General features: G+C 40.3%; 50 protein-coding genes and 1 pseudogene. 43 read left to right on the top strand and 8 right to left on the bottom strand.

Features of this window, described 5'->3' with window-relative positions:
* Positions 1-803 precede the first annotated feature (803 nt).
* Positions 804-1,694 (bottom strand): accessory Sec system S-layer assembly protein, encoded by an 891-nt coding sequence (locus BFI01S_RS07805; RefSeq protein ID WP_061792102.1) that lies wholly within the window; start codon positions 1,692-1,694, stop codon positions 804-806.
* A gap of 20 nt (positions 1,695-1,714) precedes the next feature.
* Positions 1,715-4,084 (bottom strand): accessory Sec system translocase SecA2, encoded by a 2,370-nt coding sequence (gene secA2, locus BFI01S_RS07810; protein WP_061792103.1) that lies wholly within the window; start codon positions 4,082-4,084, stop codon positions 1,715-1,717.
* 343 nt (positions 4,085-4,427) lie between these two features.
* Here secA2 and BFI01S_RS07815 point away from each other — a divergent pair, with 343 nt between their 5' ends.
* The 13 genes from BFI01S_RS07815 to BFI01S_RS07875 all read left to right on the top strand — a co-directional run bounded on the left by BFI01S_RS07815 (position 4,428) and on the right by BFI01S_RS07875 (position 19,029).
* On the top strand, positions 4,428-5,498 hold the full coding sequence (locus BFI01S_RS07815) for a glycosyltransferase family 4 protein (protein WP_061792104.1): 1,071 nt from the start codon (positions 4,428-4,430) through the stop codon (positions 5,496-5,498).
* Between the two features lie 268 nt (positions 5,499-5,766).
* Complete coding sequence (locus BFI01S_RS07820; protein ID WP_061792105.1) at positions 5,767-6,879, top strand: DegT/DnrJ/EryC1/StrS family aminotransferase; 1,113 nt, start codon at positions 5,767-5,769, stop codon at positions 6,877-6,879.
* Positions 6,880-6,944: 65 nt separating this feature from the next.
* Positions 6,945-7,682 carry a GumC domain-containing protein gene (locus BFI01S_RS07825; RefSeq protein WP_061792106.1) on the top strand — a complete coding sequence of 246 codons (738 nt, stop codon included), beginning with the start codon at positions 6,945-6,947 and terminating at the stop codon, positions 7,680-7,682.
* Positions 7,675-8,688: a Gfo/Idh/MocA family protein gene (locus BFI01S_RS07830; RefSeq protein ID WP_061792107.1), complete on the top strand. Its 1,014-nt coding sequence runs from the start codon at positions 7,675-7,677 to the stop codon at positions 8,686-8,688. Before BFI01S_RS07825 ends, BFI01S_RS07830 begins: the two co-directional genes overlap by 8 nt.
* A gap of 13 nt (positions 8,689-8,701) precedes the next feature.
* Positions 8,702-10,015 (top strand): nucleotide sugar dehydrogenase, encoded by a 1,314-nt coding sequence (locus tag BFI01S_RS07835; RefSeq protein ID WP_061792108.1) that lies wholly within the window; start codon positions 8,702-8,704, stop codon positions 10,013-10,015.
* A 25-nt stretch (positions 10,016-10,040) separates the two neighbouring features.
* A complete protein-coding gene (locus tag BFI01S_RS07840; RefSeq protein WP_061792109.1) occupies positions 10,041-10,772 on the top strand; it encodes an acyltransferase in 732 nt (243 codons plus the stop codon).
* Positions 10,773-12,212, top strand: a complete 1,440-nt coding sequence (locus tag BFI01S_RS07845; RefSeq protein WP_061792110.1) for a lipopolysaccharide biosynthesis protein — start codon at positions 10,773-10,775, stop codon at positions 12,210-12,212.
* 45 nt (positions 12,213-12,257) lie between these two features.
* Positions 12,258-13,316 carry a non-hydrolyzing UDP-N-acetylglucosamine 2-epimerase gene (gene wecB, locus BFI01S_RS07850; protein ID WP_061792111.1) on the top strand — a complete coding sequence of 353 codons (1,059 nt, stop codon included), beginning with the start codon at positions 12,258-12,260 and terminating at the stop codon, positions 13,314-13,316.
* Positions 13,317-13,328: 12 nt separating this feature from the next.
* Entirely contained in the window at positions 13,329-14,708 is a 1,380-nt protein-coding gene (locus BFI01S_RS07855) for an O-antigen polymerase (RefSeq protein WP_061792112.1), read from the top strand.
* An 11-nt stretch (positions 14,709-14,719) separates the two neighbouring features.
* On the top strand, positions 14,720-15,832 hold the full coding sequence (locus tag BFI01S_RS07860) for a glycosyltransferase (protein ID WP_061792113.1): 1,113 nt from the start codon (positions 14,720-14,722) through the stop codon (positions 15,830-15,832).
* Positions 15,829-16,911: a glycosyltransferase gene (locus tag BFI01S_RS07865; protein ID WP_061792114.1), complete on the top strand. Its 1,083-nt coding sequence runs from the start codon at positions 15,829-15,831 to the stop codon at positions 16,909-16,911. The genes BFI01S_RS07860 and BFI01S_RS07865 overlap by 4 nt, the downstream gene beginning before the upstream one ends.
* Positions 16,908-17,771, top strand: coding sequence for a UTP--glucose-1-phosphate uridylyltransferase GalU (gene galU, locus BFI01S_RS07870; protein ID WP_061792115.1), 864 nt, complete (start codon positions 16,908-16,910; stop codon positions 17,769-17,771). The genes BFI01S_RS07865 and galU overlap by 4 nt, the downstream gene beginning before the upstream one ends.
* Before the next feature lie 13 nt (positions 17,772-17,784).
* Positions 17,785-19,029: a glycosyltransferase family 4 protein gene (locus BFI01S_RS07875; RefSeq protein WP_061792116.1), complete on the top strand. Its 1,245-nt coding sequence runs from the start codon at positions 17,785-17,787 to the stop codon at positions 19,027-19,029.
* A 23-nt stretch (positions 19,030-19,052) separates the two neighbouring features.
* Here BFI01S_RS07875 and BFI01S_RS07880 read toward each other — a convergent pair whose 3' ends face one another.
* From BFI01S_RS07880 to BFI01S_RS07900, 5 genes are all read right to left on the bottom strand, one after another.
* Positions 19,053-20,579: a SpoIID/LytB domain-containing protein gene (locus tag BFI01S_RS07880; RefSeq protein ID WP_061792117.1), complete on the bottom strand. Its 1,527-nt coding sequence runs from the start codon at positions 20,577-20,579 to the stop codon at positions 19,053-19,055.
* A 2-nt stretch (positions 20,580-20,581) separates the two neighbouring features.
* A complete protein-coding gene (locus BFI01S_RS07885; RefSeq protein WP_061792118.1) occupies positions 20,582-21,265 on the bottom strand; it encodes an SH3 domain-containing protein in 684 nt (227 codons plus the stop codon).
* Positions 21,266-21,397: 132 nt separating this feature from the next.
* Positions 21,398-23,857 (bottom strand): N-acetylmuramoyl-L-alanine amidase family protein, encoded by a 2,460-nt coding sequence (locus tag BFI01S_RS07890; protein WP_061792119.1) that lies wholly within the window; start codon positions 23,855-23,857, stop codon positions 21,398-21,400.
* A gap of 158 nt (positions 23,858-24,015) precedes the next feature.
* On the bottom strand, positions 24,016-25,044 hold the full coding sequence (locus BFI01S_RS07895) for an LCP family protein (protein WP_061792120.1): 1,029 nt from the start codon (positions 25,042-25,044) through the stop codon (positions 24,016-24,018).
* A 97-nt stretch (positions 25,045-25,141) separates the two neighbouring features.
* Positions 25,142-25,774 (bottom strand): YigZ family protein, encoded by a 633-nt coding sequence (locus BFI01S_RS07900; RefSeq protein WP_061792121.1) that lies wholly within the window; start codon positions 25,772-25,774, stop codon positions 25,142-25,144.
* Positions 25,775-26,144: 370 nt separating this feature from the next.
* On the opposite strand from BFI01S_RS07900, the gene BFI01S_RS07905 reads away from it, so the two are divergent.
* Positions 26,145-27,287: a sensor histidine kinase gene (locus tag BFI01S_RS07905; protein WP_061792122.1), complete on the top strand. Its 1,143-nt coding sequence runs from the start codon at positions 26,145-26,147 to the stop codon at positions 27,285-27,287.
* Positions 27,288-27,338: 51 nt separating this feature from the next.
* A complete protein-coding gene (locus tag BFI01S_RS07910; RefSeq protein ID WP_035329163.1) occupies positions 27,339-28,025 on the top strand; it encodes a response regulator in 687 nt (228 codons plus the stop codon).
* Positions 28,026-28,095: 70 nt separating this feature from the next.
* On the opposite strand, the gene BFI01S_RS07915 is transcribed toward BFI01S_RS07910, so the two are convergent.
* Positions 28,096-28,374 (bottom strand): hypothetical protein, encoded by a 279-nt coding sequence (locus BFI01S_RS07915; protein WP_061792123.1) that lies wholly within the window; start codon positions 28,372-28,374, stop codon positions 28,096-28,098.
* 196 nt (positions 28,375-28,570) lie between these two features.
* Between BFI01S_RS07915 and BFI01S_RS07920 the strand changes: the two genes are divergently transcribed.
* The 28 genes and pseudogenes from BFI01S_RS07920 to BFI01S_RS08055 all read left to right on the top strand — a co-directional run bounded on the left by BFI01S_RS07920 (position 28,571) and on the right by BFI01S_RS08055 (position 57,302).
* Positions 28,571-29,410, top strand: a complete 840-nt coding sequence (locus BFI01S_RS07920) for a DegV family protein (protein WP_061792124.1) — start codon at positions 28,571-28,573, stop codon at positions 29,408-29,410.
* A 228-nt stretch (positions 29,411-29,638) separates the two neighbouring features.
* A complete protein-coding gene (locus BFI01S_RS07925; protein WP_061792149.1) occupies positions 29,639-31,108 on the top strand; it encodes an ATP-dependent helicase ComFA in 1,470 nt (489 codons plus the stop codon).
* 316 nt (positions 31,109-31,424) lie between these two features.
* Positions 31,425-31,802: a ComF family protein gene (locus BFI01S_RS24560; RefSeq protein WP_320414826.1), complete on the top strand. Its 378-nt coding sequence runs from the start codon at positions 31,425-31,427 to the stop codon at positions 31,800-31,802.
* A gap of 95 nt (positions 31,803-31,897) precedes the next feature.
* Positions 31,898-34,522 (top strand): EAL domain-containing protein, encoded by a 2,625-nt coding sequence (locus tag BFI01S_RS07935; RefSeq protein ID WP_235831135.1) that lies wholly within the window; start codon positions 31,898-31,900, stop codon positions 34,520-34,522.
* 68 nt (positions 34,523-34,590) lie between these two features.
* The gene (locus BFI01S_RS07940; RefSeq protein WP_061792127.1) at positions 34,591-35,019 is read left to right on the top strand and encodes a TIGR03826 family flagellar region protein; all 429 of its coding nucleotides are present in this window, start codon (positions 34,591-34,593) and stop codon (positions 35,017-35,019) included.
* A gap of 141 nt (positions 35,020-35,160) precedes the next feature.
* Positions 35,161-37,887, top strand: coding sequence for a hypothetical protein (locus tag BFI01S_RS07945; RefSeq protein WP_061792128.1), 2,727 nt, complete (start codon positions 35,161-35,163; stop codon positions 37,885-37,887).
* Positions 37,884-38,183 (top strand): EscU/YscU/HrcU family type III secretion system export apparatus switch protein, encoded by a 300-nt coding sequence (locus BFI01S_RS07950; protein ID WP_172581933.1) that lies wholly within the window; start codon positions 37,884-37,886, stop codon positions 38,181-38,183. The genes BFI01S_RS07945 and BFI01S_RS07950 overlap by 4 nt, the downstream gene beginning before the upstream one ends.
* A gap of 65 nt (positions 38,184-38,248) precedes the next feature.
* The gene (gene fliS / locus BFI01S_RS07955) at positions 38,249-38,683 is read left to right on the top strand and encodes a flagellar export chaperone FliS (protein WP_115596813.1); all 435 of its coding nucleotides are present in this window, start codon (positions 38,249-38,251) and stop codon (positions 38,681-38,683) included.
* A 24-nt stretch (positions 38,684-38,707) separates the two neighbouring features.
* Positions 38,708-40,600, top strand: coding sequence for a flagellin N-terminal helical domain-containing protein (locus BFI01S_RS23935; RefSeq protein ID WP_061792129.1), 1,893 nt, complete (start codon positions 38,708-38,710; stop codon positions 40,598-40,600).
* A gap of 98 nt (positions 40,601-40,698) precedes the next feature.
* Complete coding sequence (locus BFI01S_RS07965; protein ID WP_061792130.1) at positions 40,699-41,136, top strand: YaaR family protein; 438 nt, start codon at positions 40,699-40,701, stop codon at positions 41,134-41,136.
* Positions 41,137-41,297: 161 nt separating this feature from the next.
* Positions 41,298-41,555 carry a flagellar biosynthesis anti-sigma factor FlgM gene (gene flgM, locus BFI01S_RS07970; protein WP_061792131.1) on the top strand — a complete coding sequence of 86 codons (258 nt, stop codon included), beginning with the start codon at positions 41,298-41,300 and terminating at the stop codon, positions 41,553-41,555.
* A 24-nt stretch (positions 41,556-41,579) separates the two neighbouring features.
* Entirely contained in the window at positions 41,580-42,074 is a 495-nt protein-coding gene (locus tag BFI01S_RS07975; protein WP_061792132.1) for a flagellar protein FlgN, read from the top strand.
* A gap of 15 nt (positions 42,075-42,089) precedes the next feature.
* Positions 42,090-44,045, top strand: coding sequence for a flagellar hook-associated protein FlgK (gene flgK / locus BFI01S_RS07980; protein ID WP_061792133.1), 1,956 nt, complete (start codon positions 42,090-42,092; stop codon positions 44,043-44,045).
* 14 nt (positions 44,046-44,059) lie between these two features.
* The gene (gene flgL, locus BFI01S_RS07985; RefSeq protein WP_061792134.1) at positions 44,060-45,163 is read left to right on the top strand and encodes a flagellar hook-associated protein FlgL; all 1,104 of its coding nucleotides are present in this window, start codon (positions 44,060-44,062) and stop codon (positions 45,161-45,163) included.
* Between the two features lie 79 nt (positions 45,164-45,242).
* Positions 45,243-45,824 carry a DUF6470 family protein gene (locus BFI01S_RS07990; protein ID WP_061792135.1) on the top strand — a complete coding sequence of 194 codons (582 nt, stop codon included), beginning with the start codon at positions 45,243-45,245 and terminating at the stop codon, positions 45,822-45,824.
* Between the two features lie 32 nt (positions 45,825-45,856).
* Positions 45,857-46,303 (top strand): flagellar assembly protein FliW, encoded by a 447-nt coding sequence (fliW, locus tag BFI01S_RS07995; protein WP_061792136.1) that lies wholly within the window; start codon positions 45,857-45,859, stop codon positions 46,301-46,303.
* Between the two features lie 6 nt (positions 46,304-46,309).
* On the top strand, positions 46,310-46,549 hold the full coding sequence (gene csrA / locus BFI01S_RS08000; RefSeq protein WP_061792137.1) for a carbon storage regulator CsrA: 240 nt from the start codon (positions 46,310-46,312) through the stop codon (positions 46,547-46,549).
* Positions 46,550-46,683: 134 nt separating this feature from the next.
* Positions 46,684-47,529, top strand: coding sequence for a flagellin Hag (hag, locus tag BFI01S_RS08005; RefSeq protein ID WP_061792138.1), 846 nt, complete (start codon positions 46,684-46,686; stop codon positions 47,527-47,529).
* 125 nt (positions 47,530-47,654) lie between these two features.
* A complete protein-coding gene (locus BFI01S_RS08010; RefSeq protein ID WP_061792139.1) occupies positions 47,655-49,505 on the top strand; it encodes a tetratricopeptide repeat-containing glycosyltransferase family 2 protein in 1,851 nt (616 codons plus the stop codon).
* A gap of 32 nt (positions 49,506-49,537) precedes the next feature.
* Entirely contained in the window at positions 49,538-51,238 is a 1,701-nt protein-coding gene (locus tag BFI01S_RS08015; protein WP_061792140.1) for a glycosyltransferase, read from the top strand.
* Between the two features lie 924 nt (positions 51,239-52,162).
* Positions 52,163-53,023 (top strand): annotated as a pseudogene (locus BFI01S_RS08020) (tyrosine-type recombinase/integrase); the annotation flags it as partial.
* Between the two features lie 18 nt (positions 53,024-53,041).
* Positions 53,042-53,320, top strand: a complete 279-nt coding sequence (locus BFI01S_RS08025) for a hypothetical protein (RefSeq protein ID WP_061792142.1) — start codon at positions 53,042-53,044, stop codon at positions 53,318-53,320.
* 106 nt (positions 53,321-53,426) lie between these two features.
* The gene (flaG, locus tag BFI01S_RS08030) at positions 53,427-53,789 is read left to right on the top strand and encodes a flagellar protein FlaG (RefSeq protein WP_061792143.1); all 363 of its coding nucleotides are present in this window, start codon (positions 53,427-53,429) and stop codon (positions 53,787-53,789) included.
* A 42-nt stretch (positions 53,790-53,831) separates the two neighbouring features.
* Positions 53,832-55,880 carry a flagellar filament capping protein FliD gene (gene fliD, locus BFI01S_RS08035; RefSeq protein WP_235831136.1) on the top strand — a complete coding sequence of 683 codons (2,049 nt, stop codon included), beginning with the start codon at positions 53,832-53,834 and terminating at the stop codon, positions 55,878-55,880.
* Positions 55,881-55,917: 37 nt separating this feature from the next.
* On the top strand, positions 55,918-56,313 hold the full coding sequence (gene fliS / locus BFI01S_RS08040; protein ID WP_061792145.1) for a flagellar export chaperone FliS: 396 nt from the start codon (positions 55,918-55,920) through the stop codon (positions 56,311-56,313).
* Positions 56,313-56,660, top strand: coding sequence for a flagellar protein FliT (gene fliT, locus BFI01S_RS08045; protein ID WP_061792146.1), 348 nt, complete (start codon positions 56,313-56,315; stop codon positions 56,658-56,660). The genes fliS (BFI01S_RS08040) and fliT overlap by 1 nt, the downstream gene beginning before the upstream one ends.
* Before the next feature lie 9 nt (positions 56,661-56,669).
* The gene (locus BFI01S_RS08050; protein WP_061792147.1) at positions 56,670-57,056 is read left to right on the top strand and encodes a DUF8042 domain-containing protein; all 387 of its coding nucleotides are present in this window, start codon (positions 56,670-56,672) and stop codon (positions 57,054-57,056) included.
* Positions 57,057-57,101: 45 nt separating this feature from the next.
* On the top strand, positions 57,102-57,302 hold the full coding sequence (locus tag BFI01S_RS08055; protein ID WP_061792148.1) for a YjfB family protein: 201 nt from the start codon (positions 57,102-57,104) through the stop codon (positions 57,300-57,302).
* Positions 57,303-57,400: the final 98 nt, after the last annotated feature.

The following is a 57,400-nucleotide window of genomic DNA, read 5'->3' on the forward strand; positions in this document are numbered from 1 at the left end:
AGAATTGAAAACTTGCAAATAGAGCTGGGAACCCGCAAATAGGATTTGGCATTCTGCAGATAATGAGGCAGACTGCGACTCGAATTCAAAGAACTGCAAATAGACTGAGCGATCATGCAAATAGACTGAACGATCTTGCAAATAGAATCATAAAATTGCAAATAGAGCAGGGAACCCGCAAATAGAAATCGGCATTCTGCAAATAAAGAGGCAGATTGCGACTGAAATTCAAAGAACTGCAAATAGACTGTGCGATCTTGCAAATAGAATCGAAAACCTGCAAATAGACTGAGCCATCTTGCAAATAGAATCATAAAATTGCAAATAGAGCAGGGAACCCGCAAATAGAAATTGGCATTCTGCAGATAAAAACGCAGATTGCGACTGAAATTCAAGGAACTGCAAATAGACTGAGCGATCTTGCAAATGGAATCCAAAACTTGCAAATAGACTGAACGATCTTGCAAATAGAATCATAAAATTGCAAATAGACCAGGGAACCCGCAAATAGAAATCGGCATTCTGCAGATAAAGAGGCAGATTGTGACTCGAATTCAAAGAACTGCAAATAGAATGTGCGATCATGCAAATAGAATCCAAAACCTGCAAATAGACTGTGCCACCCTGCAAATAGAATTATAAAATTGCAAATAGACCGGCAAATTCTGCAAATAGAATCCCTTAACACTCCAATAAGAATGTATCACAATAACGAAAAACACCCGAATTCTCTGCAACTCCACAAATAAATAGATTTTCAAATACAAAATCCCCGTTCCACTTCCGGAACGGGGATTTCATTCTTATTTTTTCTGAGGCGGATAAACCTTCCACTTGGATAAATCCGGCTGCTGTTTTTGAACAAGCTCTTTTGGAAAGATAAAAGTCCATGGCTTGCTTGTGTTGGCTTTTACTTCAAATTTCTCAAGCTTGAAACCGCCCTGGCAGATGATATCTCCCGCAGCGTCTTCTACGATGAGAGGGATCTGTTCCAGCTGGATGTTTTTTTCGCTGCCGTTTCGAATTAGAACCGTAACAGCGAGGTTTCCCTCACTTCCATGCTTGGCTTCTATTCCCATGAAGTTTACTTCGCCAGGGGATAGAGCAGGCAAGGAAGAAACCATTTTCTCCAGATGTTCTTTTTGGGCTGGGGAAATCTGATTTTCCCAGCTTTCTTCAAGATCCAGCTGATGGACAGCTGCTGATTTTTTCAATTCAAAAGCGATCTTCCAGCCTTCTTCAGGGATCTTATCAACAAGCTTATCTTCTGACGAAAAGAGAAAGCGCCATGGGCGTGATGTCATAGATGGAAGCTCATCCATGCCATCAAGCTCAAATTGCTTTTTCGCAATGGCCTGGCCATTTTCGTCCAATAAAAGAAGATCTACTGCCTCGAAACGTATGGCTTTAGGCAATGTATTCCTTAAGATGGCGACAACCACAAATCCTTCATCAAAATTAATGAGTTTAATGCCGTTTATGGCAATTTGGTTCGGCTTAAGCAAAGGGAGCTGCTGGTGTTTGAATTGATAAACATATTTCTCCTGGCTGGTTAGCTCCCAGTCAGGATGAAATGATAATGTTGTTTTTACAAGATCATCCAGATCAGCATTAATTTCGTTCTGCTGCAGTTCTTGCTGCTGATCCTGTTCAGGTGTTTTCTCTTTTTTTGCTTTTCTTTTAAATAAAGCCATTCTCTAAGTTCCCCCTCGAGTTACTCTTCTGAAGCCTGGAATTGACTTTTTAGATATTCGATAAATCGCAGGCTGATCCCTGATTCAATTTCGAACATCAGTCGATTGAATTCGGCTAGTGCCTCGTTTTCAAGAAGGCGGTAAGGGTCTTCCTGTCCATAGCCTCGCAGGTGGATGCCATCTTTAATGATCGTCATGACTTCCAGGTGCTGAATCCAGTTCGCGTCAATCAGCTGAAGCATAAATCTCTGCAGCTGGCTGCCCAGCTCTTCCTCTTCCTGAAGGGAAAGAATCTGATTCTCAAGCTCTGCATATTCCTTCATGACTAAATCAGTTATCTCTTCTTTTTCAATGTCCTGAAGATCATGCAGGCCGATATTAAACTGAATAAATACAAAGCTTAGCTCTTCTAAAAGTCCATTTAGACTCCATTCCCCGCTCGCGATGTCTTCAATACAGTATTTATCGATGATCTGCAAAAGATATTTTTTAATATAGCTTGTAACTTCAGGGAATGTCTCACTCGCTTCAGCCTTTAATAGCCTGTCTCTCATTGAATAGATGACTTTGCTTTGGCGGTCGATTACATCATCCAGTTTCAGCAGATGGCTTCTGGATGAATGGTGTGAGTGTTCAACCGTTTCCTGAACGCGGCGCACGAATTTATTTGGGTCAGGAGATAGAATAAGTCCCGCTTCATTCGTTTTAACCTTTTTCAGATATTTTTCCATTTCATCTGGATCATAGTTGATAAAAAGATCATCCTCAAGAGAAACAATGAACTGGGAAGAGCCCGGGTCCCCCTGTCTTCCGGAACGTCCCCGCAGCTGCATATCAATTCTCATGCTTTCATGGCGTTCTGTTCCGATAATATGAAGTCCGCCCAATTCTTTGACGCCTTCGCCAAGCAGAATATCTGTGCCCCGGCCAGCCATGTTGGTCGCAATCATGACCTGGCCTTTTTGACCTGCAAGGGAAATGATGCGCGCTTCATCTTCTTCAGTCTTGGCATTTAGGATGTGATGCTTAATGCTATGTTTCTTAAGCTGATCAGACAGTTTTTCGGACTGTTCAATCGAAGTTGTTCCTATTAAAATAGGTCTGCCCAATTCATGAAGAGTTATAACTTCTTTGATGATTCTATTAATCTTGGATCGGTAATCTTTAAAGATTAAATCATCTTCGTCTGAACGCTGTATTGGTTTATTTGTAGGAATGGTTACCACTTTTAAATTATACGTTTCCGAAAATTCCTGTTTGGAAGGGGTTGCGCTCCCGGTCATTCCGGCAAGGCTTCCGTACATCCGAAAATAATTTTGAATGGTAATGGTCGCCTGTGTTTCATTCTCTTCCGTAACCTCCAGGCCTTCCTTAGCTTCGAGTGCCTGGTGAAGGCCTTCACTGAAGGTTCTGCCTTCCATTATTCTTCCGGTGAATTTATCTATTAGGATAATCTTCCCGTCTTTTACGATATAATCAACATCCTTCTTCATTACCACATATGCCCGTAAAGACTGCATAACATTATGAAGGAGATCCTGATGCTCGGCATCATATAAATTATCAATGCCAAAAGCTGCTTCAATCTTATAAGCGCCTTTATCTTTTAGATAAATCTGCTTGGTTTCAGGGTAGAATTCATATTCTGCATCGGGCTTAAATGATTTCATCAGGTCGGCAGTAATATAGAATAATTCTGTCCCAAGACTGGATTTATTGGCGATGATCAGCGGCGTGCGGGCTTCATCAATTAAGATGCTGTCGATTTCATCGACGATGGCATAATGAAGCTTTCTTTGCACTTTTTGATTGATGTCATAAACCATATTATCTCTGAGATAATCAAAGCCAAATTCATTACCGGTTCCATATGTAATGTGAGCAGAGTAGGCTTCTTTCTTTTCTTCAGGAGACATTTGCGAGATGTTCAAACCGACTTTGAGCCCCAGGAATTCATGTACTCTTCCCATTTGCTCAAAATCACGTTTTGCCAGGTATTCATTGGCAGTAATGATATGAACTCCTTTGCCTTCAAGAGCATGAAGGTAGCTTGGAAGAGTGGACACCAGTGTTTTCCCTTCACCTGTCTGCATTTCCGCAATGCTTCCTTCATGAAGAACAAAACCGCCAATCAGCTGAACATCATAATGCCTAAGTCCTAATACACGTTTTGCTGCCTCTCTGACAACACTGAATGCTTCTATCTTTATGTCTTCAAGTGATTTGCCCTGCTTAATATCTTCCATGAACATGGCAGTTTTTTGCCTTAGTTCGTCGTCGGATAGCTTTTGGATCTCTTTTTCCCTGCTGTTTACTGCATCGGATAATTTCGACAGTCTTTTTATTTCGCGGGTGGAATCACTGAGCATCATTTTAACCTTTGTTAGCATACTTTTCGCCTCTATTTCCAGTAAAAATTGACCTAGTCGAATTATATCATATTGGGCATATTTTTGTTGAAGTGGAAGAAATTTCTAGTATAATTGTAGAATAATAGGATAGTCTTTGTAACTTTCCTGTAAATAGACACGTCTGTTTATTATGTGGAAAGGAAGGTGGAGTAATAACTGATAAATCGGGAATAGAGGGAATACGAATCAAATTAATATTCTTTCCTTTAAAGGTATGAAATATACCTTCCAATTAAAAAAACATTGCGTATTTAAAGATATGTGTTACGATATTCATGATTAAGCTAACAATAAAACTAACCTCTGCAAAAGGTGATGATGAATGTATATTCAAGCTGCTATAGCTTTTCTAGTATCTCTTGTAACTGTCTTAGTCATTACGCCGCTTGTCATAAAGTTCGCCATAAAAATCGGTGCGATTGATAAACCGAACCACAGAAAGGTTCATAAAAATGTGATGCCCCGATTGGGTGGTCTTGCGATTTTCATCGGAGTCGTCGCCGGTTATTTTGCGGGCGGGTTATACGACCAAAAGGTCACAGCCATTAGCATTGGTGCACTTTTGATTGTTGCAATCGGGATTCTGGATGACAAATATGAATTATCCGCAAAGGTGAAATTCGCCGGACAATTAGTTGTGGCCGGTTTAATTGTTGCCAGCGGTTTAACAATCGATTTGCTCTCCATCCCTTATATTGGAAACTTTGAGCTGGGCATGTGGAGCTATCCCATAACAGTGTTCTGGATTGTGGCGATTACCAATGCAATCAATCTGATTGATGGCCTGGATGGTCTTTCAGCCGGAATTTCGGCTATTGGAATTGCAACTATTGCCATCATGGCTGGATTAAATGGCAAAATGCTGATTTTAATGATTTCAGTTATTTTGCTGGGAAGTATTATCGGGTTTTTATTTTACAATTTCCACCCGGCGAAAATATTCATGGGAGACACAGGGGCTCTGTTCCTTGGATATTCAATCTCTATTCTTTCCCTGCTGGGGCTATATAAAAGTGTAACCCTGTTCAGCTTTCTTGTGCCGATTATTATATTGGGTGTGCCGGTCTTTGACACAACATTTGCCATTATTAGGCGGATTGTCAATAAAAAGCCGATATCGGCACCTGATAAATCGCATTTGCACCATAGGCTTCTTGCGCTTGGATTTTCCCACAGGAATACCGTATTAGCGATATATGCCTTTGGGATTATGTTCAGTATCAGTGCTGTAATCCTGTCAGAGTCCACTTTATGGGGATCTGTCTTTATCATCTTCGGACTGCTGGTAGTTACAGAAGTATTTGCTGAAATCATTGGCATTGTACATGTTCAGTATAAGCCGGTGCTGACTCTGTTTAAAAAGCTGACGGGCAACCGTTCATATGGTAAGTAACAATAATTTTATAAAATAAAAACCGTTTGTAGCATTTTTTGGTGCAAACGGTTTTTTTAAGAAATTTTATCGCTTATTATTTCCCTTTTTCAAAAAAATATGCAAGAATTTAAAAGGTGAAAAATCACTGTTCTTCTGTATGTAGAATTTATGTCGAAAAAGGTAATATCTTATACTTTTTTTGTCATATTTTCATCATTATATTATTAGAAGTTGTGGTAAACTAACTTGTGAATTTTAATTTTATTTATTTCTGGAGGTATTCTTAATGAAAGTACCTATGCTTGACCTCAGTGAACAGTACCAGGGATTAAAATCTGAAGTATTGGAAGTTCTTGATGGGGTTATGAGTTCTTCAAGATTTATCCTGGGGGACAATGTAAAAAAATTAGAAGCAGATGTTGCGAAATATAGTAATGTTAATCATGGCATTGGCTGCGGTAACGGAAGCGACGCCATACATATTGCACTTCAGGCTTTAGGAGTTGGCCCTGGAGATGAAGTAATCACAACTGCATTTACATTCTTTGCTACCGGCGGAGCAATCGCCCGTGCTGGTGCTACGCCTGTTTATGTGGATATTGACCCAGTAACATTTAATATTGATCCGTCCAAAATCGAGGCGGCGATTACTGAAAAGACGAAAGCGATCATTCCTGTACATTTATACGGCCAAATGGCTGACATGGAAAGCATTGCGAAAATTGCTGAAAAGCATAACCTTGCGATTGTTGAAGATGCTGCACAGGCAATTGGATCAAAACATAACGGAAAAAGTGTAGGAGAACTTGGCACAGCTGCAACTTACAGCTTCTTCCCAACGAAGAATCTTGGAGCATACGGAGATGGAGGCATGATTGTTACGGATAATGATGACGTAGCAGAAAAATGCCGTGTCATCCGTGTGCATGGAAGCAAACCGAAATATTACCACCATGTATTGGGCTATAACAGCCGCCTGGATGAGCTTCAGGCTGCTGTATTAAATGTGAAATTCCCTCATCTGGATACATGGAGCGAAATGCGCAGAAAGAACGCGGACACATACACTAGCCTTCTAAAGGAAAAAGTGGGTGACCATGTTGTAACACCTGTTGAAAAAGAAGGGAATTATCATGTATTCCACCAGTACACACTAAGAGTGGAAAACCGTGATGAGCTTCAGAAGTACCTTCAGGAGCAAGGGGTTTCAACAATGATTTACTACCCGCTTCCATTACATGTTCAGCCTGTATTCCAGGAACTGGGCTACAAAGAAGGAGATCTTCCTATAACTGAAAAAGCGGCTAAAGAAGCCCTTTCTCTGCCGATGTTCCCTGAGCTGAAAAGAGAGCAGCAGGAGTATGTCGTAGAGAAAATTGCAGAATTTTACGGTAAATAAAAATCCAGGAAACGCCGCCGGACTGGGGGCGTTTCTTTACATGCTTACAAAGGGCTGGTGTTGGAATGAGAGAAGAAAAGAAACGATTTGTACTATATGAATACCTGATGTACTTCTGGAAACGAAAGCAATATTTTTTAATTGTTCCGATTATCACGATGCTGCTTGTTGGCGGTGCGGTTTATTTTTTGAAGAAGGATATGCCGTATACGGGACAGGCTGTGGTTTATACGGGGGGAGTAACATCACCGGATCTAACACGTGAAAATAACATTGCAGCAAGATTTGCAGATGAAGAAAATCTAGAGATTTTTGTTTCTTCTAAGCAAGTTAAGTTCACGAAAAAAGGAAACTCTGCAGATGAAGTTGAACAAAGCTTAGATAGAATTACTGAAGAATATGAAGATGATTTAATTGAAAATTTCGAAGGCAGGATAGAGGCTTCAGAAGTTTATCTTGACTCTTTAGATAAACGTGTAATAGTTCTGCAAAAAGCAATCGCAAGCTATAATGAGGAATTAGAAAAAGGCTTAGGCCAGGACCAATATGAAGATTTTACTGACTTATTGATCGAAACAGAAAAGGAACTCTCTGAAGCCGACGCGACAGCTCACCGAATGAGAAGTGATATAGAATTTTTTAAAAAAGAAGCACCAAAAACTCTTTCCGAAAATGTAACCAAAAGCAAAAGCTACTTAAAAGAAGGCGCAGCCATCGGCCTAATCCTGGGACTTGTACTAACCGTCGTATTATTGGCATTAATGAAATATCTAAGTGAAGGCAGGAGATACTACAATGATTAATTTTGCTATTGTAGGTATGGGACATATCGCAAATAAGCATATCGAGGCAATTGAGAAGGCGGAAAATGCAAACCTGTATGCAATCTGCGATAACAATCCGGCAAGACTTGAGATTGACAAGCCTAATGTAAAGAAATATACCGATCTAAATACAATGCTGGAAGAAAATCCGGATATCCATGTGGTGAATATCTGTGTTCCTTCTGGACTTCATGCAGCACTAACGAAGATTGTTGCAGATCATAAAAGACATATTATTGTTGAAAAACCGATGTCATTAAAGCTTCAGGATGCTGAAGATATGATTCAATATGCCAGTGAAAATGGCGTAAAGCTTGCTGTTGTTCATCCTAACCGGTTCCGTCCGGCTATCCAAAAGCTGAAGGCTGAAATGGATAAAGGTTCATTCGGAAAGCTGAGCCATGCGAATGCAACTGTGCGCTGGAATCGCAATCAGGCATATTATGATCAGGCAGCATGGAGAGGCACGAAAGAATTTGATGGCGGCGTTCTTATGAACCAGGCTATTCATGATCTTGATCTTATGCTATGGCTGATGGGGCCTGTAGAGTCTGTCCAGGCGATGGCAGCGACACGCCTCCGTAAAATCGAAACTGAGGACGTTGCAGCAGCAGTTGTTCAATTCAAGAGTGGTGCGCTGGGCGTAATTGAAGCAGCGACTACCATCTATCCGAAAAATCTTGAAGAATCTCTTGCGATTTTCGGTGAAACTGCTTCGGTTAAAATCTCCGGCAGAAATGCAAACTACATTGAAACATGGGATATCGAGGGTGTAGCGGAAGAAGAAGCAGAAAAAATTAAAGATGAAATTAAAGCAGATCCATTCGGCAAGCCAGGCCATCAATGCATTATTGAAGACATGGTACTTGCATTGAAAGAAAACCGTAACCCAATTGTAACTGGAGAAGACGGTTTAGCTCCTGTAAAATTGATACTGTCAATTTTAGAATCAGCAGAAACTGGGAAAAAAGTCGTTATAAAGTAAAGGAGAATGCAAGATGAGTGCATATCAGACATTAATAAATAAAATCGAAAATAAAGAAGCAGTTATTGGTGTAGTAGGATTGGGCTATGTTGGTCTTCCTCTTGCTGTAGAAAAAGCAAAAGCGGGATATAAAGTAATTGGCTTTGATGTACAGGCTGCCCGTGTAGAGCAAGTTAATATGGGGATTAACTATATTGGGGATGTTGTGGATCAGGATCTTGCCGATATGATTAAGGACGGCAGATTGGAAGCAACAACAGACTACGCTAAAATTCAGGAAGTTGATGCAGTGGCGATTTGTGTGCCAACACCGCTTGATATTTACCAGCAGCCGGATACTTCATATGTTGAAAGCTCTTCTAACGAAATTGCCAAGTATGCGCATGAAGGAATGCTCGTTGTATTGGAATCAACAACATACCCTGGAACAACTGAGGAAATTGTAAAGCCTGCTCTTGAAAGCAAAGGCCTTACAGTAGGAGAATCAGTATTCATTGCCTACTCTCCAGAACGTGTGGACCCGGGCAATAAGCAATTCAAAACCAAAAATACGCCTAAAGTAGTTGGCGGTATTACTGAAAACTGTACAAAAGTAGCTTCTGCACTTTATCGCAATGTACTTGAAGGAGATGTATTCGAAGTATCCTCTCCAGCTATTGCGGAAATGGAAAAGATTTTTGAAAATACATTCAGACATATCAATATTGCTCTTGCCAACGAAATGGCGATCCTTTGTGAAAAAATGGGCATTGATGTATGGGAAGTAATTGATGCTGCCAAAACAAAACCATATGGTTTCATGGCCTTCTATCCTGGCCCTGGCCTTGGCGGACACTGTATCCCAATTGATCCATTCTACTTAACATGGAAAGCGCGTGAGTACAATTATCACACAAGACTGATTGAGCTTTCCGGAGAAATCAATAACAGTATGCCTGAGTACGTAATCAACCGTGCTATGCAAATCCTGAATGAAGACGGCAAAGCCCTTCGCGGAGCTAAAATAACCATTCTTGGTGTGGCATACAAAAAGGACATTGATGATGTCCGTGAATCTCCAGTCCTTAAAATTGTTGAACTGTTAGAACAGCATGGAGCTGACTATACGGTAGTTGACCCTTATGTAACTTCATTCAAATCATGCGGTGCAAAAGTGGAAACAGTTGAGCTTTCAAAGCAGCTGCTTAATGATTCTGATCTTGTTCTTGTTACAACAGACCACTCAGACTTTGACTATAAGATGATTGCTGAAGAAAGCAAAGTCATCTTCGATACACGTAATGCAATGAAAGATGTTGAAAAGCCAAACAAGTACGTTAAACTATAATTTCTAAAGGTAAAGGGAGATTCTTATGAATTTTATTGATCCTACAGTACAAACCGATTCATCTGTAAAAGTTGGGTACTATTCCGTTATAGAAAAAGACGTAAAACTTGGCAAAAACGTTATCATTGGAAATCGCGTTACCATTCATGAAGGCACTGTTATTGGCGACAATACAACCATCGCTGATGGTGCTGTCGTGGGGAAACCGCCAAAACCGGCCAAGACGAGCACTGTAAAATTATCAGACTCTATTCCTGCGCTTGAAGTGGGAGAGGATGTAACGATTGGTGCGAACTGTGTCATCTATCGCGGTGCTAAAATCGGCTCTTCCACTTTGATTGCTGATCTTGCGAGTGTCAGAGAAAACGTGGAAATCGGAAACTATGTCATTGTCGGACGCGGTGTTACAGTAGAAAACTACGTGACCATTGGCGACCGCACAAAGATTCAGTCCAATTCTTATATTACTGCTTATACGACATTGGAAGAGCAAGTTTTCATTGCGCCATGTGTAACAACTACAAATGATAACTTCATGGGCAGAACGGAAGAGCGCTTTGACAAAATCAAGGGTGCAATCGTTAAGAAAGGTGCCCGCGTTGGCGGTGCGTCCATTATCCTGCCAGGAATCACGATTGAAGAAGAAACATTTGTAGCTGCAGGTGCTCTTGTTACAAAAAATACCGGGGCGAAAACATTAGTAAAGGGTGTACCCGCTAAGTACGTCAAGGATGTTGACGAGCGGGAGCTGTTATAGGTGCTCGCCCAATTTAAGCGTTTAGGAGCGGATTCGCTCCTTTACGCATTTATGAATGTCGGAACAAAATTAATCGCTTTTATCATGCTGCCTATTTATACAAACTATCTGCCTCCTGCCGAATATGGAGTGCTTGACATTATTGATAAATGGACAGCCATGCTGACGTTTTTAATCATTTTCGGCACTGATTCTGCATTGTCTTTCTACTACTTTGAAACAAAGGATGAAGGCAAAAAGCTGGAGCATGTCCGTAACGTCATGTATTTCAGGATCTTTATTGTAGCTTTGCTGGGACTCATTGTACTTGCAGCTGGCCCTTATATTTCTGAGCTGCTTTTTGGCGATTCAGGGTATGTACGGCTCTTATATATCAGTATTGGGGTACTTTTTCTGGATACCATTCTAGTTGTAGTGCTGATGGTGCTCCGCTTTGACTTTAAAACCAAAAAAGTCGTGATTTTCACAGTAGGGAAAATGCTGCTGGTTGCGATATTATCTTACCTGTTCCTAAAATATTTTGTTCAGACACCAGAAGGAATCCTGCTTGGAAGAATTGTGAGCAGTGCCATTATCTTCTTGCTTCTGCTTTCATCCAGCTTTAAATATTTAAAACCCAAGATTTCCTTTCCGTCGCTGAAGGAATTGGTAAAGTATGCAGCCCCGCTTGTGCCGGCATCCCTTGCCTTTTGGGTAATTGCCAATGCCAGTGTTTTCTTTCTGCAGGCTTTTCATTCCACAGAAGAAGTAGGGATTTATGGAGCTGCCACCAAGCTTGCTACCGTCATCACTTTGCTGACAAGCGGAGTACAAATGGCTTGGCGTCCTTATTCCATGTCCATTAAAGATAAAGAAAATAGCCCTTTGCTCTTTTCAAAAATTTATATGGGACTTCTCCTGATGGGGATTTTTGGAATCATGGCTATTGCAACGGTTATGCCTTTCATTATTGGTATTCTTGGAAAAGACTATTACAATGCATATCAATACGTTGCATTGATATCGGCAGCCACGTTTCTGAATTTTTACTACCTGATTATTTCTGCCGGTTTATTTTTCACAAAGAAAACCGGGGTTATCTCCATAACGTTTGGCATTGTGGCCGTGATTAATACAGTCTTAAACATTACACTTATTCCGGTGTTCTCTATCTGGGGTGCCGTAGCGGCTTATTTGATTGCTTATATGACTGCCATTGTATTCATATTCAGAAAAAGCCAGCAAGCATACTATGTTCCGGTGTCATTTGGGAAAATGGCATTTTTATTTGTAAATATGACTGCTGCAGTTATCAGTATTATTTATGTTCAGGAACATGAGCTCACCTACTTATATATCGCTTTTGCCTGGCTTTATATGCTTCTAATCATTGGAATCAGCCGGGTTGACAAAGATTTCAAAAGAAGATCATTTCAAACTGAAAAATCATTGAATGAATAGAATTGGAAATGCTAAATAGAAGAGAACTCCATAGGAGGATGAATAATGAAAATTCTAACAGTATTAGGCGCCAGGCCTCAATTTATCAAAGCCGCTCCTCTTTCACGGGTTTTGCGTGAAAATCATCAGGAGTTAATTGTTCATACAGGACAGCATTATGATGCAAATATGTCTGATATCTTTTTTGAAGAATTGAACATTCCAAAGCCTGACTATCATTTGAATGTTGGATCTGGAAATCATGGCAAGCAGACTGGCGAGATGCTTGCGAAAATAGAAGAAATTGTACTGGAAGAAAAACCTGATTACCTATTGGTGTATGGGGATACGAATTCCACATTGGCAGGGTCTTTAGTTGCTTCCAAGCTGCATATTCCGGTCATACATATTGAAGCGGGATTACGAAGCTTCAACAAGAAAATGCCGGAAGAAATTAACCGCATTATGACTGACCATGTCTCAGAGTTCCTGTTCTGCCCGACTGATACAGCAGTGGAGAATCTGAAAAACGAAAACATCACATACAATGTCTTCAATATTGGGGATGTTATGTATGATGCAGTTCTGTACAATAAAGGGCTGGCAGCTGAGAAATCCTCCATTCTTAGCGAGAATGAGTTAACTGAAAAAGGCTACCATCTCATCACGATCCACAGAGCTGAAAATACGGACGATATCGGGAATATGAAAAATATCCTGGATGCTTTCTCAAAAATTGAAGATGTAAAAGTATGGCCCATTCATCCGCGTACCAAGCATAAGCTGGAAGGGTACGGCCTAAGCTTAAGCGATGTTCCTAACCTGAAGGTTATTGATCCAGTAGGTTATTTGGACATGCTGACATTGGAAGCAAATGCGAAGAAAATCATTACGGATTCCGGCGGTGTCCAAAAAGAAGCATATTTCATGAAAGTCCCTTGTGTAACAGTACGCGAACAGACGGAGTGGGTTGAAACGCTTGAAGAAGATGCAAACATCCTGGTTGGTACAGATGTAAAGCAGCTATTGGATGCTGTAAATAAAGAAGTAAATCCATCTTATAAGGAAGTTTTTGGAGATGGAAAAGCAGCGGAGAAAATTGTATCTCTAATAGATAACAGATAAGGCGGCTAAGCTATGCTCTATCTTTTAATTTGGTGTATTGTTTTAACGGCTTCCATTTACCTTTTTAAACAGGCTGGCGGAAGCCTCTCCCTTTTAAAGCCAAATATGATTTCAATCATATTTTATTATTCATTTCTCATTTCCAGCTTTATCGGCACTTTGCTGATTGGAATGGGAGTGGATGATTACTATATGATTAACCGACTGTATTTTGAGGAAAGCAGGCAAAAAGGTTTTTATATTATCTGTCTGGTGATGATTTTATTCCCATTGGTCATGATGTTAATCACAAAGCTAAGCAATTTTGATGCCAAAGAGGAATTCAATGAGTATCTTTCAAAAGATATTTCATTGCCTTTTAAAGAGAAGAATGAATTTTTTCTTATATTCCTTATGCTGTCAGGCATTTCTATGTTGTCCATTCTTTATACGCTTTGGAAAGCACCTGTCATTCCTATTCTGGAAGTTGCTTTGGGGAACAGTGAGTATTCCCCTGGAGAATTAAGGATCATGGCCCAAAGGGAATTTGGCGGTAATGTTTTGATACGTAATATTTTCGCGATTGCTTTGACCCCGCTGCTGTCCCTGATTGCTTACGTCTATGCTGTCAGGACCGGGCAGGTGAAGTGGAAGCTATTGTATCTGTCTCTATTTGCAGGTGCTATTTTAATTAATATTTACGATTTGGCTAAATCACCAGTCTTTTTCTATTTGATTATGTTTCTGCTGCTGAGCCTATATATAGGTGTGATCAGGTTTAATGTAAGACGCCTGGTTTTATGGGGGATGCTGGGTGCTGCTGCTCTTGTTTCCATGTATATTGTGATTCAGGGTGTGACGGATATTGGTTCTTATTTGTCCTATAATTCCGGTCCTGTTGGCAGATTGATTTTTGCTCAAATTGCGCCGACTTTCCTGCATTTTGATTTATATGGCAGTTTACTGCCGTTTTTAAATGGGAAGAGCCTGCCAATCATTACGGATTTATTTGATATGGATCATGTCCGCTCCGCAAGGGTTGTAATGGAAACGGTCTTCCCTGAAAAGGTTGAAGCTGGCACAGCTGGAGTGCTGAACACTCTTTATATTGCTGAAGCATATGCGAACTTTGGGTACCTGGGCGTCGTTGTCAGCACGATTTATATTGCTGCATTAGTGCAGATTTTATATATCGTTTTTGTAAGACTCCCTAAAAATCCTGTGTTTTTATGTTTGTTTATTTACTTTACCATTAATATTCCAAGAACCTTGGTTGGTGGCTTTGCAGACTTTTTATTCAATCCAATCTGGGTGCTGATGACAGGTTTGTTTGTGGGGATCTTACTATTTATCAGACTCCGACTTCACTTTACTGTTTTATGGCAAAAGAAAAAGTCTGGAAATGAAGTTTAAGGAGAAATTCCATGAAAAAAGTATTGCTGTATTATCCTTTTGAAATAGCCAAAAATGCGAATAGCGGATCCAAGCTAAGACCAAAAGAGATGCATCAGGCTTTCTTGAGCTGGGGGAAGGAAAATGATGCAGAAATTCTTCTGCTGTCAGGTTCTTCAGCCGCAAGGGAGGAGCTTTTTAACACCTGGAAAAGTGAAGGGAAGCTTGAAGATATTTGGTTCTGTTATATGGAGAACCAGACAATTCCTTTTTGGCTGACAGATAAAGGGCATATTCCCAAAAAGCCATTGATCGACCTGAAGGTCATGAAATTTTTAAAACAGAAAAATGTGCCTGTCGGTGTATTTTATCGGGATGTTTATTGGAAATTTGATGAGCTTTATCCTTTAAAAGGTCTAAAAAAGACAATCATGAAAACTGTTTATCGAATGGAAGAAAGCTTTTACGAGAAGTATTGCGATGTTATTTTCCTTCCAAGCGATGCAATGGGCGAGTATGTTGACATTAATAAGAAGAAAATGGCTCTGCCTCCCGGCGGTAATGCAAAGAACATCATCAAAAAAGAAAAAAACAGTGCGGCTGCTCATGGAATATATGTTGGCGGGATAAACAACGAAGACTATGGTTTATTTTTGCTGCTGGATGCTTTAGAGCTGGCTAACAAAGACCATAGAATCTGTGATTTGACTGTTGTCTGCCGTGAAGAGGAGTTGGCCGGCCTTCCTTCTGACAAAAGAAATCGTCTTGAGGAGCTGAACGTGACGGTTAAGCATTTGAGCGGGGAAGCATTAAACGAATTATACCGTGAAATGGATTTTGCCTTCATCCCGCGATATAGAAGCACATATAATGATTTTTCCGTACCAGTAAAGCTGGTGGAGTATCTATCCAATGAGCTGCCTGTCATTGCCACATTTTGTGAGGCACAAAGAGATATCATTGAAACGGATGGCTATGGGTTAATTTGTGCAGACCAGGCAGATGATATGGCTAAAGCAATTGAAGAAATGACGGGTAATACACAAATATACCGTCACAACATCAAGCAGACTTTTGCCGATAAGCATTCCTGGCTTGCAAGAGTCAAGAAGGTAAAGAGTGCCTTGTTAAAGGAGGAACTATGAAAGTACTAATACTTGCTCCAAGCAGATCGATACACACCCATAAATGGGCTTTATTTTATAAAAATAAGGGAATTGATGTTAAGGTTGTTACATTCTCAGACCACTTTTCAGCAGAAAATGCCAAGGACATCGACACCATTACCCTTCCAAAGCTATTACCCGGGAAATTGTCGTATATTTCGAGTGTTTTCGCTTTGAAAAAGGTACTTAAGAGCTTTCAGCCTGACATTCTTCACGCACATTATGTATCAAGCTATGGATTTGTCGGTGCATTAGCCAATTACAAACCTTTTTATGTGTCTGTTTGGGGAAGAGATATTTTTCAATTTCCCCAGCAGGGCGGCGTGAACAGGAAAATTGTTGAATATACCCTTTCTAAAGCAGACGTTATTTGTTCAACAAGTCATATCATGGCTAAAGAAACAAACAAGTATACAGATAAAAAAGTGTATGTTACACCTTTTGGCGTGGATATGGATAAGTTCAGGCCGATGCCGGAATTTAAGACTGAGGGAAAAGTTACGTTTGGGACTGTTAAGGCACTTTCAGATAAATATGGCATTGGTGATTTAATTAAAGCCTTTGCCAGGATTTATAAGGAAAAGAGCAATTCTGAGCTTCTCATTGTCGGGGACGGACCGCAGCGGGCAGAGTATGAGCAGCTGACTAGAGACCTGGGAATCGATCATGTGACCGAGTTTACCGGACGGGTGCCAAATGATAAAGTCCCGGAATACATTAATAAAATGGACGTATTTGGAGTTCCTTCAACTGAAGACAGCGAGAGTTTCGGTGTAGCTGCGGTTGAATCAATGGCCTGCGGCGTGCCGGCAGTTGTGTCAAATGTCGGCGGACTTCCTGAAGTGGTGCTTGAAGGGAAAACCGGTTTTGTTGTGCCGAAAGAGAACCCGGAAGAGCTTGCAAAAGCGATGCTGCACTTAGCAGACAACAAAGAAAAAAGCATAGAAATGGGACACGCGGGAATCGAACATGTAAAGGCTAATTACAACTGGACGGATAACGCAAATGGCATGCTCGATTTATATGAGCAAACCTTGAACAAGGGGATGAAATCATGATTAAAAAAGCAGTAATACCGGCAGCCGGGCTTGGAACCAGATTTTTGCCTGCTACTAAGGCACAGCCTAAGGAAATGCTGCCTATCGTCGATAAACCGACCATTCAATATATCATTGAAGAAGCAGTTGAGTCGGGAATTGAAGATATCATTATTGTAACTGGCAGAAGCAAAAGAGCGATTGAAGATCATTTTGATAAATCTGTTGAACTGGAAATGCTTTTGGAGAGAACGGGCAAACATGAAATGCTTGAAGTTGTGGAGAACATTTCAAACCTCGTTGATATCCATTATGTAAGGCAGAAAGAGCCGCTTGGCCTTGGGCATGCCGTTCTTTGTGCAAAGAAATTCATCGGTAATGAGCCCTTTGCTGTTCTGTTAGGCGATGATATCGTCGACAGTGAAGTTCCAGCTCTTAAACAAATGATAAATCAATACACAAAGGTACAGTCCAGCATCCTGGGATGCAATGAAGTACCGCGCTCTGAGGTATATAAGTACGGTATTGTAAATTATTCCGAAAACACTGGCGACCTTTTTAAAGTTCATAGCCTGGTTGAGAAGCCTGCAGTTGAAGAAGCTCCATCAACACAGGCAATCGTAGGCAGATACATCCTTACACCAGCTATTTTTGATATGCTTGAGGATGTCCAGCCGGATAAAAAGGGTGAAATTCAGCTTACAGATGCAATTGACAGTCTGCTTGATAAGGAATCCATCTACTCATACATTATTCAGGGAAACCGCTATGATGTCGGAGACAAATTCGGATTCCTGCAGGCATCAATCGATTTTGCATTAAAGCGCCCTGACCTTAAAGATAAGCTGTCAGCTTATTTAAAGGAACTAAATGTTAAGTAATGGAGATGGGAAAATGAGAGTGATTTACTTGTGTCAGCATTTTCCCCCTGAAACTGGAGCTCCTCAGATTCGTGTTTACGAAGTAAGTAAAGAGCTTATCAGCAGAGGGCATCAGGTGGAAGTCATCACAGCTTTCCCGCATCATCCTCATGGCATCATTCCAGAGGAATATAAGGGACGCTTCTATATGTTTGAAAACTGGGATGGAATTCCTGTGCACCGTTCATGGATTTATCCATCTCCAAAGGGAAGTTTCTGGAAAAGGCTTGCTTCCTATTTTTCTTTTACGTTCAGTGCTTTTTTCTCGATTCTGAAATCAAAGCCTGCAGATGTAATCATCTGTAATTCTCCTCCGCTATTCCTTGGCATTACAGGGTATTTAGGGGCTAAAATGAAAAGGGCAAAGTTTGTATTCAATGTTGCAGATATTTGGCCGGAATCAGCTGTAGAGCTTGGAATTCTGAAAAATAAATCCTTTATCCGCCTGGCTGAACGCCTTGAGATGTTTCTTTATAAGAAGTCATGGAAAATTGCAACTGCCACGGAAGGGATTAAAGACTACATGGTCCGCAAAGGAAAGAATGCGGAAGATGTGTTTCTTCTTCCTAACGGGGTCAACACAGATACATTTGCTCCCCAGCCGAAAAACACTGAGCTGTTGAGAGAAGTAGGCATCGAAGGCAAAAAAGTTTTTATGTATGCCGGAAATCTTGGTTATGCCCAGGGTCTTGATTCTGTACTGAGAGCCGCTGCTCTTTTAAAGGACAAGCAGCCGGATGCCCATTTTCTGTTTGTCGGCGATGGCCAGGAGCGGGAAAAGCTTCTGAGCTTAAAAGAAGAACTGCAGCTGGATAATGTAACCTTCTATGGTTCTGTGCCTGTCTCAGCGATGCCGGATATGTTTGCAGCTGCGGATTACAGCATTGTTTCTTTAAGAAATATCGAACTTTTCAAAGGTGCGAGACCTTCTAAAATATTTCCTGCCATTTCTTCTGGAGTGCCTGTTCTTTATTGTGGAGACGGAGAGAGTGCAGCCATTCTGGAAGAGTATCATTGCGGAAAGATTGCTCCGCCTGAAAACCCGGAAGGCATTGCGGCCGCAATTTCAGAATTAATGAGTATAAGTGATGCGGATTATCAGACCATGAGAGAAAATGGCCGTAAGCTGGCTATTGATCAATACTCCTGGAAAAGCATCGTTGACGATATCCTTTTCCATTTGGGAGAGCAGAATAACGAAAAAAGAGCCAATTCCTAGGTGAATTGGCTCTTTTGCTTGTTCTATTTTGAAACTGTAGTTCCTTTGAAATAGTGGGTAATAATCTGTTCGGCTTTCCATCCTTTTTCTGCAAATCCTTTTGCTCCATATTGGCTCATGCCAATTCGGTGTCCCCAGCCTTTTCCGTTCAAAGTAACAGAAGTGATGCCTGAACCTTCATTGGTCACGATGCCGCTTGCAGTTTGAATGGAAACTTTTGAGTCTGAGAGTGTTACTTGGCCGTTTGCTGTCTGTACAGTCTGGCCTTTCATATCACTGATGTTTGCCGTACCGCTTGCTGTTTGGACGCTTAATCCGGATGCAGAGCCATTCAGCACCGCATCAAACCAGTTTGAATACAGCTGGTTATAGACATTTGAATTAGGAAGCGGGAAAAGCTTTCTGATGACAGACTCGTTGCCTGTTACAGTTTTATCGCCGGCAGATGTTTTAATGGTAACCCCGCGAACCTCTCCATTTGCTCCCGTTTTCGATAGAGTCAAATCATAAATGACGGCAGATGTATCTGAAAAACCAAAGTTTTTCAGCAGCTGTGCGGAAGAAAATGTTTCACTCCAGCTGGTGTATGGGGAGGACTCATATGGATCATCAACCGAAACGAGATAAGGATAATAAGACTGGTTGGAGTTCCATACGTCACCTACATTGGCTGTTCTGCCGCCGCTGGTTGAGAAGAAAAAGGTCTGGATAGGCTTTCCATTATATTTGGCCACTAATCCGGCTGTTTCCTGAATAGCGGTATTGGCCCTGGAATCTTCCCCTGAATAGCCTTTGTAAACCTGGCTTGCAGCTGTGCTTGTAAGCATCATCGTGTTGGCAGCATAGCTTCTTGCTGCAATCGCTTGAGCCTTTAAGGCTTCTTTCGGCCAGGAAGCAGGCATCTCATTTGGAACAACACCTTTTAAGTAATCTTCCATATCCAGAACGTTGATGACCTCAACTTGCGATCCATTTGGTTTCAGAAAGAAGCTGCCCCGGTATGTTGTGCCATTGCTTACCTTGGCTGTGGATAGCGAGCTTACTTCGGAGAGTCTCACTGTTGTCGATAAAACCCATCCTGATAAACTTCCAGAAGATACTTTATACCATACTTGTCCTTGGGAATTTGTAAAAGAGTCAAGGTAATTGGCGCTTTCTCCAGCTTTAAATGTCTTAATGATTTCGTATGAAGAAGTTGCACCCCTTCTTAATGGAGTATCTGCTGTAAAGACTGCCAGCTTGGAGGTGCCGGTTATTTCTTGTAAATCAAATCCTTTGGCAGATTTCTGGCTGAAGCCATTATAGCTGACAGAGACACCGGAGCTGTCCTTGCTTACGGTTAGGACAGTGTTTTGCGGTACAACCGTTTTGGTGCCGCTATCTTTATTAACTAGCTGATAAGTTCCATTTAACGTAATAGTTAAACTTGATTTTAAATACACAGACACGTTTACTTCATTGCTATACTGCTTAGGTTCGGCTGCCTGTGTGAAAGCAGGCAGGGATATGAGCAATAAAAGGAAGCTGAAGAGTGAGATGATCTTTTTCAAAACTATCTCACCTCACTAAGACCGCCGAATACCCAGCCTTTTACTCCAGCAGAAGTTTGGACATTATACCAGGTTTCTCCCTTAGAGTTTACAAAAGTCGAAATATATTTTAAGACCGTTCCTTTTGGCAGTGTTTGAATGACGCCGTACGAAGTAGTGGCACCTTTACGCAAGTGAACATCGCCGGTTGTAATAACCTGAGTAGGTGCTGCAGTTGATGGTTTATCTATCGATACATTGCCTGAGAATACCCAGCCCTTTAAAGCAGCCGACAATTCCACCCGGTACCATAGTCCAGTTGAAGCTTTAAAAGAATCAATTACTTTCAAGTTTGATCCAATCGCTTTAGTCGCAACGACTTTATAATCAGTTGAAGCTCCGGAATGGATATTTACTGAGCTTTTGGTCACATAGACAACAGAAGGAAGCTGTCCTTCTGCAGGCGGGGTGGTTGGATTGCCAATTTGACTTTTCAGACTATTAATTTCCTGCTGCTGGGAAGCTATCTTTGATTCTAGTTCTGTAATCTTGCTTTTCATCGGATTCAGCTGTGAAGTAACCCAATCTACACTTGCCAGAACCACGTTACTGGATGCATTGATTGCATGAGGAGTGAATAATGCTGCTCCTGTTCCTATTCCAAGAGTTAAGGCTCCTGCAGCGATCAATTTCTTTGTACGGCTCATTGGTTTTCCCCCTGAAATTTTATATAAAGGTTTAATGCAAAAATAAATTGGGTACATAGTAAAATATATACCCAATTTTGAACATAAGTAGATTAACAGATTGTAAAAATAAAGGAAATAGAATCTATTTATTTAAAATTTGTTAAAATATTCCTCTAACCCTTTGGAAATGCCAACAGCAGCTTTTTGACGGAAAGCTGTCGTTTTGAGAAGAGCTTCCTCTTTTGGATTTGAAATAAATGCAAGTTCAACCAGAACACTTGGAAGCTGATTCATTCTATTTACATAGAAGTTCTGTTCTTTTACTCCTCTGTTATAAGTATTCATAGAAGAGATCATATTTTTTTGAATCGCAGTTCCCATTGTTTCACTTCTGGGACCATTAAAGTTAACCGTTGAATTGTAATAGGTTGTTGTTCCTTTTGATGTTGAGGAGAAGGAATCCCCATGGATGCTGATAAATGCGTCTGCAGTAGAGCTGTTCGCAATGGCCGTTCTTTCTGCAAGTTCAAGAAAAACATCAGTACTTCTAGTAAGGATTACAGTAGCCCCGTATTTTTCAAGCTCTGATTTAAGTAAGAGTGCTGTACCGAGATTAACATCTTTCTCTCTTAATCCTGTAGGTCCTACAGCTCCTGCATCATGTCCGCCATGCCCTGCATCCACCACAATTTTCTTTCCTAATAATCCTAATGGAACAATCTTCACTGAAACCTTATTTGAGTAATCTCTTAAAGTAAATGAATACCCTGGTTCGAACGTAAGAACGACAGATTTTTGTGAACCGGATGCAAAAGTTTCAATGGACTTAATGCCTTTGATGCTGCCTTTAGGCAGTTCCACATCGGTCATAGCACCTGTTATCTTTAAGCGGTTTGCAGACAATGTAGTATAAGAGACTGCAAAGCTGCTGGGTTTAATCCATGTTAAATAGCTCTCTCCATTGACTGTGGAATAGGCAGGAGAGCTTAGTCTCTTAGCAGATACAGTCGTTGTTTGTGTTTCTAAAACCCATCCCCGCGTTCCTTTAGCATTTTCAACATTCAGCCAGCCATTCAGTTTGCGAAGAATTTTCAATGACTCGCTTTCGGCTAGATACGCGCTGACTCCATAGTTCGTTCCTGCTCCTTTGCGGATGACCGCCCCTTTTTTAGCAAAAACATACTTAAAAACATTCTGTGATGTAACAAGCTCATATTCTGGAGTCCATCCCGTTTTCCCGGATGCACTTTTTATGCGGATCCAGCGCTGCCCAAGAGAGTTGGTGAATTCGCCAAGAACTGATACTTTGCTGTTATATGAAAGTCTCTCACTGATTTTATAATCATATGAAGCTCCAGCGTATAAAGCAGCATTCATGGTGCCGATCAGCATGGTTGTGCCAATGGATACAGAAGGCTGTTTTGAGACAACCGTTTCATGTACCCAAGCGATATTGCCAGAAGATGTTTTTACTTTATACCACAAATCTCCTGTTGAATCCTTAGCTGTTTCAGAGGCAGTCAGCTCAGCGCCTTTTGAAGCCTGGCCGATAACTGAGTGGCTTAAGGAAGGGCCGCTGCGCATGTTGGCGACATCAACACTTACATATAGTTTTGTGTTAATAGTCTGATTGGCACTGGCACTATCAGCAGGGATCCAGCCGGCAAGGCTTGAGTTTACTTGTACCCGCAGCCATGCTTCGCCGCTTGATGGAACAAAGTGGTCGAGTACTTTTACCTTTTGATTTAGTGACAATTTCCCGACGGATTGATAAGAAGAAGTGGCTCCTCTTCGGACATCCAATGAATTTACCTGGCTATAGACATAGCTTCCGATTGCAGGAAGATCCGGAGTTTCAGGTGCAGGCGGCAAAGATCCTGCCTTAAATGCACTTTCCTTAATCCATCCCAGAACAGATCCTAAGTCGGCACGATACCAAACCTCGCCATTCGCATTTTTAAACGTATCAATAATCGTCACAGCTTGATTCTTATTTACATATGTAACAATGCTATAAGAGTCGGTTGCCCCTTTGCGGACAGGTGCTTTGTCAATCTGAACCGTTTTGGTTTCTTTTGCAGGCGTAGGAGGTTTGACTTCTGCATCTGCTTTCAGATAGTCTTCTATAATCCATCCTTTTATAGTACCTGATTCAATCCGGTACCAAAGTTCACCGCTGCTATTTTTAAAACTATCAATCACTTTAACTGAAGTTCCTTTTGATAGTTTTGCAATAGCTTCATAGGAAGTAGTAGCTCCTTTGCGGACGTTGACATTATCTCCGGTTATGGCAGCCTGCTTTCCGATCTGTATCCCGGAATTGCCAGTGGTCTGCTCTGTAAAACTGGATGCTAATCCCCATCCTTTATTCGTGCCCATATCTACCCGGTACCAAAGTTCTCCGGATGAATTGGTGAATTCATCGATGACGGTGACTGTTTTACCGGTTGATAGGGATGTAACCAGCGGATAAGATGTAGTCGCTCCTGACCTGATCTCAACCTTTTGGCCTACAAGCATATTGGCAGGAAGATCTAGCTCTTCCGCATTCACGAGGACAGGGAACAAAGCAGCAGTAGCAAGAACCGAAGATGCCAGAAATTTTTTCATATTTTTCCCTCCATCGACATATTTTTGAGTTCTTTACCTATTCTAGCGAAAATTGTCAAATTTTCCAACCCGTTAAAAGCAAGAATAGTATAAAATACCTGTAGAAAATAATGGTAAAAAAAGAAGAGTACACATTGCGTGTACTCTTCAGCTATTTATCAATATTCATTTTCCTGCTGGTCGGCATCGGTTTGCCAGGTTTCATCCTCAGCTGTATAACTATCCGTACTGTTGCCTAAGGTATCATTAAGTTCATAGCTTAGTTCAGAAATGGAATCTTCATCAGGAATGTAAAAATATACGTCATCGATATATTCATCATATCCCTTTAAGGTTAAATTCTCGATGTTTGTATTCTTGATTTTTGAATAAAGTTTGATGAAACTTGCGAATTTAGAAGGAGGGATGTTTGTTTTCACATTTGCTCCTAAATCCTCCATGATGTCGTCGATTTTTGTAATCGTGCTGAAAGAAGTCCCTTTATTTACGATTGCTTTAATGACTTGCTGCTGCCGTTCATTTCTTCCCATATCGCCTTTAGGGTCTTTCTTTCTCATTCTTACATATGCCAAAGCTTCATTTCCGTTAAGCTCCATATTTCCTTCGTAGTAAGTCTTCCATTTTAAGCTGTCGGTCAGCTGTGCTTTGAAGGTGAATGGAACATCGACATCAATTCCGCCTAACGTATCGACAATATCCTCAAAGCCATCAAAGTTGGTTGTAATATAGTAATCAATTGGAACATCGAGAAGCTCATTAACTGTGGTAATGGTTGATTCTATGCCCCCATTGCTGTAAGAATGGGTAATCTTTGTATTATATCCGACTTCAGGCACGTATGTCCGTGTATCCCTCGGGATGCTCAGCATTTTTACTTCTTCTGTTTGAGGATTTACGGTGACGAGCATCAGGACATCAGATCTCTCTCCGCCTTCCTGATCTTCAATCCCAACTAACAGGATGTTAAAAGGGTCCTTTGAGATTTCCACTTCTTCGGACCGGTGATTCGCAATTTTATCACTGTCCAATTCCTGATATATTTCACTTGTTGCTTTATTGGCACTATATATTAGATCATATGCCAGGAATGTCCCTCCGCCAATAATCGTCAGAAAGAGGGCAAGTATTATGACACGCCAAAAGCGTTTTCTTCTAATCTTTCGTTTTCTCGATCTCGAAACAGACATTTTATCCCTACTTTATAAATGGTTTGGAAAGGAATTAAATTTCTTGCAATAGTATATTTTACCGAATTAAAATCCCTTCGTAAATAAATGTTGAAAATTATTTTTCTTCTTCTAAATATAGCTGTTCACCCTGCGAAATTTCAGCCTGTCCATTGGTTAATTCAGTGATCCATTCAGAAAAACTTTCTGTTTGGCCTTCTTCGACATATGTCAGTAGCTCAACACGTTCTAAATATTGGATTTCCTTGAGAGTATAAATGGAAGACCGCAGTTCGTTCTCAAGCTTTCCGAGCCAAGTATAATCTGCTTTTGCATGCATGATGCGCATCAGTTTTCTTTCAACTACTCCAACCGCATCAATGCCTTCTGAGGTTGCTTTCCCATAAGCCCGGATCAGGCCGCCTGCACCTAATTTTATTCCGCCGAAGTATCTGGTTATGACAACAGCTGTATCTTTGAGCTGTTTTTTTTTCAAAACTTCCAATATCGGAACTCCTGCTGTACCGCTGGGCTCTCCATCATCATTTGCTTTTTGGATCTGATCATTTTCGCCAATTAAATAGGCTGAGCAATTATGTGTGGCGTTCCAATGCTTCTTTTTGATATTCTGAATAAAATTTTGGGCTTCAGTTTCAGTTTCTGTTCGTGCTATATGAGCAATGAACCTTGATTTTTGAATAATGATTTCATGTTCACCTGTACTTTTGACTGTTAAATAACGGGGCAGCATTTCTGCAGCTCCTTTCAATTGAATTACAAGTTTCATTATAAAACGACAATAATCGATAAATTTAGATTTCAAGTGATTGTAATGAAACTTTAATATAGGTAACTTTTAGAGATGATATAATAGGAAATATTCTCATTGGGAATTCTTTTATGAAATAATTGCTGTATAAATTTCAGTAAAAAGGTTTACCATCATTATATATAGGATATAAGACACGGGTGAGAAAAACAAGATTGAGTCTTTTTGACGATTTTTTGCCTTTTTGGCATAGTTTTCATCATGCGGATATAGTAACCTTTCCTATTACAAGCTACAATATATGGCAGATATAATAGATGCGAGAGGACTTGCTTCCTTTTGGAGGTTCCAGATGAATATTAAGAAGTTTGATTCAAAAACCCTTGATCTTATATTGCAAAAGATAATAGACACTGTTGGGACGAGCAAGGATGAGATCTTCAGAATTGGCGAACAATGCAGAAAAGATTATGAAACCCTTACTGAAGAGCTTAGAGATGTTAAACACTTAGTGATTAAAACCATTGATGCAGGCGATCAGCTTGAGATTCAAACTAAGTTTGCCCGTAAACGGCTGTCAGAAGTCAGCATGCATTTCAAGAATTATACCGAATTTGAGGTTCGGGATGCTTATGAGAAGGCTCATCAGCTGCAGATGGACTTAACCATGAACAGACAGCTGGAAAAACAGCTGCGTGATCGCAGGGATGACATTGAAAGAAGGCTGCTGGGTGTCGGTGAAACAATTGATAGAGCAGAATCACTTGTTTCACAAATTTCCGTTGTCATGAGTTATCTCACAAGTGACCTGAAACAAATGGGTGAAATCATAGAAGATGCAAAGGTTAAGCAGGAATTCGGTCTGAAGATAATTGAAGCTCAAGAAGAAGAGCGGAAAAGATTATCCAGGGAAATCCATGATGGTCCTGCACAAATGATGGCTAACGTTATGATGAGATCCGATTTAATTGAAAGGATCTATAAAGAACGGGGCGGAGCTGAGGCAATTACAGAAATTAAAAGCCTCAAAAAAATGGTCAGAAGTGCCTTATATGAGGTACGGAGGATCATTTACGACCTGCGTCCAATGGCACTTGATGATTTAGGGCTGGTGCCTACCCTCAAAAAATACCTGCAGACCATCGAAGAATATCACAGTACCACTAAAATCAGATTTTCCAATCTTGGAGAAGAAATAAGGCTTCCTTCTCAATACGAGGTCGCACTTTTCAGGCTGATTCAGGAATCTGTTACAAATGCACTGAAGCATTCAGAGGCCACCGAGATTATTGTGAAATTGGAGATTAATAAGGCAAGGGTAGCTGTTATCATTAAAGATAATGGCAGAGGATTTGATATCCGGGAAAGAAAGACGGAGTCCTTTGGGATTATTGGAATGAGAGAGAGAGTCGAGCTTCTTGAGGGCCAGCTTTCCATCGATTCCAAACCAGGAAAAGGCACGGTTGTCATTATCCAGGTACCTTTGAACTTGTAGAAATTATAAATAGAGAAACCATTTAACCGGAGAATTTGGGAGGCGAAGCAATTGACTACAAAGATTGTCATAATTGATGACCATCAATTGTTCAGAGAAGGGGTAAAACGCATCTTAGATTTTGAAAGATCATTTGATGTAGTAGCAGAAGGTGACGACGGGGCTGAAGCTATCACATTGGTGGAAGAGTATAATCCTGATGTTGTCATCATGGACATTAACATGCCGAATGTGAATGGTGTGGAAGCAACTCGCCAATTAATTGAAAAGCACCCTGATTCAAAGGTCATCATCCTTTCTATCCATGATGATGAAAATTACGTTACACATGCGCTGAAAACAGGTGCGAGCGGCTACCTGCTGAAAGAAATGGATGCAGATGCCTTAGTTGAAGCAGTAAAAGTTGTGGCAGATGGAGGATCATACCTGCATCCGAAGGTCACACATAATCTTGTCAATGAATACCGGCGCTTATCCGCAGTAGGAGCAGGAAGCAGCAGCGGCTACTCATCACAGATCGAAATCCGCCGTCCGCTTCACCTGCTGACGCGCCGCGAATGTGAAGTCCTTCAGCTGCTTGCTGACGGAAAAAGCAACCGCGGCATCGGCGAGGCTCTTTACATCAGTGAAAAAACAGTTAAAAACCACGTCAGCAACATTCTGCAGAAAATGAATGTAAATGACCGTACACAAGCCGTAGTAGTAGCCATTAAAAATGGCTGGGTGGAAGTGCGATAGTATTGGTGACAGGCACCACCCGAATTTTGTCGAAAAAGCACGCAGATGGTTTCATGCCATTGCGTGCTTTTTACTTTATCAGCGCTGCTGCTGCGATTTGGAAGATTGTCTTCGTATCAGAAGACCTCTTCTTAGCCTGATGGACCATTAAGACCAGCTCTTCAAGCTCTTGCGGGGATGCGCTGTCTATCAGCCAGGAGGCAAGTTCCGTCCCGCTTAGGGAGTGATTAATGTTTGGAACTTTAATGTTTTTGTATTTGCTTAATTCACTATTCAATATGTGGTGAAGTGTATCAAGAGTATATTTACCGGAGTGGGCTTTGCCTGTAAAAGAAGTGTTATTTTTCAATTGTTACAGCTCCTTTACGAAATGAAGACACAAATGGAATTTTACCATATACACTATCCCAGTTTGAATGTGAAAATATACCAGTTTTCCAACTTGGGCACAATGGAGCACCCTATAAACTTAATGCATTTTCACCCGCTATCATATAAAATGGAACATACAGTAGAGAAAAAAGATAAGGATGGTACCTCTATTTATGAAAACGGCTGTTGTAACGGATAGTACAGCATATATTCCTAAGCATTTAAGAGAAAAGTTAAATATACATATGATTCCGCTTAGTGTTATTTTTGGCGGTGAGACGTATCAGGAAGAAGTGGAAATTACGGCTGAAGACTTTTATGAAGAAGTGAAGCATAAAGATCTTCCGACTACTTCTCAGCCTCCTGTGGGTGAGTTTGCCGAGCTGTTTGAGACATTATCAAAAGAGTATGATGCGGTGATTTCGATTCATCTGTCAAGCGGCATCAGTGGTACGTTCCAGGGGGCAGTTACTGCCGGGAGCATGGTTGATGGGATTCAGGTTTTTCCATTTGATTCGGAAATCAGCTGTATGGTGCAGGGGTTTTATGTGATTGAAGCTGCAGAGCTTGCTGCTGCCGGTAAGGGTCCACAGGAGATCGTTGAACGTCTTGAGGAGATGAAGAAAAGCATTCGTGCCTATTTCATGGTGGATGACTTATCACATCTTCAGCGAGGAGGCCGCTTGTCCAGTGCGCAGGCATTGATCGGCAGCCTGCTGCAGGTGAAGCCGCTGCTTCATTTTGAAGATAAAAAAATAGTTCCGTTTGAAAAGATTCGCACTCGGAAGAAAGCGATGAAGCGGATGGTTGACCTTTTCTGGGAAGATGTGAAAAGCGGTGAGCCTTATCAGGCGGTTATTATCCATGCCAATCGCGAAGCAGAAGCGCGTGAGTGGAAAGCGGAGCTTGCGGCGCAGTATCCTAATGTTGAGTTTATGATCAGCTATTTTGGTCCGGTTATCGGAACCCATTTGGGCGAAGGTGCTATGGGATTTGGCTGGGTGAAGAAGTAATGTTTGTTTAGAGCTGCGCCATTCTTCGGGATGGCGCAGATTTTTTGGAAGGGGTGATATGGATTTGCAAATAGATTGAGGAATCCTGCAAATAGAAAGCTTGAATATGCAAATAGCGGGCTAAATCTGCAAATAGATCGGAGAATTTGCAAATAGAACCGCAAAACTTGCAAATAGAGATACAAACTATTTAATCAAGAGGTGAACTAATTGAGATTTACCCCTAATATGACCCCATATATAAAAGATTTTCCTCCAGAAAGCCTCCCGATATCCTCCATTGACACCATTCCGGAGCCGCCACTCAACGAAAACTTCCCTTTAAACAAAGAACTCCAGCAAATCCTCCACGGAAAACAGCTTCTATTCGAAAACCTTCAGCATCCACTCGAAGAAATCCATCAGCACTATGAAAATGGCTATATTACTTACCGAAAAGGGATCATTAAGACCAAAAGCAAGACAGTTTGTGCGAGATGCGGCAACCAAGAACAATCACTGTTCGCGCATTTTCCCTGTGCCCGCTGCGGTGAGGAAGAATGTATTTACTGCCGGAAATGCATCATGATGGGCAGAGTCAGTGAGTGCACCCCTCTAATTGACTGGTGCGGGCCTGAACCAGACTGTGAATTAACCGAGCACCCTCTAGAATGGCAAGGCACCCTCTCACCCGGCCAGCAGCATGCCTCCGATCAGGTTAGACAGATTATAATCGAAAATAGAGAACTCCTCGTCTGGGCTGTCTGCGGTGCCGGAAAGACGGAGGTTCTATTTGAAGGAATCAATGCTGCACTCGACTCCGGAAAAAGAGTATGCATTGCCACTCCGAGAACAGATGTTGTGCTCGAGCTTGGCCCGCGGCTTCAAGCAGTCTTTCCTGGCATCCAAGTGGCTGTCCTCTACGGCGGCAGTGAAGACCGCCATCTTCAAGCCCCCTTAACCATCGCCACCACACACCAGCTTCTCCGCTTTTACAAGGCGTTTGATACAGTCATTCTGGATGAAGTAGATGCCTTTCCTTATACGGCAGACGAAAGCCTTCAGTATGCTGTCCGCCAGTCCCGTAAAGAACATTCCTCGATGGTTTATCTCACTGCTACCCCAAATCAAAAATGGCAGAATGAGTGCCGGAGCGGGAAGATGGACTTTGTCACCATTCCAGCCAGATATCACCGACACCCCTTGCCTGTACCATCTTTCAAATGGTGCGGCAATTGGGAGAAATCCCTTCAACAAGATAAACTGCCGCCTGCAGTCACCCAATGGATCAAAAAGAGGATCGACAACCAGAAGCAGTGCCTGCTCTTCCTCCCCAAAATCGATAAAATGGAGAAAGTCCTTACCATACTCCGGAAAACCTATCCTAAAATCCAAGCCGTCAGCGCAGAAGACCCAGAGCGAAAAGCTAAGGTTCAAATGATGCGCAATAAGGAAATCCCCATGCTTCTCACCACGACCATCCTGGAAAGAGGAGTTACGTTTCCGAATATCGATGTGGCGGTTTTAGGATCCGAAGACAGAATCTTCACTGAAAGCGCATTAGTCCAGATCGCCGGAAGGGTCGGCAGAAGTGCTCAATTTCCACGCGGAGATATTACCTTTTTCCATTACGGTAAAACCGAAAGCATGGTCAAAGCACGAAAGCAAATCCTCCATATGAACGCTGAAGCCAAAAAGAAAGGATTGATCGATTATTAACTGTTTAATCTGCCATGAGGAAATTGTCTCTGCTGTCAGCTGGTCTACTCTCTGGTCACGTCCAAAGGAGAACCATATATGCCAAGTCTGCACAGGAAAACTCCCATTTATCACCGGAGAGACTTGTGCTAAATGCAGCCGGCCCTTCAGAACTTTAGAGCCTCAATTTCGAGAAGGCGATACTTGTACTGATTGTGTAAGGTGGAACCATGATCCAGAGTGGTCAGGGATACTTGATAAAAATCATTCTATTTTCACCTATGATGACTTTTTGAAAGAGACACTCGCCAGGTATAAATTCCGGGGTGATTATGTTTTGGCCAGAGCTTTCTCTCCTTTTATAAAGGAAAAGCTAAAAAACCTGAATTTCGAATGTCTTGTTCCGATTCCATTAAGTCCTGAAAGGCTGTATGAGCGCGGATTTAATCAATCTGCTGCACTCATCCGTGAGGCAGGCTTTACACCTAAAGATCTGCTGCAGCGAATCCATTCGGAGAAGCAATCCAAGAAATCGCGTCTTGATAGAATCCATCAAAATCAGGTCTTCGAACCGCTCAATATTAATATTAAAAATAAAATAATTCTTCTAGTTGACGATATTTATACTACCGGCTCCACTTTATACCATGCAGCGAGAGTCTTGAAAAATGGTGGTGCAGCCTCAGTATTTTCACTTACTCTGGCAAGAGGTTAGTGTTTGGAATATATTTCAATTTATTTATTTGTTTGTAATATTAATAGGTAATTAATCCTATGTTAAAATATCCTAAACAAGTAAAATTTTTATAGATGAAAAGACAGCAGGGCATGCGGGCAGCAAATGAATACTTTTCAGCTGCTTTTTGGGGAAAGGATGTAGTGAAGTCATTGGCTGAAGATAACAGTGATATCCATAAAACGGAAATTATGAAAATAAAAAATAACCTCAACCAGGCTCAGAAGATCGCAAACATCGGAAGCCTGGAGTACGACGTGGAAACTGATAAAGGGTTTTGGTCTGATCAGCTGTTCCGGATTTTTGGCCTGAATCCTCAAAAAGACTTATTTCCAGACTATCAAATGTATTTGAGCTGCCTTCATCAGGATGACCGCCTGGCCTTTGAAAAGCAGTTTAACAGACTTCTCAAAGAGAAGGATAGTGTGGACCTGGTGTGCAGGATGATCAGGCAGGATGGTGAAGAACGGTATATTCACCATCGGGCAGATTATTTTGCAGATGAAGATGGATCGCCCAAAATCATTGCCACGATTCAGGATATAACTGAAAAGCGGCGCATGGAAGAAAAACTTTATGAAAACGAGCGGAAAATTGGACAGATATATGAAAATCTTGATGTGGGCATTTATTCTGCAGATTTACTGGAAAAAAAGGTTCTTCATTTTTCCAAAGGTGTGGAAGGAATTTTCGGCTACACGGCCGAGGAGTTTATTGCCGACTTCGATTTGTGGAACAATGTAATCCATCCGGATGATGTGCAGGTGGTGGAGGAAGAGCGGGCGAGACTTCTCAGTGGGAATAGCATCCGCTATCAATATCGGATTGTTCATAAATCCGGTGAGGTTAGATGGGTTAATGACCACAGTATTCCTTACCTTAATGATAAAGGTGAGCTTATCCGGGTTGATGGATTTGTAACAGATATAACGGAACAAAAATGGCTTGAAAAAAGAATGAGGCGTATGGCTTTTTATGATCATTTGACAGATCTGCCGAATCGCCGATACTTTGATCAGAAACTCCAAACCCTTATTGAAGACGATGAACACCAGGGGTTTGCCATCTTGTTTTTTGACTTGCAGCGCTTAAAACAGATTAATGATACATTTGGTCACACATCAGGAGATGAACTTCTAAGGCTTGTTTCACAAAGAATGAAGGAGAAGCTGAATTCAGTCTGTTTTTCAGCAAGAATTTCCGGTGATCAATTCGCAGTTATTAAGGAACCTATCCAGGAGAAGGAGGATCCTGCGCAATTAGCGGAGTCCATTAATCAAATTTTCTCTGAACCATTCCATATCAACAGCTTTGAGCTCAGTATTACCCCGTCTATAGGCATAAGTTTATATCCGGATAATGGGAGCACGGCTGATGAATTGATCCGGAATACGGAATCTTCCCTGTACCATGCCAAGCAGAAAGGGAATACCAGATTTCAGGTTTACCATCCCTCCATGGATATTGAGTCTTATAAGCTTTTTACTCTGGAACAGGATATGCGGAAAGCGCTTCAGAATGACGAGTTTTTTCTTGAATACCAGCCAAGAGTGGATACGAAAACACGGAGAATACTAAGTGCGGAAGCTTTATTAAGATGGAATCATCCGGAATGGGGCAGAGTTTCACCGCTGGAGTTTATCCCCGTTGCAGAAGAAACCGGTTTAATCGTGGATATAGGCGAATACGTGATAAGGAAGGTATGCAGGCAGATTCATTCCTGGAAGGAAGGCGGGCTGGCGATTGTTCCGATATCCGTGAACATCTCTCCGCTGAGCTTTTTGAAAAGCTGTCTTGTTTCCACGATAAAGGAAGCGTTGGACGAGAATCATCTGGACGCGTCATTGCTTGAGATTGAATTGACGGAATCCTCCTTAATCAATTATTCAGAGAACGTAATAGCAGTGCTTAAGGAATTGGGTGAGATGGGAGTGAAAATTGCACTGGACGACTTTGGAACCGGCTATTCTTCCATCACTCAATTAAAGAAATATAAATTCGATGTTTTAAAGATCGATAAAACGTTTATCAGGGCAATGGATAAAAATGCGGAAGATGCCATCATTACGGATAATCTGATCTCACTTGCCCATGGGCTGAATATGAAGGTGGTAGCGGAAGGTGTAGAGACCTTTGAGCAATTCTACTCTTTAAGGAAAAATGAATGTGACCAAATACAAGGGTACCTTTTCAGCAAGCCGATTCCGCCTTCCATCTTTGAACAGAAGTTGTTAATCGGCATTTTGAAGCCGCAAATTAGTAAAGAAGACAATGTGTTCAAAGGTTTGCGGAAGTATGCACGGATTGAGTTTCCCTACCCGCTTGAAGCAAAAATGACCATCTTAGAGCTTAATAGAAAGCCTGTCAAAATGGGGAGCACGAAAATTTTGATCGAAGATATGAGTGCAGGCGGAGTAAAATTTGTGTCCAAAATGAAACTCCCCGTGAGAAAGGATATTATTTTATTGATTGAAACTAAGCTATTAGGAGAGTTCCTTGCATTTACGGGAACGATTGTCCGGAGAGATGAAATATCGGATACTCTGACTAATTATGGATTTCAATTTATAATCGAAGAGGGACCGAGAGCTAAATTGGCGGAGATGCTTGGCAGTCTGCAAATACAGCTGGAGCAAAATCCGTCCGTTCCCGAATCCCTATTCATAGAAACAGCCAGCAGCCAGCTGTATTTCGAATGATATTTTTCTATAATTATCCTATTCTTCAAGATATAATAGTGTCATATAACTGAGAGAGGAAGAATCATATGGCTGAATTATCGAATTGCCCGAAATGTGATGCCATTTTTGTAAAAAATCAGTTCCGCGATGTCTGCCAGGATTGCTGGAAGGAAGATGAGAAGGCTTATGAGACGGTCTATCAGTTCATCCGGAAGAGGGAGAATCGGACTGCGACCATTATGCAGGTGGTGGAAGCAACCGGAGTAGAGGAAGACTTAATTTTGAAGTTTATCCGTACTGGAAAATTGAAGCTTGCTCAATTTCCGAATCTTGGTTACCCGTGTGAAAAATGCGGTGTCAGCATTCGGGAAGGAAAAGTCTGCAGGAGATGTGCAGGAGAACTGAGAAAAGATCTTCAGCATTTTACTGCTGAGGAAGAAAGAAGAATAGAAGCAGCTAAACGTGAAAAGCATGGAACCTATTTTGTGGTCGATGGAAATTATAAAAAGTTTTAGTGTTTAAAGGATATCTTTCGGGATGTCCTTTTTTTATTGGGAATACATACCAAACCTGTCTTTGTTTAATCCATTAATTAATATTATTCAAATCAATCCGATAAAAAAAGTAATAAGGCAACACGTACGGGAGTTGAAATAATGCAAGTAATCAGCCATATTTCTAATACGAATAAATCACCTGCTGATATTCCCCTTGAAATTAAAACCGGGGAAGTAAGCCGTGCGCAAATTAAAGAAAGATTATCGGATACAGAAGCCGTTATTAATATAAGAGGAAGAGAGTTTCAGGCAAAATTTGAGGGAGGTGTTCCTTCATCAGATCGTGTGACGGTACAGATTACTGATCAAAAGGAACAGGCAGTCACGGTTAAAACCATTGCTGCTGAAAATCCCAAAAGCCCAGCAGGCCAGACAGGCGAACTAAAGGTTCTGCAAAGTGTAGGGTTATCAGGCGATGAAAAGCCTGAGCTGAAAAAAGCAGTGCAAACCTTATTGGATAAAGGTTCCCCGATCTCAAAAGAAATTGTCAGAGACTTAAAAGAGTTTATGGATCATGCTAAGGGAACCACCGAATCCAAGCTTGAAACAGTCAAGGCTCTTGCGAACAAGCGGCTGGAAGCAACAGGCACACAGCTGCGTGCAGTGCATGAAGCGCTGCATGGCAAGCCATTAAGTGAAGTGCTGACAGATCTGGCAAAAGAGATTGATCCAAATTTCAAGCTGGAAAAGGCCACAGAAAAAAAACAGGCAGATTCGGGAATACAGAACAACAGAATCTCTGTCGCTGTGCAAAACCAAATTGCGGGCAATCTGGATGGAACAGGGAACGAAATCAAGCCTATATCCCATGAATTAAAACGTATGATCAAAACTAGCATAGAATCGTTGAGGGCCGAGCCAGATTTGGAAAATGCGATTCAGCAAATACGGACAAATATTGTGAATCACCCGGATATAGATCCGGATTTGGCTCAAAGAATTGACAACTCTGTTTCTGAAGCGCAAAAGCTGCAGTTCATTGGTCGTGAAAGGCTCTTACAGGCGCTCCAAAGTGCCGAGGAACATCTGCTGCGAAAAGAAGTCATGCAGTTGAAAATCGACGCTTCAATAAGTGAAACGATAAAAGGAATCCGGGACCAAATCCAATTACAGTCCAATTCAAAAGTACTTTTGCAAAATATCCAGGATCATCTCTTAACCAACAAACAAATTGATCCGGAAACGGCCAGCCAAATCGAAAAACTGGCCAAACAGATAAGCCAATTAGATGCAGCAGGCCGGGATCGCTTGCTGAAAATTTTACAAGAAACACTGGCTCAAACGCGGCAGCAAAGCGGATTGCGAAACCCAGGACTTCTAGGTCAGGTTCCTGAACAGGCTCCGTCTGAAGCAATCAAACAATTAATTAAACAATTTCAAAAAGAACCGATCCTGGGACGAGCACTGGATAACGTACTCAAAGAAATCTCAAGCCACCCTGCTATTGATAAAGGCATTATTGACAAAGCGGAAAAAGCCATCAGCCAAGCGTCACAGCTGCAGAATGAAGGCCGAGAGCTGGCAGCACGTCAGCATATAACCCGAGAATTAACAGACATTGAACAAATCTTAGCCAAAACAGAGCCAAAGCCTGCAGATAGCATGAAAGCATCACTTGAAGTTCTGCAATATGACCTAAATGAACAGCTCCAATCAATGGGCATTCAGTCAAAGGATATCTTAGTTACGAAAATCACGCAAAAGCTGGCACAAGCGACATATGATTTCCGCGAATTAAAGCGTGAAATAACCAGAAATCTCGATAACGTAGAGCATCTGATCAGCACATTTAAGAAAAATGCTTACCCTCAGGCAAAGCAGATGCTGGAAACAGCCATCAGCAAGCTGGACAATGCCATTTTAAAAAGTGAAATGATGCTTTTCACGGATATGAAAACGGAAAAACAGCTGATGCAGGCAAGCTCCCAGCTGGCGGAAGCCAAAAAACTGCTGGCAAAAGGCGACCACGCACAAGCTGGGAAAATTGTCAGTGAAGTAAAGACACTAATAGATAAAGTCATCTTCAAACCGTCCGAGCAAAAAGTGGTTCATTTTGTGGCGAAGGAAAGCATGATGCTCGAAAAACAGCCAGGAGCACAGCATGTGGTCAAGCAATTTAATGAAACAGCAAGCGGATTTATTAACGGAGAGCCGTCAGCCAGACAAATGTTTGAAATGGTTAAATCCATGGGGCTTAACCACGATAGTGATATAGCAAACTCTCTAGTATTCAATAAAAACGACCAATCCCAGCAGGAGAAGCAGCAAAATTTAAAGGCAGCTCTCATGAAGCTTGTCCAGGGAGAAGGACAGGAGACGAATTCTAAAATCGCCCAACAGGCAGAGCAGGCACTCACAAACTTAACGGGCCAGCAGCTTTTAAGCAAATCAGATGCCAGCGGAACACTGCAGAGCATGTTTTTTAATCTGCCAATGCTGTTAGGCGGAAAACCAGAAAACCTGCAAGTGTTCGTTAATTCTAAAAACGAAGGCCAGCAAGTGGACTGGGAAAACTGCAATCTCTATTTCTTATTGGAAACCAAAAAACTCGGAGATGTCGGCATCCTTCTTAATTCGACAGACCGTAACCTGTCTATCACGATAAAAAATGACCTTCCTGGGTTTAAGGAAAAAATGGAGCCATTGGCTGTCTTCACAAAGGAAAAGCTCCAGGAGGTCGGCTATAACGTAAGCAGCATTAATTTCACAAGAATGAGTGCACCACAGCCGAAACCGGCACCTGACCAAGGGGTGCAGGCTCAGGAGAACGATCCCAAATCATTAAGACCTGTCTTTACCGAGAAAGGAATGGACTTCAAAATATGATGGTATCCACTTACTATAATCAAAAAAAACGCAGGGAGCTAAACGGTCCGTCAGCTGCCGTCGTCAAATATGATGAAGAAACAGGGAAATCCCCCACCATTGTGGCACAGGGGAAAGGGCAGGTAGCCCAGCAAATTATAGCTTTGGCAAAGCAGAACAATATCCATATGCAGGAGGATTCAAATCTGGTGGCAAACCTCCTCGATATGGATTTGGGGGATAATATCCCCCCTCAGCTCTACTCGGTAATGGCAGAGATTTTATTATTAATAGAAGAAATGGAAAAAAACTTTTAACTAAACTATAAATTATTATAGATAAGCCGATAAAATAAGCAGAATCCATTCCGGAGGTGCAGGAAGTGTACGACTTCTTAACAAAAGAGATGATTTATCAGAAATCATCTCAAGAAATAACAGCTCTGCTGTATGAAAAATGCCTGATGAACCTCGAAGAATCCATTTCTTATATTGAAAGCAAAGAATATATTTCTGCCAATGAAAGATTACAAAACACAAACGACATCCTTCAGCGGCTGGGAGTAGGAATTAACTATGAATCAGGTATTATCGCAGACCAGCTGGATCTTCTTTATAACTATATGGCAGATGAACTTGTCAAAGCAAACCGCTCTAAAGACACTGCCAAGATAGAGAACGTGATGAATATTTTACAATCCATCGCAGCAGCCTGGAATGAAGCGATGAAAAATAAGCCAAATAGTAAAATGAAATCAATCAAACATAAAGTAAATGCCTATGAAAAAAATGTATTAACGGAAGAAAAAATTCGCTAGCCCCCAAAAAGGAGACATCCCGAAATGAAAATTAATCATAATATTGCGGCTCTAAATGCTTATCGCCACTTAAATAATAACCAGATGCAGACATCCAAAACGCTTGAAAGGCTTTCATCCGGCCTCCGTATTAACCGTGCTTCAGATGATGCAGCAGGCCTTGCCATTTCTGAAAAAATGCGTTCGCAGATCCGAGGTTTACAAGTAGCAGAACGGAACTCGCTGGACGGAATTTCCCTGCTGCAAACAACTGAAGGAGCCATGACTGAAGTACATGCTATGCTTCAGCGCATGCGTGAGCTAGCTGTCCAGGGAGCAAATGACACCAACACTGACAGTGACCGCGCCGAAATCCAAAAAGAAGTCGATCAGCTTCTGGCTGAAATCGACAGTATTGCGGAAAAGACAGAATTTAATACTAGAAAGCTGTTGAATGGGGAAAGTGCTGTGTTAAGTGTTGTGAATTTTAATGATGCCAATCTTGTGGGAAGTCCACAAGTTGTTGACCCTAGCTTAAAGTCAGGTAATTACGAACTGGAATTAACGTCAAGTTCGATCAAATATCAAATTTCACAACCTGCAGCAGGTCTGCAAAATTCAGGGGATATCATATTGGCCAATGCAGCAGAAGGTCATGCATTGGGAGAATACACTCTTAATGTAAGAGGGTACACTGATGAGGGATCACAAAAGTTTGCTACTGTCGAGGTAATTGGCCCCGATGGGTTACCGATTGATAAACAAGCTATCCAGGTAGGAACTGGTGCAGCCGATGCTAATGTTGGCGGTTTATTAATTAAGTCCTCAAAAATTAATCAAGCAGGTACAGTGAAAATTTCCATTGAAGCAGAAGCAACTTTCACACTGAATCGTGATAGAAATTTAGAAGCTCCAGTTGTTTCAGGGATAACAGTCGACACTGTAAATCAGATTGTAAATGTTCCTACAGACGCTACTATTCAAGATGTATTGGATAGTGCTACAACAGCTTCAGGTGCTTTAAATACAGCTGGCGTTGCAAGTGCGACAGTAATTGCTGAACTGAATCTTGATGCAACTCCTTCCCCGGTAGGAATAGGTTCAAATCTGGGCAGCGGTCATTACTTTTCGGTAATTGATGAAAATGGTGATAGTGTTTTCTTTTCTATAGTTGAAAATAATTCGGTGACAAGTCCCGCAATTGATGCTTCTTCAACTCCAAAGACGATAACAATTGATCCTACTACTGGTACAGGAGATACTTTAAGTGAGGTTAAACAAGCCTTAATTGATGTGGGTTACAGTGGAATTAAAGCTTGGCAAAAACAGGCTGGAACTTTAGACGTAACAAGAAATATGATTGTCATTGAGAATGATAGTACCCAATTAGATAGAGTATTTACAATTAATACTACTGATTATTCAGCAGTAGAAGCTACTAAAACACTAACTTCTACGGATGGAAAGTTTAGATATGCTGGAATGGATTTTAACTTTAATAGCGATATCCAAAATGATAATGCAGAATTTAGCATTGTGAACAACTCCCTAAGCTTCCAAATCGGACCAAACACAAACCAAAGCGTTAATATTGATGTACCTCAATTAAACACAGTTGAGCTTGGAATAGAAAGCATTGATGTAACATCTCAAAAAGGGGCAAATGAATCTATTTTCGTTTTGGACCAGGCGATCCAAAAGGTATCATCCATCCGTGCCAAGCTGGGTGCGACACAAAACCGTTTAGAACATACAATTAATAATATCCAAACGACAACAGAAAACTTGACGGCATCAGAATCACGTATCCGTGATGCAGATATGGCAATGGAAATGTCTGAGTTTACGAAGAATAACATTCTGAATCAATCTGCTCAGGCTATGCTTGCACAAGCAAATCAGCTGCCGCAGGGCGTGCTTCAGCTGCTTCAAGGTTAATCGGTTTTGAGGGGCGGTCTCTTATATGGACTGCCTCTTTTTTCTTTTATTTTATGATAAAATAACTATAAAGAACCAGAATAAAGGCGGGTTTAATCATGGATGTTCAAAGAGTTGGCAAAACTGGTCCAAAACAAGTGAATAACAAAAAGAATGTGCCGGCAGAAAGCGTTACCTTTCAGGCAGTCATGTCCAAAGGACGTCAGAATGCCCTATATGAGAAGCTCACCAAAATGGTCGAGCAAATAGAGGGTCAGGGGAAAAAACTTGCCGAGAATAGAACAGTTGATGAGCTGAGAAGATATAAAAAGATGGTGAAGGAATTCATGGATGAAGCGGTTCACAACGGACTACAATTAGAAGAGCACCGGGGATTCAATCGCCGGGGAAGGACTAAAATCTATAAAATTGTAAAAGAAGTGGATCGTAAATTAATTGATTTAACCAATGCCGTATTAGATAAAGAAAAAAACAGCTTAGATATATTAAGCAAAGTTGGCGAAATTAAAGGGCTTTTAATTAATATCTATACTTGACGGAAACTGCTAGCATACCACTAGTAGTTTTTTCTTATATTAAGGGGAAAATAACTGTTGACACTTCATTTTTTGGAACAGAGGCCGATATAATAGGAAGAAAATAAAAGTTAAGCTAAGGAAGCTTAAATAGAAGCTTGAAAACAGAAGAGGTGAGATTCATGAAGGTTAATAATTTCGGGAAAGTGAATATGAACCCTTATCAAAAGCAGGCGGAAAAACTAGAAGATGTAAAGAAAACGAAAGCGAGAGATAAGGTTCAAATATCAGCAGAAGCGATTGAGCTTCAAAAGGGCAATAGCCTTGAAAAGGAACGAATCGAAAAAACAGAAGAATTAAAGAGGAAAATTGAAGCGGGTGAATATCAGGTAAACCCGCGGGAAGTAGCTAAAAAAATATATGAATTCTGGAATAATTAAAGCCATTGGAAGGACGATGATTGAATGTCTGTACCCCAGATCATCAATGCTCTTGAGGACATATTGAACCTTCATAGAAGCTTATTTCAGTTAGCTCTGCAAAAAACAGATCATATCAAACAAAATGATATTGAACAATTAAATAGTGTTATAAAAGATGAAGTAAAGCATATTCAAGCTGTGATGAGGGCCGAAAAAGATCTGTTGACAGCAGCCGGCGCATTTTTAAATCCAGAAGGGCAGGACGAAAATCAGCTTTCCTTAACGGCATGCATCCATAAAGCCCAGGGTAATGAAAAAGAGCATATTATTCAATTGAAATTAAACCTGGAAAATGAAATAGATGCATTAAAGCAGCGAAATGACATGAATCAGCAGCTCCTGGAGCAATCCATGCAATTTGTCACCATGTCTCTTGATTTGCTTTCACCAAAATTGGATTCATATAACTATGAGCGGACGAATCAACCTAAAGAATTCGAGCAGGCTGAACGCTCGGTTTTCGATTCTAAGGCATAATGGAGGTAAAATGATATGCCATCGACTTTTCATGGCCTCGAAGTGGGAAAGCGCGGGATGACGACCCAGCAGGCCGCACTTTATACAACAGGACATAATATTGCCAATGCAAATACACCCGGATATTCAAGGCAGCGCGTGAACTTCGTGCAAACGGAGCCCTATCCGCCGGCATCAATGAACCGCCCGCAAATTCCCGGACAAATGGGAACAGGGGTACAAGCTGGCTCCATCCAGCGAATCAGGGATAGTTTCATTGATGACCAATACCGCGGGGAGAATAATAAATTAGGCTATTGGGAAGCAAAAAGACAGGCGTTATCTTCAATGGAAGCAATTATGAATGAGCCGACGGAACAGGGATTGGCGAATACGCTGGATCAGTTCTGGTCTTCTTTACAGGACCTATCCGTCACGCCGCAGGATTCCGGCGCCCGTTCTGTTGTCAGGCAGCGGGGAATTGCAGTATCATCAACCTTTAACTATGCTTACAATAGCTTAAAAGCTGTACAGGAAGATTATAAAACAGAAATCGATATTACGCAGAAATCAATCAATTCTATATTGAACCAAATAAACCAGGTGAACCAGCAGATAGGTGATGTTGAAGTTCATGGCTATCTTCCAAACGATTTATATGATCAGCGCGACCGATTAGTTGATGAACTGTCTACCTATATCAATATAAGAGTAGAGCCGCAATCTTCAGGCGGTGCGTCCAGCCCCATTGCAGAAGGCCAGTATGATATTTATTTAGCAGATAATAATGGAAATAGATTGCTTGATGGATCATCTAAACCCATAAAACTAGTAAGTTCTGCATTTCGAACAGCATATGGGGTTTATATAAAATACGACTCCTCAAGTGACCAGCCTGTAAATACGCTGCAATTTTTCGAACTGGATCCCTCTGGAGGAGGCTTTGGCGGATTTGCCATAGATCCTGCAGCCACAACTTCAGCGCCAGACTATACATTTTCAGATTTTCAGAGTTTTGCAAGCAAATCAACAGGCAGCTTAAAAGCACATATAGAAACATATGGTTACCTGGATGGTACCCAAGTAAAAGGTCAATATCCGGATATGATGGCGAATTTGGATGAAATGGCCTATACCTTTGCCAGGGAGTTTAATAATATCCATCGTTCAGGCTGGAGCATTACAGAGATTAATGCCAATGAAAAAGACGGCAAGGATTTTTTCTCCTTTGCAGGTCTGACATCTCCACCTTTTGGAGCTGCAAAGTATTTGCAGGTTTCAGAGGATATTTTAACCAGTACAGACAATATTGCTGCAGCAGCAGAAGGAACAGCGATTTCAGCGATAATGGCTGCTGACTCCGGAAACGCCCCTGCCACTGATGGTTTCCCGGAAATTCGGGGTCTAGTAGAGTTTTCTTCCGGCAGTGCCCAATTAGAGATAGAAGTAACCTTTGACGGTACAGATTGGAATTATTCGATTGGCTCAGAAAACGGAACATTAAGTGTAAGCAGCGGAATAGCAGAATTTCCAGAGTACCCGGGATTGATAATTGATGTTTCAGAAGTGCAAAGTATGGCTGGTGCCGGTACACCGGATAAATGGACATTATCTGTCCCAAACAACGGAGGAATCAAGCCAGGTGACGAAGCTTTCATAGGTGACGGTTCAAATGCTGCAGCTTTAGCTAACGTAAAAGATGCAGTCTTAACATACGGGACGGCAACAACAACGGTTACGGGCTTTTACCAATCAGTTATCGGCGATATGGGAGTTAAAGCAGCAGAGGCCTCCCGTATGACCAAGAACGCTGCGGTCTTAAAGGATTCTGTCCTGTCAAGACGAGAATCAGTTTCAAGCGTTTCCCTTGATGAGGAAATGACCAACATGATCAAGTTTCAGCATGCTTATAATGCAGCAGCCAGAACGATCACAATGGTGGACGAAATGCTCGACAAAATTATTAACAGTATGGGATTAGTAGGCAGATAAGGCGGTGATAATTCATGCGTATTACACAAAGTATGCTTATTCGCAGCAATCTTAATTATATTAGCAATAATTATGAGCGCTATGGTGAAATACAGGATCAAATTAATTCCGGAAAAAAAATAACACGTCCTTCTCAGGATCCGGTTATTGCGATGAAAGGAATGCGTTACCGGTCACAGGTAGTCGAGGTTGAACAGTTTCAGCGCAACTTGAGTGAAGCCTATAGCTGGATGGATAATGCAGATGCCTCACTGGATAAGACAACGCAAATCCTGCAGCGGATGAAGGAGCTGGTTGTCCAAGCCTCCAATGATACGTATACAACGGAAGATCGAAAAGCTGCAGCCATGGAAGTAGAACAGCTTGAAGAACACTTAGTGGCAATGGCCAATACAAAAGTGGGAGACAAATATATTTTTAATGGCACAAACACAAATGCCAAGCCGGTTGATTTGGAGAATATTCATAAAGAAATAGCTGATGTTGCAGGAAATGCGGCAAATATGGTGATTACTTATCAAGGCAAACAATTTAATTATGATAGTACGAGCGTTTCCCCCAATTTTAAATATACAGACGGCATAAAGGAAATCACAGTTAATACTGGCTCAGGGTCAATGAGCATCAATCCGGCACCGATTTCTCCTGCAACTTTTAATCAGGACGATGTTGTCATTTCGCAATTAGGCTCAATCCCAACCAATCAGCAGGATTTTAGAATTGAAGTTATGAAAGGGATAACCCTTCCTGTGAATATAACGCCGCAAAACGTTTATTCGGCAGAACTTTTTCATGACATCTCTAACCTAAAGGCAGCTTTAGAGGATCCTAGTCAAAAAGGCGGAGACATTGGTGAATTTCTAAATAAGATAGAAGACCATTTGAGCAGTGTTACGCAGGAACGTGCGGAATTGGGTGCACGCTATAATCGGGTGGAGTTAGTAGATGAGCGCCTTGCTCAGCAGGAGATTATCGCAAATCAGACCATGTCTGAAAACGAAGATATCGATTTTGAAAAAGCGATTGTGGATTTAACTTCACAGGAAAGCCTGCATCGTGCGGCATTAGCTGCTGGTGCGCGTATCATACAGCCAACCTTAATGGATTTTCTGCGATAAAGTAAAACTTTAATAATCAAAAGCAGCTATCTTTTTAAAGATAGCTGTTTTTGCAGGTAAAAGAAGAGAGGAGACCTTTATGCAGCTTGCAAAGATACAGATTTCAACTCAAGCTGGATTTCTTGGCATTCAGAAGCAGGATGCGAAGCTGCATATCCAGCAGCCGCCTGCAGAAATGAAAATGCGGCAGCCTCAAGCAGATATTCAGTATGAAAAAACGAAGGGCCGCCTGCAAATAGACCAGTCTGAAGCATTTGCAGAAGCGAATTTGAAACCAATAACACAGCAAATAAGAGAATGGGCAAGCAAAGCCCGGCAAAAACTAAAACAAGGTCTCGCTGAGGAAGCAAGAGAAGGCGATCAGCTAATGAAAATTGAAGGTTCCAAAAAAAGCATGATTCCGCAAATTGCGAAACAGGAAAGCGAACCTTCTCCTAAAACGGTTAATAGCAGCTTTCTGCCAAGCACGCCAGAAAAAGTTAAATTTCACTACACACCATCTAACCTGGAAATCAACATAAAAGCAAATAAAGCCATCATTGAAGCAAAACCTCACATGCCAAGGTTTCAATACCAGCCAGGAGATATCAGCATTTACCTAAAGCAAAAAGCAGCCATTACCTTTAAAATAGCTGGCGGCACAATTGATCTTCAAAGATAACGTGAATAAACCAATAAAAAGGAAATGATCACATGCAAATAAAAACAAAATACCACGGCGAAGTGGAGATACAAGAAACAGATATTCTTCATTTTGAAAAAGGCTTGCCTGGCTTTCCTGACGAAAGCTATTTCACCTTAATAGATTTAACCGACGACCATCTTTATCAAGTATTGCAATCCACAAAAGAACCGGAAATAGGTTTTATCGTCACAGATCCCTTCTTCTTTAAACAAGACTATGATTTCAAATTGGAAGATGCCATTGTAAACAGCCTGCAAATTCAAGAAGCAAAAGATGTGAAGGTCTTCGTCATTCTGACTCCAAAAGAACCGTTCAACCAATCGACAGCAAACTTTCAGGCACCTGTTATTATCAATGAGAAAAACAGAAAAGCAAAACAAGTGATATTAAACAATCCCTCCTACAAATCCAAACACCCTCTCTTTGCAGAGGAACAAACACAGGCGAAAGGGTGAAAAACGATGCTCGTACTTTCCAGAAAAAAAGGTGAATCCATCAAAATCGGCGACGACATCGAAATCACCATCATCGCCACTGCCAACGACCAGGTGAAAATCGGCATCACTGCACCCAAAAACATTGAAATATTACGCAAAGAATTATTTGAAGAAACCCAGGACGAAAACAAAGCTGCATCAATCGCTATTAGTGACATAATAGCCAACATAAAAAATTTCTCGAATTTAAAAAATAAAAACTAAAAACTATTAAATACTTGTCGCAAAAGGTCGATATTAACATTGTAAGAGGGAAAAAAGGCGGCCGACTTTCTTCCCTCTCAAATACATGATGGTTCACAAGGACGTGAACCCGACATTCAAGGAGGAAAACAAACATGCGTATTAATCATAATATCGCAGCGCTTAGCACATATCGTCAGTTAAACGGTGCTAATGCAGGGCAAATGAAATCAATGGAGAAATTATCTTCAGGTCTTCGTATTAACCGTGCGGGGGATGACGCTGCTGGTCTTGCAATCTCTGAAAAAATGCGTGGACAAATTCGTGGTCTGGACCAAGCTTCACGTAATGCTCAAGACGGTATCTCACTAATCCAAACTGCTGAAGGTGCATTGAACGAAACTCATTCAATTTTACAGCGTATGCGTGAATTAGCAGTTCAATCTTCAAATGATATAAATAACTCTAACGAACGTACTGCATTACAAAATGAAATGGACCAATTAGCAAAAGAAGTTAACCGTATCGCTAATAATACTCAATTTAACACTAAAGACCTGTTAAAAGGTGACTTTGCTAGTTCGTCTTTAGACTTCCAAATAGGTGCTAACCAAGGTCAAACTATTTCACTAACAATATCTAATATGGCTGCTGGGTCCTTAGGGGTTGGTTCAGCCAACACTGAAGCAGCTACTGGCTTAGATATCAGCAGTGCGTCTGCAAGTTTTGATGATGCTATTTCCAAAATCGATGCAGCAATTCAGTCTGTTTCAAATGAACGTAGTAAGTTTGGTTCTTATCAAAACCGTTTAGAGCACACAATTAATAACTTAGGTACATCTTCAGAGAATCTAACTGCTGCTGAATCTCGTATTCGTGATGTAGATATGGCAAAGGAAATGATGAGTCAAACAAAGAACTCTATTCTTTCTCAGGCTGCTCAAGCAATGTTAGCTCAAGCGAACCAACAACCACAAGGTGTTCTCCAATTACTAAGATAATTTTTACTATCGCAATTCTATATACTTTTAGGTATATAGAATTGCCTAAAGAAATATCGTATCAGTTAGGTGAAAATTGATGCGATATTTCTTTAGTAGATTAAATATATAGGGAGAGTGCAGGGATGCCCCCGTTTATATCACTTTGTATGATTGTAAAGGATGAAGAAAAAGTTTTAGATAGATGTCTTACTAGTGTTATGGGAATAATTGATGAAATTGTGATAGTAGATACAGGGTCTACAGACAATACAAAAAATATAGCAATAAAACACACAGATTTTGTCTATGATTTTGAATGGACAAACAACTTTTCAGAAGCAAGGAATTATGCAGCATCTAAAGCAACTGGTGAATGGATTTTAGTATTAGATGCTGACGAGTTTGTCGATCCCGAGAATCTGAAACAATCTATTTCAGAAATCAAACAACATGATAATCAATATGGTATTTATGCTGTAAACATTATCAATTTTGCGGGTGAAAAGGGTGAAAGTATTGCTCAACATAAACACGGAAGAATCTATCGAAATGATGGGAATATTGAGTTCTACCGTTCGGTTCATGAGCAATTAAGAGCTAAACACGGATCTGTCAATTTTGCTGTATCCTCATTAGTTATTTATCATTCGGGTTATTTAAGCAACATTGTTAGAGAAAAAGAAAAAATTACACGTAATTCAACTTTAATACAAAATGAATTAGGCAATTCAACTAGCGTGGCGTTTGATTACTTTAACTTGGGTAATGAGTTCAAAAGAGAAGGTAAAATGGAAGAGGCTTTAGATTCCTTTATAAAGGCATATAAGGAGAAAAATTCAAATCAGCTAAGTTGGGTCTCATTTTGTTTATGCAATATTGTTGAATGTCTAATTAGTTTAAAAAGATATGATAATGCACTTGAAGTTATAAAAGATGCAGAAGTGGTTTATTCAAACTCTGCAGACTTTACGTTTTTTAAAGGAGAGATTTATCTTTTACAACATCGCTATAAGGAAGCGAAACGAATTTATTCTTCGCTTATTCGGAATTCAAAAAAATATTATGATATTATAAAAAGTCCAGATTTTCTTGAGTACTATCCGTATAGAAGGTTAGGATATATATTTGAGTTAGAGGGAAATTTAAAAGAATCAGTAAAAAGTTATGCTAATGCCATTAATATAAAGTCAGATTGTTTAGAATCAACGTTTCGTTTAGTGAAATTATTGGCCAAACATCATAATGATAAAGAAATTTTTGAGTTTTTATCAAGATCTATATTACATGGTAAGATGTCAGATAGATATTTTATTCAGTTAATAAAGCTATTTTTGAATCAAAGTTTATTTAAACTTTGTCAGATGATAGGAGCAAAATATTTAGCTGATGATGAGCTCATTATAAACTTACTTCAATTTAAAGGTCAGATTATATCTGGGGAGTATCGAAAAGAAATGTTCGAAACAATTGATACAACCTTTATTCTTTCTGGATTAAACTTAGGGCTGCTTGATCTTAATGATTTATTTATTTTTTTCAACGATTTAGGGACAGCACCAAGTACTATAAAAAATTCAGTGAAAGTTATTTTAAATACTAATTCTGTATATGAAATGTTAATAAATGGACTGATTTACAATCAATCTTTAAAAACAGAGGAAATAGACACATCCATATACCTAAGTCTATTAGAAAAGTGTCTCATTTTTAATAAGGTCCAATTGTTAGAGAATCTGATCGTACATCAAGAAACGTGGAACCTTCATCTCGATGCAAAAATAGCGTCTATTTTTTATAGAAATGGATACGAGGACCTCTCGATTAATTTTTACCAAAAAGCACAAGAGGAAGATCTTACGGAAGAGGATTTTAATCTAATTATCAAGTATTTGATTAAAAATGATAATGAGTTAGAAGCAAAACGTATAGCAAAAATTGCATTTAATATCTTTGATAAAGATCCTCAATTTGAAAGATACTTGAAACAAATTTAAATGAAGTCACCCCGGAAGGATTGAATTTTTAAATGCCAGTAAGTTACTATCAAGCCATCTCGGAAATATTAAAGATTATAGAAATTGAAAGACCTACCTCTATTTTAGATATTGGAATTGGCTATGGAAAATACGGTTATCTCTGCAGAGAAATATTAGAGTTACCTTATCAACGTTATTTCAAAGAGGATTGGGTAGTGACTATTGATGGAATTGAAGGTTTTGAACAGTATAAAAATCCAGTTCATGAATATGCCTATGACAACGTTTATTATGGAAATGCGAAAAATCTAATTAAAGAAGTAGGATCATATGATGTTGTTCTTTTTATTGATGTGTTAGAACACTTTGAAAAACATGAGGGAATTGCCTTAATAGAGGAAATTCTTGCTCATACAAATAGGAGTCTCATTGTTTCCACCCCTATTTATCCCTCTGAACAAGGTGAATATATAGGAAATGAATTGGAAGAACATAAAAGCAGGTGGTCATTGAAGGATTTTAAAGATTTTGACTTTACGTATAAAGAATTCACTATTGGGGAAAATGGTGCACATATTATAAAATTTTATCCACCCTCTATTGAAAAAAGAGTAGTTCATAGTCCGACTATTATAAATAAACCAGTTCAAAAGACTCAGAATTTAACAATTACCTATATTTTGCCACACAAGCACTTAACAGGTGGATTAAAAATGTTGTTGGAGCAAATGAGACACCTTAAGAAACGTGGTCATGTAATTCAAGCTGTCTATAGAGGTAGGAATGGAGAGTCGGTCTTACCAACATGGACAGAATTAGAAGTAGATCAAGAAATTTTAGTACCAATTGGAGAGAAGTATCTAAATTATATTAATGACACAGATGTAATTGTAGCTGGTTGGATGGACCAAATTCCTGAACTTAAAAATTCCATTATTCCAGTGTTTTATTGGGAGCAAGGTAGTGGTTATTTATTTGGAGATATTCCAGGTCTTCAGTGGGAAGAGGAAGCCATTATTAGGCTCAATTTAAAGAAATACTATACTCAAGATATTAGTATCGTTGCAGTATCTAAATATGTTTCAGATGTTTTATATGCTAGATATGGAATAAGTTCAGATATTCTTCCTAATTATTTAGATATAGACTTTTATCATCCAGCTAAAATCCCAGGGGATGATGAAGTTCCTACTATTTTATTAGTGGGTAATCCAACATGGGGATTTAAAGGGTTTAAAGTAGCTTTACATGCTTTAGAGCTATTAATCAAAACTGGATATAGTTTTAAAGTGAAATGGGTAAGTCAGGTAGATTTTGAATTAAAACAACTTTCCTTTCAGATAGATGTCGTTGTAAGTCCATCACAGAAAGAATTAGCTGATATCTATCGTGAGTCTTCTATCCTTCTTTTTGCATCTTGGTATGAAGGGTTTGGGATGCCGCCACTTGAAGCTATGGCTTCTGGAGTAGCAGTCGTTGCAACAAACTGTGGTGGAGTTGAAAGCTATGCTGTAAATGGGAAAAACGCTCTTCTTTTTGAGCCTGGAGATTATAAAGGAATTACAACTGGACTGCTATATCTACTAAAAAATAAAGAATTTAGACAACAAATGGCAGAGGAAGGAAGAAAAACCGCTCTGGAATTTAGCCTTGACAAAGGGATTAAACTCCTAGAGCAATATTTATATAGTACAATTGAAGAATTTAAAAATAATGGTAGCGAGAGTCTTGATTTTAATCTTGAAACCTAAGTGTTTACTTTTGGTATGTATCTATAAATGGGGCATAGCGAAGTAATGAGGCTTTATACAAAGCACTCAATCTCTTACTAAAGCATTATCAGAAATGATTGCAAAAGCAAACCAAAACCCACATACTTCAATTATTACGTTAATTTTAGATTGCAAGAAGGAGACTCTAGCTTTGCTAGGGTCTCTTTTTTGTTCCAATATATTACTTTTGTTATGAGGAACATTATATCAATTATTAATGCTGACTTCTTGAAAAGAAGAGAATACGTTAGAAAATGACAAAATTTATATAATTCAGTTAGTTTCTTAGAGGCACTTAACGGAGGATTACAACAATTAAACTCAAATGTTAATTTAGCAAGGGTGCGAATATTTAGGATATCAACTATAATTTCATTATTAGAAATGAAGGGAGTGATTGAACATGGTAAAGTTCCTATCGAAACTTTTTTCTTCCAAGAAAAAGAGTAAGATTATCAAACCAAGATTTATAGGTTGGGAAAATAAAAACCAATGTAAGCCAACATCTAGAGATTTATAATAAACCCTGGGTTAACTTAAGCAAAAGGGTAATCATAAAATGGTTGCCTCTTTCGCTTTTTGGGGCAAATGGGGAAATTAATAGTGCCCCGAAGGTCAACCAATTGGCAACAACCTCTGTACAAAGAACTCAAGTAGCAAAAAAATACATAGCCAGTCTACCGAAGTACTAAGAGAATTGACTAATGATAAATAATGATATCAAAAATAGAGAAGGGAGTGAAAAATAGTGAAGGTATTTCCTTGTGAATGCTATTGTCATTGTTTAATTTGTGCGATTAAGAATATCATCGATATAGGGAAAAAATGAGAGTCATGAATGCAAAGTAAAGCGTTCATGGCTCTTTTTACGTTAGGAGAGATGCACATGAATGATCTAGCCAAGCATTTCAGCAGTGGCTCTTTAAAGAAGGGAGGACAACCAAAACAATTGAATCCTACGTGGGGGACGTGAAAGGTTTCCAGAAGTATTTAGATGAGAAGGCGGTTGAGTCCAATCAGCCGCTTTCACGCTTTTCCTTTGTCCGCTACAAGCAATACCTTCTAGATCATAACTTTGCCATTGCGACCATCAACAAAAAAATCAATAGCTTGAAAGTGTATAACGACTTTTTACGAATGAAAGGGATCGTAAGTGAGTCCTTCATACAGATAAAACGTGATCGAGTTAAGGTTGCAGCAGGCAGTGAACACGTGGTGACTGCCCTATCAGACAAAGAGGTTGAGCAGTTATTGTTTTACCTAGAGGACTCAGCAAAAATATCGATTAGAAATAAACTGATCGGCTATCTACTTCTTTACACAGGAGTTCGGGTTACCGAGCTAGTGAACATCAAAACAAAAGATGTTGATTTTCTAACGAGTACATTGACGGTTCGGGGAAAAGGGGGAAAGATTCGTGAAATCAGTTTGCGAAAAGATGTAGTCGATCTGTTTCGGGCGTATATGAAAGGAGAAAGAAAAGAATCAAAATTCTATGAAAGCGAGTACCTTTTTCTAAGCCAACGAGCCTCGAAATTGCACCGAGATGCAGTAAGAGATTGGTTAACAAATGTATCTAAGGATGTTGGATTCAAATTGCATCCACATTTACTGAGGCATACCTTTTGTACCCGCTTACTGAAAAAAGGTGTCGATCTAACAACAGTTAATAAATTAGCAGGACATAGTACTGTAAACATGACCGCCAAATTCTACATTCAAACATCAAGAGAAGAGAAGCAGAATGCGGTTGAAATGTTGTAGGAGAGGAGAGCTGCAAAAGTGAAACTGATTCAAGCACTAAACGATATAGAATGGCTTAAAGCTACTAATGCTTTGCCAATATCTATAATAGAAGCAATCGAACAAGACTTCTTAACATTGTTTGAAGCAGAGGGGGATGGAGTAAACATGTTGACATTTCGATTACCAACACAACAGACACTCATTCTACTTGAAGCTAGTAACATTGATAATTCTGAGTTGTTATTTAGCAGACTCAAAGTGTTTAATTCACACTTCTCTTCAACAACCAATTCACACTACTTATATTATTATTAATAATATACCTCTTCAATATAACAAGTAAAAAGTACGAACACTTCAATTTTGCGTATTTCATCCGATATAAAAGGTAGCAATCTAAACGGATATAGGAGGATAACCGATGATTGAGGGGATAAAGGCGAATTCACCTTCACAGCAGCGCTCTGTTCACTTAGTAGAAAATAAATCAGGTTCTGAGCTGGAAAAAGCAAGAGAGAATGAAAAAAATGAGAATATGCTAAAGCAGCAGGATGCAGTAAAACTTAATGAAATCAAAGAGGTAGTGAAAGGGATTAATGAGTTTTTGCAGCCTTCGCATTCTTCATTGAAATTTGTCTTTCATGAAAAATTGGAAGAGTATTATGTATCAATCATTGATGAACAGACGAAAGAGGTTATTAAAGAGATTCCATCAAAAGAAATGCTGGATTATTATGCAGCGATGACGGAGAAACTTGGTTTTCTTATTGATAAAAAAATATAAGGAAGGTGATTGCATATGAGGATAGGCGGATTAGCGAGCGGGATGGACATTGATTCCCTCGTCGCTGACTTAATGAAGGCTGAACGGATGCCGCTGGATAAATTAAAGCAAAAGAAGCAGGTGTTAGAGTGGCAGCGGGATGACTATCGGGCTATAAATACACTCCTTCTTGATTTCCGTAATGAGTTAACACAAATGAAGTTAACAACGAAATACCGGGTAAGGAGTGTAACTTCATCAGACGAAGCCAGAGTGACGGCCACTGCTTCTAGTGCAGCAGGGTTAAACTCATTTTCTATTTCTAAGGTATCTAAATTAGCAAGTGCTGAAAACTGGGTGACGACAGGGTCAATTGCGGCCACTAATAAATCCATTGACGCTACAAAATCATTAGCATCACAAGATGCAAACGGGAACTTCGGTGTTGGCAGTGGTGGTGCTGCTCCTGCGTGGAACTGGGAAACAGGTGCAGTAGGCACTCAAACAATATTAGGAAATGGTTCAACAACAGGGTTGAAAATAAACCTTGCTGAAGGGGAAGCGGTTGATACAGCAAAATTTGGTAAGATGTCAGTAAAGGTCAATGGCGTTTCATACGAATTAGTTGACCCATCGACGGCTTCTTTAGGTCAAAAGCAAGTCAAAATGGCCGCTGATGGCAGTTTAACTTTCGGTGAAACTGTTGCTGCCGGTGCAAGTGTGAAGGTTGACTATATTACAGATAAAAAAGTTCAAACTGCCACTTTAAAAAAGGATAGCAAAATGTGGCAGTTAGATAAAAGAAATATCAATAGTACTGGTTTTAGTTTGACTATAAACGGTTCAGCTGTATCTGTGGCAAGTGATGGAACCTTCTCAACAGGTAAAGTGGATTTTGAAAAAGGAACGATTACTTTTGACAATCCTCTGACTGCTGATACCGAAATAAGTACAAGTTATACCCAAAATTACGCAGATTTTTCAATAAAAACGTATACGTCCACATCAGGAACCTCACAAATAGAAGAAAAATTTTTAATTGAATCATCAGATTCCCTAAATCAGGTTATCAATGAAGTGAACTCTTCTAAAGCAGGGGTTTCTATGTTTTTTGATACTGCTACTGGAAAAGTGTCGATGATGCGAACAGAGTCAGGTGATTATTTTGAGAATAGTAATACGGTCGCCCGTGACAGTGATATAACCATAGCCGGAGATTTTGCTTTACAAGCACTCCAGCTTGGAGATAATACCGTAACTAAAACACATGGTGAGAATGCCTCATTTATCATAAATGGGTTAGAGACAACACGGTCGTCTAATACCTTTGAAATTAATGGGGTAACGATCACACTCAAAAGCAAATTTGAAGAAACAGCAGGAGCTGTATCGTTATCTGTCAAAAATAATGGTGATCAAATATTTGAAAATATCAAAGGATTTGTAGAGAAATATAATGAATTAATAGGAAAAATCAATTCCAAAGTTACAGAAGAAAAATATCGCAGTTATACGCCTCTTACAGATGAACAGCGTGAACAGCTCAGTGATAAACAGCAGGAATTATGGGAGGAAAAGGCAAAGAGTGGTCGGTTGCGGCGGGATTCCGTTTTAACTGGAGCTTTGTCGTCAATGCGGATGGATTTTTATCAGCCAGTAACCAATAGTGAAACCAATCCATTATTAAATCAATTAGCAGCAATAGGAATTACTACCACTTCCAGTTATTTAGAGGGAGGAAAGCTTGAAATTTCTGAATCAAAATTAAAAGAAGCCATTAATAGTAATCCTGATGCTGTCGAGGCGCTATTTAGGGGAGGCTCTGATTCAAGCCTAGATAGTGAAAAAGGGATCATGCACCGCTTGTATGATACGGTTAACGGTGTCATGGACAAGCTGAAAGAAAAAGCCGGGAATTCTTTTTCTACTAATACGCAATTCACCCTAGGGAAAAATCTTATTGATGTTGATAAACGAATTGACCGTTTTGAAGACCGTTTAAGACAAGTAGAAGATCGCTATTGGCGTCAATTCACGGCAATGGAAAAAGCAATCCAGCAAGCGAATCAGCAGTCTGCTTTTTTAATGAATCAATTTAACGGCGGAATGTAAATAGAAGCAGCAGGAAGAAGATAGGAGTGTTCAATAAATGGCAAGCGCATACCAATCTTATCAACAAAATTCAGTAAATACCGCATCACCCGGTGAATTAACGTTAATGCTATACAATGGGTGCTTGAAATTTATCAACCTTGCCAAAAAGGCCATTGATGATAAAAATATGGAAGATAAAAATGTGAATTTATTAAAAGCTCAGAAAATTATCCAGGAGTTAATGGTGACATTAAATATGGATGCGGAGATATCCAAAAACATGATGACATTATACGACTTTATCCATAATAGATTAATAGAGGCGAATACGAAGAATGATCTTGCCATTCTGGAAGAGGCTGAAGGGTTTGTGACGGAATTCCGTGACGCATGGAAACAAGCCATTCAGTTAAACCGCCAAAAACAGTTCGCTCAAAGCGGGCAGGCGTAATGTCTGCCGTTGAAGAGTTTTATCGGCACACTCAAGAACTGATCAGCTTGCTTGAGAATGATAATGAATTCGGACGGGACGAAAAGATTATTGAAATGAATAGACTGATTGCCAAGCGAGAAGCATTAATACTTCATATAAAGCCTCCTTTTTCTAAAGTGGATGAAGAGCTTGGTGTTAAAGCTGTAAAATTAAATGAACAATTGATGATTCTTTTGAATAATGAAAAGGGCCAAATCCAGAAGGCTATAAAAGAATTGCGAAATAAAAAGGATTCATCGAACAAATATGTTAATCCTTATGAAGAAATTATGACTGATGGCATTTTTTACGATCAGCGGAAATAGGTGAGATAATTGGCAAAGCTAGAAGAAAAGCACTACAGCATGATTACACAATATACAGGTTTGCTTGATACCATGGAAGAAGCTTTTGATTATGTTTTAGAAAGCTTCACTGATTTTCAGCGTACGGAGGGTGACCGTGTATTAATCGATATTTTTGCCGGACTTGAAGAGGTGGCGAAAGCCAATCTGCAATTAACTGATCTCTTCCAAGACGAAACATCCATTATGAATGCCTTAAACGGCTTTGATACAGTAGTTGAAAAGGCTGGGCTGCTTGAAGGGAGTTTTAGCGATCCCAGCAAAAAAGCAGAATTGGTAAAAAATCATATATTTCCAGCCTTCTCAGCCTGGAAGAGCGCCATCAGAGAAGAATTGAAGCCCTATTCCCAAATTTAATCAAACGTTTGATTAAATACTTTAAAGATTCAGGAGGAGGTTCAAATGGATATCGCATTGATGTCAATCGCTCTAAACCAAAGCCAAGTCCAGCAGCAAGCTTCTATTTCAGTCATGAAAAAAGCAATGGATACCGCACAAGGAAATGCCGAATTCATCAACCAAATGATGAGTGCCTCTCAAGTGCAGGAACTCCAGCACGCAGCCCAGCCTCATCTTGGTGGAAATATTGATTTTAAAGGGTAGAGCAGCCAGCAGCTGCTCTATTTTTCTGTCAGAAGGGATCTTTTTATTTGATAAATACTGGGTCCATTTTTGTAATTTATGAACTTTTTAAGTTTGTA

Origin of the sequence: Cytobacillus firmus NBRC 15306 (genome assembly GCF_001591465.1) — a bacterium.
Taxonomy (GTDB): Bacteria; Bacillota; Bacilli; order Bacillales; family Cytobacillaceae; genus Cytobacillus; species Cytobacillus firmus.

Excerpts from the sequence above, each read along its gene's own strand:
- BFI01S_RS07805 (WP_061792102.1), bottom strand. The coding sequence starts at position 1,694 with ATGGCTTTATTTAAAAGAAAAGCAAAAAAAGAGAAAACACCTGAACAG.
- secA2 (WP_061792103.1), bottom strand. The coding sequence starts at position 4,084 with ATGCTAACAAAGGTTAAAATGATGCTCAGTGATTCCACCCGCGAAATA.
- BFI01S_RS07815 (WP_061792104.1), top strand. The coding sequence starts at position 4,428 with ATGTATATTCAAGCTGCTATAGCTTTTCTAGTATCTCTTGTAACTGTC.
- BFI01S_RS07820 (WP_061792105.1), top strand. The coding sequence starts at position 5,767 with ATGAAAGTACCTATGCTTGACCTCAGTGAACAGTACCAGGGATTAAAA.
- BFI01S_RS07825 (WP_061792106.1), top strand. The coding sequence starts at position 6,945 with ATGAGAGAAGAAAAGAAACGATTTGTACTATATGAATACCTGATGTAC.
- BFI01S_RS07830 (WP_061792107.1), top strand. The coding sequence starts at position 7,675 with ATGATTAATTTTGCTATTGTAGGTATGGGACATATCGCAAATAAGCAT.
- BFI01S_RS07835 (WP_061792108.1), top strand. The coding sequence starts at position 8,702 with ATGAGTGCATATCAGACATTAATAAATAAAATCGAAAATAAAGAAGCA.
- BFI01S_RS07840 (WP_061792109.1), top strand. The coding sequence starts at position 10,041 with ATGAATTTTATTGATCCTACAGTACAAACCGATTCATCTGTAAAAGTT.
- wecB (WP_061792111.1), top strand. The coding sequence starts at position 12,258 with ATGAAAATTCTAACAGTATTAGGCGCCAGGCCTCAATTTATCAAAGCC.
- BFI01S_RS07855 (WP_061792112.1), top strand. The coding sequence starts at position 13,329 with ATGCTCTATCTTTTAATTTGGTGTATTGTTTTAACGGCTTCCATTTAC.
- BFI01S_RS07860 (WP_061792113.1), top strand. The coding sequence starts at position 14,720 with ATGAAAAAAGTATTGCTGTATTATCCTTTTGAAATAGCCAAAAATGCG.
- BFI01S_RS07865 (WP_061792114.1), top strand. The coding sequence starts at position 15,829 with ATGAAAGTACTAATACTTGCTCCAAGCAGATCGATACACACCCATAAA.
- galU (WP_061792115.1), top strand. The coding sequence starts at position 16,908 with ATGATTAAAAAAGCAGTAATACCGGCAGCCGGGCTTGGAACCAGATTT.
- BFI01S_RS07875 (WP_061792116.1), top strand. The coding sequence starts at position 17,785 with ATGAGAGTGATTTACTTGTGTCAGCATTTTCCCCCTGAAACTGGAGCT.
- BFI01S_RS07885 (WP_061792118.1), bottom strand. The coding sequence starts at position 21,265 with ATGAGCCGTACAAAGAAATTGATCGCTGCAGGAGCCTTAACTCTTGGA.
- BFI01S_RS07890 (WP_061792119.1), bottom strand. The coding sequence starts at position 23,857 with ATGAAAAAATTTCTGGCATCTTCGGTTCTTGCTACTGCTGCTTTGTTC.
- BFI01S_RS07895 (WP_061792120.1), bottom strand. The coding sequence starts at position 25,044 with ATGTCTGTTTCGAGATCGAGAAAACGAAAGATTAGAAGAAAACGCTTT.
- BFI01S_RS07900 (WP_061792121.1), bottom strand. The coding sequence starts at position 25,774 with ATGCTGCCCCGTTATTTAACAGTCAAAAGTACAGGTGAACATGAAATC.
- BFI01S_RS07905 (WP_061792122.1), top strand. The coding sequence starts at position 26,145 with ATGAATATTAAGAAGTTTGATTCAAAAACCCTTGATCTTATATTGCAA.
- BFI01S_RS07920 (WP_061792124.1), top strand. The coding sequence starts at position 28,571 with ATGAAAACGGCTGTTGTAACGGATAGTACAGCATATATTCCTAAGCAT.
- BFI01S_RS07925 (WP_061792149.1), top strand. The coding sequence starts at position 29,639 with ATGACCCCATATATAAAAGATTTTCCTCCAGAAAGCCTCCCGATATCC.
- BFI01S_RS07935 (WP_235831135.1), top strand. The coding sequence starts at position 31,898 with ATGAAAAGACAGCAGGGCATGCGGGCAGCAAATGAATACTTTTCAGCT.
- BFI01S_RS07940 (WP_061792127.1), top strand. The coding sequence starts at position 34,591 with ATGGCTGAATTATCGAATTGCCCGAAATGTGATGCCATTTTTGTAAAA.
- BFI01S_RS07945 (WP_061792128.1), top strand. The coding sequence starts at position 35,161 with ATGCAAGTAATCAGCCATATTTCTAATACGAATAAATCACCTGCTGAT.
- BFI01S_RS07950 (WP_172581933.1), top strand. The coding sequence starts at position 37,884 with ATGATGGTATCCACTTACTATAATCAAAAAAAACGCAGGGAGCTAAAC.
- BFI01S_RS23935 (WP_061792129.1), top strand. The coding sequence starts at position 38,708 with ATGAAAATTAATCATAATATTGCGGCTCTAAATGCTTATCGCCACTTA.
- BFI01S_RS07965 (WP_061792130.1), top strand. The coding sequence starts at position 40,699 with ATGGATGTTCAAAGAGTTGGCAAAACTGGTCCAAAACAAGTGAATAAC.
- flgM (WP_061792131.1), top strand. The coding sequence starts at position 41,298 with ATGAAGGTTAATAATTTCGGGAAAGTGAATATGAACCCTTATCAAAAG.
- BFI01S_RS07975 (WP_061792132.1), top strand. The coding sequence starts at position 41,580 with ATGTCTGTACCCCAGATCATCAATGCTCTTGAGGACATATTGAACCTT.
- flgK (WP_061792133.1), top strand. The coding sequence starts at position 42,090 with ATGCCATCGACTTTTCATGGCCTCGAAGTGGGAAAGCGCGGGATGACG.
- flgL (WP_061792134.1), top strand. The coding sequence starts at position 44,060 with ATGCGTATTACACAAAGTATGCTTATTCGCAGCAATCTTAATTATATT.
- BFI01S_RS07990 (WP_061792135.1), top strand. The coding sequence starts at position 45,243 with ATGCAGCTTGCAAAGATACAGATTTCAACTCAAGCTGGATTTCTTGGC.
- fliW (WP_061792136.1), top strand. The coding sequence starts at position 45,857 with ATGCAAATAAAAACAAAATACCACGGCGAAGTGGAGATACAAGAAACA.
- csrA (WP_061792137.1), top strand. The coding sequence starts at position 46,310 with ATGCTCGTACTTTCCAGAAAAAAAGGTGAATCCATCAAAATCGGCGAC.
- hag (WP_061792138.1), top strand. The coding sequence starts at position 46,684 with ATGCGTATTAATCATAATATCGCAGCGCTTAGCACATATCGTCAGTTA.
- BFI01S_RS08010 (WP_061792139.1), top strand. The coding sequence starts at position 47,655 with ATGCCCCCGTTTATATCACTTTGTATGATTGTAAAGGATGAAGAAAAA.
- BFI01S_RS08015 (WP_061792140.1), top strand. The coding sequence starts at position 49,538 with ATGCCAGTAAGTTACTATCAAGCCATCTCGGAAATATTAAAGATTATA.
- flaG (WP_061792143.1), top strand. The coding sequence starts at position 53,427 with ATGATTGAGGGGATAAAGGCGAATTCACCTTCACAGCAGCGCTCTGTT.
- fliD (WP_235831136.1), top strand. The coding sequence starts at position 53,832 with ATGGACATTGATTCCCTCGTCGCTGACTTAATGAAGGCTGAACGGATG.
- fliS (WP_061792145.1), top strand. The coding sequence starts at position 55,918 with ATGGCAAGCGCATACCAATCTTATCAACAAAATTCAGTAAATACCGCA.
- fliT (WP_061792146.1), top strand. The coding sequence starts at position 56,313 with ATGTCTGCCGTTGAAGAGTTTTATCGGCACACTCAAGAACTGATCAGC.
- BFI01S_RS08055 (WP_061792148.1), top strand. The coding sequence starts at position 57,102 with ATGGATATCGCATTGATGTCAATCGCTCTAAACCAAAGCCAAGTCCAG.